55 protein-coding genes (1 of these 55 running past the window's edge) are annotated in these 57671 nt (G+C 41.2%); 25 read left to right on the plus strand and 30 right to left on the minus strand.

The window, feature by feature from the left end; all coding sequences use genetic code 11:
• Window positions 1-402 precede the first annotated feature (402 nt).
• Both PSH48_RS18375 and PSH48_RS18380 read right to left on the minus strand, forming a co-directional pair.
• A complete protein-coding gene (locus PSH48_RS18375) occupies window positions 403-2196 on the minus strand; it encodes a choice-of-anchor I family protein (RefSeq protein ID WP_273612070.1) in 1794 nt (597 codons plus the stop codon).
• A gap of 86 nt (window positions 2197-2282) precedes the next feature.
• Entirely contained in the window at window positions 2283-3494 is a 1212-nt protein-coding gene (locus PSH48_RS18380; protein WP_273612071.1) for an acyltransferase family protein, read from the minus strand.
• Window positions 3495-3635: 141 nt separating this feature from the next.
• Here PSH48_RS18380 and PSH48_RS18385 point away from each other — a divergent pair, with 141 nt between their 5' ends.
• Window positions 3636-4478 (plus strand): LytR/AlgR family response regulator transcription factor, encoded by an 843-nt coding sequence (locus PSH48_RS18385; RefSeq protein ID WP_054983813.1) that lies wholly within the window; start codon window positions 3636-3638, stop codon window positions 4476-4478.
• 28 nt (window positions 4479-4506) lie between these two features.
• On the opposite strand, the gene glmU is transcribed toward PSH48_RS18385, so the two are convergent.
• The 20 genes from glmU to rpmH form a co-directional block, all read right to left on the minus strand.
• Window positions 4507-5865, minus strand: a complete 1359-nt coding sequence (gene glmU, locus PSH48_RS18390) for a bifunctional UDP-N-acetylglucosamine diphosphorylase/glucosamine-1-phosphate N-acetyltransferase GlmU (RefSeq protein WP_273612072.1) — start codon at window positions 5863-5865, stop codon at window positions 4507-4509.
• A 248-nt stretch (window positions 5866-6113) separates the two neighbouring features.
• Complete coding sequence (locus PSH48_RS18395) at window positions 6114-6536, minus strand: F0F1 ATP synthase subunit epsilon (protein ID WP_004588077.1); 423 nt, start codon at window positions 6534-6536, stop codon at window positions 6114-6116.
• A 13-nt stretch (window positions 6537-6549) separates the two neighbouring features.
• Window positions 6550-7935 (minus strand): F0F1 ATP synthase subunit beta, encoded by a 1386-nt coding sequence (gene atpD / locus PSH48_RS18400; protein WP_004588076.1) that lies wholly within the window; start codon window positions 7933-7935, stop codon window positions 6550-6552.
• Between the two features lie 33 nt (window positions 7936-7968).
• Window positions 7969-8829, minus strand: a complete 861-nt coding sequence (atpG, locus tag PSH48_RS18405; RefSeq protein WP_004588075.1) for a F0F1 ATP synthase subunit gamma — start codon at window positions 8827-8829, stop codon at window positions 7969-7971.
• Between the two features lie 60 nt (window positions 8830-8889).
• Complete coding sequence (gene atpA, locus PSH48_RS18410; protein ID WP_004588074.1) at window positions 8890-10431, minus strand: F0F1 ATP synthase subunit alpha; 1542 nt, start codon at window positions 10429-10431, stop codon at window positions 8890-8892.
• Between the two features lie 14 nt (window positions 10432-10445).
• On the minus strand, window positions 10446-10979 hold the full coding sequence (gene atpH, locus PSH48_RS18415) for a F0F1 ATP synthase subunit delta (RefSeq protein WP_004588073.1): 534 nt from the start codon (window positions 10977-10979) through the stop codon (window positions 10446-10448).
• A 16-nt stretch (window positions 10980-10995) separates the two neighbouring features.
• A complete protein-coding gene (gene atpF / locus PSH48_RS18420; RefSeq protein ID WP_004588072.1) occupies window positions 10996-11466 on the minus strand; it encodes a F0F1 ATP synthase subunit B in 471 nt (156 codons plus the stop codon).
• Window positions 11467-11508: 42 nt separating this feature from the next.
• Window positions 11509-11742: a F0F1 ATP synthase subunit C gene (gene atpE, locus PSH48_RS18425; protein WP_004588071.1), complete on the minus strand. Its 234-nt coding sequence runs from the start codon at window positions 11740-11742 to the stop codon at window positions 11509-11511.
• Window positions 11743-11793: 51 nt separating this feature from the next.
• On the minus strand, window positions 11794-12651 hold the full coding sequence (gene atpB, locus PSH48_RS18430) for a F0F1 ATP synthase subunit A (protein ID WP_004588070.1): 858 nt from the start codon (window positions 12649-12651) through the stop codon (window positions 11794-11796).
• Window positions 12652-12666: 15 nt separating this feature from the next.
• Window positions 12667-13047, minus strand: a complete 381-nt coding sequence (locus PSH48_RS18435) for an ATP synthase subunit I (protein ID WP_024032126.1) — start codon at window positions 13045-13047, stop codon at window positions 12667-12669.
• Between the two features lie 142 nt (window positions 13048-13189).
• Window positions 13190-14116: a ParB/RepB/Spo0J family partition protein gene (locus PSH48_RS18440; RefSeq protein WP_004588068.1), complete on the minus strand. Its 927-nt coding sequence runs from the start codon at window positions 14114-14116 to the stop codon at window positions 13190-13192.
• Between the two features lie 20 nt (window positions 14117-14136).
• A complete protein-coding gene (locus PSH48_RS18445) occupies window positions 14137-14922 on the minus strand; it encodes a ParA family protein (protein WP_004588067.1) in 786 nt (261 codons plus the stop codon).
• Window positions 14923-14936: 14 nt separating this feature from the next.
• Complete coding sequence (rsmG, locus tag PSH48_RS18450) at window positions 14937-15557, minus strand: 16S rRNA (guanine(527)-N(7))-methyltransferase RsmG (RefSeq protein ID WP_004588066.1); 621 nt, start codon at window positions 15555-15557, stop codon at window positions 14937-14939.
• A gap of 15 nt (window positions 15558-15572) precedes the next feature.
• On the minus strand, window positions 15573-17462 hold the full coding sequence (gene mnmG, locus PSH48_RS18455) for a tRNA uridine-5-carboxymethylaminomethyl(34) synthesis enzyme MnmG (protein WP_273612073.1): 1890 nt from the start codon (window positions 17460-17462) through the stop codon (window positions 15573-15575).
• Between the two features lie 426 nt (window positions 17463-17888).
• A complete protein-coding gene (mioC, locus tag PSH48_RS18460) occupies window positions 17889-18338 on the minus strand; it encodes an FMN-binding protein MioC (RefSeq protein WP_024032128.1) in 450 nt (149 codons plus the stop codon).
• 903 nt (window positions 18339-19241) lie between these two features.
• On the minus strand, window positions 19242-20606 hold the full coding sequence (gene mnmE / locus PSH48_RS18465; protein ID WP_004588063.1) for a tRNA uridine-5-carboxymethylaminomethyl(34) synthesis GTPase MnmE: 1365 nt from the start codon (window positions 20604-20606) through the stop codon (window positions 19242-19244).
• A gap of 135 nt (window positions 20607-20741) precedes the next feature.
• On the minus strand, window positions 20742-22376 hold the full coding sequence (yidC, locus tag PSH48_RS18470; protein ID WP_024032130.1) for a membrane protein insertase YidC: 1635 nt from the start codon (window positions 22374-22376) through the stop codon (window positions 20742-20744).
• Between the two features lie 8 nt (window positions 22377-22384).
• A complete protein-coding gene (gene yidD / locus PSH48_RS18475) occupies window positions 22385-22660 on the minus strand; it encodes a membrane protein insertion efficiency factor YidD (RefSeq protein WP_004588061.1) in 276 nt (91 codons plus the stop codon).
• Between the two features lie 125 nt (window positions 22661-22785).
• Complete coding sequence (gene rnpA / locus PSH48_RS18480; RefSeq protein ID WP_029772813.1) at window positions 22786-23211, minus strand: ribonuclease P protein component; 426 nt, start codon at window positions 23209-23211, stop codon at window positions 22786-22788.
• Window positions 23212-23218: 7 nt separating this feature from the next.
• On the minus strand, window positions 23219-23353 hold the full coding sequence (gene rpmH, locus PSH48_RS18485) for a 50S ribosomal protein L34 (protein WP_004335215.1): 135 nt from the start codon (window positions 23351-23353) through the stop codon (window positions 23219-23221).
• Window positions 23354-23969: 616 nt separating this feature from the next.
• On the opposite strand from rpmH, the gene dnaA reads away from it, so the two are divergent.
• The 8 genes from dnaA (at window position 23970) to PSH48_RS18525 (ending at window position 34622) form a co-directional block, all read left to right on the plus strand.
• Window positions 23970-25361 (plus strand): chromosomal replication initiator protein DnaA, encoded by a 1392-nt coding sequence (dnaA, locus tag PSH48_RS18490; RefSeq protein ID WP_004588059.1) that lies wholly within the window; start codon window positions 23970-23972, stop codon window positions 25359-25361.
• 13 nt (window positions 25362-25374) lie between these two features.
• On the plus strand, window positions 25375-26478 hold the full coding sequence (gene dnaN, locus PSH48_RS18495; protein WP_029772814.1) for a DNA polymerase III subunit beta: 1104 nt from the start codon (window positions 25375-25377) through the stop codon (window positions 26476-26478).
• Between the two features lie 14 nt (window positions 26479-26492).
• Window positions 26493-27587, plus strand: a complete 1095-nt coding sequence (gene recF / locus PSH48_RS18500; protein WP_024032132.1) for a DNA replication/repair protein RecF — start codon at window positions 26493-26495, stop codon at window positions 27585-27587.
• Window positions 27588-27599: 12 nt separating this feature from the next.
• Entirely contained in the window at window positions 27600-30026 is a 2427-nt protein-coding gene (gyrB, locus tag PSH48_RS18505) for a DNA topoisomerase (ATP-hydrolyzing) subunit B (RefSeq protein WP_138576244.1), read from the plus strand.
• Window positions 30027-30166: 140 nt separating this feature from the next.
• Complete coding sequence (glyQ, locus tag PSH48_RS18510) at window positions 30167-31069, plus strand: glycine--tRNA ligase subunit alpha (RefSeq protein ID WP_004588055.1); 903 nt, start codon at window positions 30167-30169, stop codon at window positions 31067-31069.
• 2 nt (window positions 31070-31071) lie between these two features.
• Window positions 31072-33141, plus strand: coding sequence for a glycine--tRNA ligase subunit beta (gene glyS, locus PSH48_RS18515; RefSeq protein ID WP_273612074.1), 2070 nt, complete (start codon window positions 31072-31074; stop codon window positions 33139-33141).
• A 72-nt stretch (window positions 33142-33213) separates the two neighbouring features.
• Entirely contained in the window at window positions 33214-33663 is a 450-nt protein-coding gene (locus tag PSH48_RS18520; RefSeq protein WP_273612075.1) for a hypothetical protein, read from the plus strand.
• 434 nt (window positions 33664-34097) lie between these two features.
• Window positions 34098-34622, plus strand: coding sequence for an REP-associated tyrosine transposase (locus tag PSH48_RS18525; protein ID WP_273612076.1), 525 nt, complete (start codon window positions 34098-34100; stop codon window positions 34620-34622).
• Window positions 34623-34745: 123 nt separating this feature from the next.
• Here PSH48_RS18525 and tusA read toward each other — a convergent pair whose 3' ends face one another.
• The 3 genes from tusA to fadB all read right to left on the minus strand — a co-directional run bounded on the left by tusA (window position 34746) and on the right by fadB (window position 38561).
• Entirely contained in the window at window positions 34746-34985 is a 240-nt protein-coding gene (tusA, locus tag PSH48_RS18530) for a sulfurtransferase TusA (protein ID WP_029772820.1), read from the minus strand.
• A 242-nt stretch (window positions 34986-35227) separates the two neighbouring features.
• A complete protein-coding gene (gene fadA / locus PSH48_RS18535) occupies window positions 35228-36397 on the minus strand; it encodes an acetyl-CoA C-acyltransferase FadA (protein WP_055016201.1) in 1170 nt (389 codons plus the stop codon).
• 4 nt (window positions 36398-36401) lie between these two features.
• Window positions 36402-38561, minus strand: a complete 2160-nt coding sequence (gene fadB, locus PSH48_RS18540) for a fatty acid oxidation complex subunit alpha FadB (RefSeq protein WP_273612077.1) — start codon at window positions 38559-38561, stop codon at window positions 36402-36404.
• 295 nt (window positions 38562-38856) lie between these two features.
• On the opposite strand from fadB, the gene PSH48_RS18545 reads away from it, so the two are divergent.
• From PSH48_RS18545 to PSH48_RS18580, 8 genes are all read left to right on the plus strand, one after another.
• Window positions 38857-40743 carry a transglycosylase SLT domain-containing protein gene (locus tag PSH48_RS18545; protein WP_273612078.1) on the plus strand — a complete coding sequence of 629 codons (1887 nt, stop codon included), beginning with the start codon at window positions 38857-38859 and terminating at the stop codon, window positions 40741-40743.
• Window positions 40744-40927: 184 nt separating this feature from the next.
• Window positions 40928-42250 (plus strand): Xaa-Pro dipeptidase, encoded by a 1323-nt coding sequence (gene pepQ / locus PSH48_RS18550; protein WP_273612079.1) that lies wholly within the window; start codon window positions 40928-40930, stop codon window positions 42248-42250.
• Window positions 42251-42336: 86 nt separating this feature from the next.
• Window positions 42337-42951, plus strand: coding sequence for a YigZ family protein (locus PSH48_RS18555; protein WP_055016197.1), 615 nt, complete (start codon window positions 42337-42339; stop codon window positions 42949-42951).
• Between the two features lie 213 nt (window positions 42952-43164).
• Complete coding sequence (locus tag PSH48_RS18560) at window positions 43165-44616, plus strand: TrkH family potassium uptake protein (RefSeq protein ID WP_055016196.1); 1452 nt, start codon at window positions 43165-43167, stop codon at window positions 44614-44616.
• Between the two features lie 29 nt (window positions 44617-44645).
• On the plus strand, window positions 44646-45308 hold the full coding sequence (locus tag PSH48_RS18565) for a PilZ domain-containing protein (protein WP_273612080.1): 663 nt from the start codon (window positions 44646-44648) through the stop codon (window positions 45306-45308).
• Between the two features lie 463 nt (window positions 45309-45771).
• Window positions 45772-45984, plus strand: coding sequence for an EF-hand domain-containing protein (locus PSH48_RS18570; protein WP_004588043.1), 213 nt, complete (start codon window positions 45772-45774; stop codon window positions 45982-45984).
• A 129-nt stretch (window positions 45985-46113) separates the two neighbouring features.
• Complete coding sequence (locus PSH48_RS18575) at window positions 46114-46326, plus strand: calmodulin-like protein (protein WP_004588042.1); 213 nt, start codon at window positions 46114-46116, stop codon at window positions 46324-46326.
• 178 nt (window positions 46327-46504) lie between these two features.
• Entirely contained in the window at window positions 46505-46720 is a 216-nt protein-coding gene (locus tag PSH48_RS18580) for an EF-hand domain-containing protein (RefSeq protein ID WP_004588041.1), read from the plus strand.
• An 85-nt stretch (window positions 46721-46805) separates the two neighbouring features.
• Here the strand turns inward: PSH48_RS18580 and trkA are convergent, their stop codons facing one another.
• The 4 genes from trkA to def all read right to left on the minus strand — a co-directional run bounded on the left by trkA (window position 46806) and on the right by def (window position 51027).
• The gene (gene trkA, locus PSH48_RS18585) at window positions 46806-48182 is read right to left on the minus strand and encodes a Trk system potassium transporter TrkA (RefSeq protein WP_004588040.1); all 1377 of its coding nucleotides are present in this window, start codon (window positions 48180-48182) and stop codon (window positions 46806-46808) included.
• Window positions 48183-48257: 75 nt separating this feature from the next.
• Window positions 48258-49553 (minus strand): 16S rRNA (cytosine(967)-C(5))-methyltransferase RsmB, encoded by a 1296-nt coding sequence (rsmB, locus tag PSH48_RS18590; protein ID WP_273612081.1) that lies wholly within the window; start codon window positions 49551-49553, stop codon window positions 48258-48260.
• The gene (gene fmt / locus PSH48_RS18595; protein WP_273612082.1) at window positions 49546-50499 is read right to left on the minus strand and encodes a methionyl-tRNA formyltransferase; all 954 of its coding nucleotides are present in this window, start codon (window positions 50497-50499) and stop codon (window positions 49546-49548) included. The genes rsmB and fmt overlap by 8 nt, the downstream gene beginning before the upstream one ends.
• Window positions 50500-50520: 21 nt before the next feature.
• A complete protein-coding gene (gene def, locus PSH48_RS18600; RefSeq protein WP_004588037.1) occupies window positions 50521-51027 on the minus strand; it encodes a peptide deformylase in 507 nt (168 codons plus the stop codon).
• A gap of 119 nt (window positions 51028-51146) precedes the next feature.
• On the opposite strand from def, the gene PSH48_RS18605 reads away from it, so the two are divergent.
• From PSH48_RS18605 to hemF, 6 genes are all read left to right on the plus strand, one after another.
• Complete coding sequence (locus PSH48_RS18605; RefSeq protein ID WP_004588036.1) at window positions 51147-52268, plus strand: LysM peptidoglycan-binding domain-containing protein; 1122 nt, start codon at window positions 51147-51149, stop codon at window positions 52266-52268.
• 31 nt (window positions 52269-52299) lie between these two features.
• Window positions 52300-53391, plus strand: coding sequence for a DNA-processing protein DprA (gene dprA, locus PSH48_RS18610; RefSeq protein ID WP_273612083.1), 1092 nt, complete (start codon window positions 52300-52302; stop codon window positions 53389-53391).
• A gap of 1 nt (window position 53392) precedes the next feature.
• On the plus strand, window positions 53393-53866 hold the full coding sequence (locus tag PSH48_RS18615; protein WP_029773004.1) for a DUF494 family protein: 474 nt from the start codon (window positions 53393-53395) through the stop codon (window positions 53864-53866).
• 97 nt (window positions 53867-53963) lie between these two features.
• Window positions 53964-54539, plus strand: a complete 576-nt coding sequence (locus PSH48_RS18620; protein WP_004588033.1) for a DNA topoisomerase family protein — start codon at window positions 53964-53966, stop codon at window positions 54537-54539.
• A 21-nt stretch (window positions 54540-54560) separates the two neighbouring features.
• The gene (locus tag PSH48_RS18625) at window positions 54561-55124 is read left to right on the plus strand and encodes an L-threonylcarbamoyladenylate synthase (RefSeq protein WP_264391087.1); all 564 of its coding nucleotides are present in this window, start codon (window positions 54561-54563) and stop codon (window positions 55122-55124) included.
• Window position 55125: 1 nt separating this feature from the next.
• Window positions 55126-56076, plus strand: a complete 951-nt coding sequence (gene hemF / locus PSH48_RS18630; RefSeq protein ID WP_054983830.1) for an oxygen-dependent coproporphyrinogen oxidase — start codon at window positions 55126-55128, stop codon at window positions 56074-56076.
• 93 nt (window positions 56077-56169) lie between these two features.
• Here the strand turns inward: hemF and PSH48_RS18635 are convergent, their stop codons facing one another.
• Window positions 56170-56607, minus strand: coding sequence for a group II truncated hemoglobin (locus tag PSH48_RS18635; protein ID WP_029773006.1), 438 nt, complete (start codon window positions 56605-56607; stop codon window positions 56170-56172).
• Window positions 56608-56660: 53 nt separating this feature from the next.
• On the opposite strand from PSH48_RS18635, the gene aroE reads away from it, so the two are divergent.
• Both aroE and PSH48_RS18645 read left to right on the plus strand, forming a co-directional pair.
• Window positions 56661-57485 (plus strand): shikimate dehydrogenase, encoded by an 825-nt coding sequence (gene aroE / locus PSH48_RS18640; RefSeq protein ID WP_273612084.1) that lies wholly within the window; start codon window positions 56661-56663, stop codon window positions 57483-57485.
• Window positions 57482-57671, plus strand: partial view of a DUF1488 domain-containing protein gene (locus PSH48_RS18645; protein ID WP_273612085.1) — the 5' portion only. It continues 71 nt past the right edge of the window; 190 of the gene's 261 nt are visible here — the first part of the coding sequence; its start codon is at window positions 57482-57484; the stop codon falls past the right edge of the window. Before aroE ends, PSH48_RS18645 begins: the two co-directional genes overlap by 4 nt.

Raw genomic sequence — 57671 nt, forward strand, 5'->3', positions numbered from 1 at the left:
CACACAGATGATTGCTTTATATTGTTAAAGAACGTTGCGACGTTGTCGCTAGGGATGCGTATAATACATCCTTTATTTTTCGAGTCAACACTTAATTTTAAACTTTCTTTTTAGAAGATTTAAAACCGAAGTTTTACTTAACTCTCTGAGCTGTTGTGCCTTGCTATGCTTCAGCGTTTCCCGTCTCAGTGGGGTCGCATTATAGGGAGATTCGAGCGGGGGTCAATGTTTTATTTCAGCTTTTTGACAAATAAATTAATTTAGTATGAAACGCATACAAATAAAGGCCTACGGGCTGATTTTAGATTAAAAAACGCGCATGTTAAGTCGCTATTTTACAGCTAATATTTGCGCGTTAGAAAAAGCAGTACATTTAGTAATCGCTGTACTGCTTTGTTGGTTTTAATTTGCTGCAATTTGCCATACAGCTATAGAACCTGAGATCTCATTACCGATTATAAGCAGTGGCTCGCCTGTCGCACTTTGTTCGGCAGTTACAAACACCATGCCTTCGGGTGCAAGGTCGCCGGTTATACCTGCCCCTTCTATTACACCACGGTTATAAAAGTAATCTTCAAATTGCACATCGTAAGGGTTGGTAATATCGTAAACCATAATCCCGCCCATGCGCTCAAGACCTATAAAGGCAAAAGTGCGTTCGTCTATCGTACCTATTGTTAGCGCTTCGGGTTCTGCGCCTTTATCATCTGAGCGTGTGTCACCTTCGTTTTCATCTTCATTGTTATTAAAGGCTTCACCATGAACCGATGCGGTAATACGACCTATGTCATCGCCTGAGTCAAATACCACCAGCCCATTACTGTCCCAAATAGTAAATGAGCGTGCACCATAGGCATAAAGCGATTCGTATTGACCGTCGTCATTCGTATCACCTTTTACAGTGCTTACCTTCAAGCGGCCTATATCGTCATCGTCGTTATTTAAGTAGTCAAAATTAGCTGCAAGCGTTAAATCTTCAACACGGCTTTCATCTATATAGGCAAGACAGCCATCATTTTCATCGTAATCTAGGCCGCCCTTTGCTGTGCAGTCTGCTTCATCTGTTACATCAAAGAAGTACTCGCGTGCATCACCTTCATTTGCCGATACTATAAAGTTTGCGCCTTTCCAGCTAAAGCTTGAAATTGTATCTGGCTGATACATACCATAAAGCCCTGGGTACGATTTAAAATTAACACCGCCGTCTTTATCTGATGCATCTATTTGTAAATTTGACCAGTCTTTAAAGCCTAGCGCTTTTAGCTCTACGCTATTATCTTCTAGGTTAATAATAGCGAGACCGTTATTTTCTTGAATTGATACGTAGGCATATTTGTTATCTTTAGAAATGCTGACGTACTCAGGCTCTAAATCCATAGCTACTGTCGTATTTATTACATTTCCGTTAATAGTGCGCCCTGTAGGGTTAGCAAACACAAATCCATCAGACTCAAGTTCAGCTTGCTGACTATTGTAAGTAGTAAAGTCAATATTAGTTGCCGTATCAGCTACTACACCTTCTACTATATTAATTATGCTTACAGAGCCTTCTGGGTCGATACTGTAATCGCCATTAGGTTCACCTTCATTGGCTACAACTACTTTTGTACCGTCGTGGTTAAAAGTCACCATGTCTGGTAAAAAGCCCGCTGGTACATTTTTTATGAAGGCGGGTGTATCGCCGCTTATGTCATAAAATGCAATTTGACCCGCTTCGCCCACATTTTTAGCAGCCATAGCCACAGCTAGCATTTGGTTCTTTTCATCTATTGCTATGCTGTTTGCATCGCCTGGGGTGTTGTCGTTTAAGGTAAGGGTAATGGTTGATGTTAGGTTAGTTGCACTCACTATCCCTTCGTTATCTTGAACAAGGGACGCCGTATCAAAGGTGTCGGCGGGTATAATATTAACAACGGCTTCATCACCAGAGCTGTTAATGGCGTATATCCACTTTTTAGATGCTTGATAAGCAACTATTTCGGCTGCACCTTCGGGGCTTTGGGCATTAAGTACAGCGCGGCCTACTAAACTTATATTTAACGCAGAGTTTGCATTAGTGCCGTTAGTACCATTTTGACCCGCTGTGCCTTGCTCCCCTTGGATACCTTGCGTGCCGTCTTGGCCGTCATCTCCATCTAGTGAGCAACCCGTTAATATTGATATGAGTGAAAGTGCTATAAGTGACCTTTTTAACATTGTTATTTTCCTTAGTGTGGTATTGAACAAAATAACAACACACAGGTATGACAAAGCTATGGCACTTTTAATAAAGCTTTTTTAACTTAAAAAACGAGTTTAAATGCTAAGGGGCACACAAGAATAAGGCTTACTGTATAACCTAATAATTTATAAGGCTTGGAATAGCTATTTTGAGTTTTAACACCTATTAAAGGCCTTAAAATATCAATACGTGTCACTATTAATGTAATAACCGCGCAAATACACCATGTACCAATAACAACCAAGAGTGGTTCAATAAAAGAACCTACCTCTAAAGGCTGCAAAACAAAACATAGGATTATGAGTATACTTTGGTGCAATAAATAAAAAGGGAACACCCAGCTATTAAATGTTTTTAAGTAATTAGTTTTAAAGTTTAAAAAATGCTGTGCGAGTGCAAGCATGGTAAGCACTCCCAGTACTCTTTGAATATTGTATATAGTAGTAAAGATATAACTAGGTAAATCAAATACGTTTTGGTAAGCCATTAATATGTATATACACAGCAGGGTAAAGCTTACACATAACACCCAATAATAGTGTTTTAGGCTCGCCCAAAAATAATTATGTTTGGCTAACAGAAACCCTATAAATAGAAATATAAAGCCGTTAGCCTCCCTTACAGCATCTCCTTCTAAGTAGTTATGTGTAAGCAACATGGCTATGACTAATAAGCTTACCAGTAATGGCTGGCTCACTTTACCTAGCTTGAATAAAGGCGTAAAAAAAGGGAGCTTCATGAATAGTGAAAATAAAATAATGATAAGCATGAACTGCCAAAGAGAGCGTAAATACCATAAATGATTTACGTCTACGTGCGGCCATACCCCAGACTGGTAATTAGCAAACATCTCATTATTAATATCTAAAAACGCTAAGTAGAACTGCCAATACGTTATGTCTATTACGCTTTTTTGCGACATTTCTGCATACAACTGAAAGGGAACTATTAACCATAACCCCACCAGCAATGGTAGTAATATAAAAATAGAGCGATTTAAAACAAATAACGCATTTGATTTAACACCTCTCACTTTATCGAGCATAAAGCGAAGTGCTACTCCAGATATAAACCAAATCAGTAGCATTCTCCAAGGAGCAAACATCAATAAAAAATACTCTACGTAGTGAGATATATAAGTACTTTTAAAGTGAAAGCCCCAGTTTTCGCTGTACAACATGCCAATGTGATAAAAAATAAGTACAGCAAACGCAATGACTCTCAGCCAATCAAGAAAGTAATGGCGGTTTGTTACGTGTAATTGTTTATTCATGCTAAAACCAATGTATACCTATTGGTACTAGTAAGACTTAAACGACTCGCAAAAACTATTCATAAGTGCTTATATTACAGGCAATAGTGATAAACGGTGGTATTTAGGGATAAACCCACCACATAAATATAAGCACATACTATGAACCTACAACACTTTCAGCGTTTTCAAACCTTATACGCATCAGTATTACTGTGTGCTTACGTATTAATTAATAATACCGTAAATGCAACAACCCAAATCATGGAGGTAAAAAGATCAGGAGATTTACCATTTTTAATTTGGGAGCCATTTGTATGGGAGTATTCAAGCGCGCTAGGATCTTTGCTTATGTTTCCGGCTTTAATTTGGTTTTTGAATAACACACCTTTTAAATGGCATAAAATACCTGCTTCATTGGGTATGTATTTTGGCGCTTCAATTGTATTTAGCATGTTACATATTGCTATTATGGTAGGCAGTCGCAAGCTTGTATATTTAGCTTGGGGTCGCTCTTATGATTTTGGTTTGAGTTGGTTTGAATTAATATACGAATATCAAAAGGATGCTATAAGCTTTATATTTTTTATTGCGCTCATAAAAGTATATCAATATGTCGTTCAGCAATTAATTGGGGAGGCATCTTCTATAGAAGAAAGCGAGCAACAAGCCACACCCAGTCTAAACCGGTTGCTTGTAAAAAAGCATGGTAAAGAGTTTATTGTAAAAATAGATGATGTTGATTGGCTTGAATCATCGGGCAACTATGTAAACTTGTATATTGGCACATCTATTTACCCTTTAAGAACGACCCTTACAGCACTAAGTGAGCAACTAGAAGATAAAGGCTTTTGCAGAGTCCATCGCAGCCATGGCGTAAACCTTGATAGAATAGAGTCTATTACACCGCTACCTAGTGGCGATAGTGAAATAAAACTAACTACAGGTAAGATGCTTAACTTATCTAGACGCTATAAAGAACAGTTTAAACTTCAACTGAAATAAAAAAGGCTACCTAAGTAGCCTTTTATAATTATTTTTTAACCGGGCGTTTCCAGCCCGTTAAATTACGCTGTTTAGAGCGTGCTATTGCAAGTTGTTCATCTTCAACGGTACTGGTGATCACAGAGCCTGCTCCTATTGTTGCTGTTGTACCAATATTTACAGGAGCAACAAGTGATGAGTTAGAACCAATAAAGGCGTTATCACCAATAATGGTTTTTGCTTTATTAACTCCATCGTAGTTACAGGTAATAGTACCTGCGCCTATATTCACTTTTTCGCCAATTTCAGCATCGCCTAAGTAACTTAAGTGGTTTGCTTTAGAACCTTTGCCTAAGCGGGTTTTTTTCATCTCTACAAAATTACCAATGTGCGAGTCTTCTTCCATTACCGCACCAGGGCGCAGGCGAGCATATGGGCCTAGCGTACATTTAGCCGCTACGCTTGCATCTTCAATTAGGGTATTCGCTTTTATTACAACGTTATCGCCTATGGTACAGTTTTTAAGTACGCAGTTAGGCCCAATTTTTACGTTATTGCCTAGGGTTACATTACCTTCAAAAATAACGTTTATATCAATTAATACGTCTTCGCCTGTTTTAACATTGCCACGTACATCAATACGAGCAGGGTCGGCTAGGGTGGCACCATTTAACATTAACTCTTCTGCTTGCCATGCTTGATAAGCACGCTCTAGGCCTGCAAGTTGTACGCGGTTGTTTGCGCCTTCAACTTCCATTGCATGATCGGGCTGTGCTGAGGTGATTTCTACACCTTCACTGTGCGCCATAGCAACGATATCTGTAAGGTAGTATTCACCCTGCGCATTATTGTTAGATAGATTGCCTAACCATGTTTTTAAAAGCTTGCCGTTAACCGCCATAATGCCGGTGTTTACTTCGCTGATAAGTAGCTGCTCAGCGCTTGCATCTTTTTGCTCAATAATACCTACAAGCTTGCCATCTTCTCGTAGCATACGGCCATAGCCATTTGGGTTAACCAAATTAACTGTTAATACCGCCAAACCATTTTTAGGTGTTGCAGCTAGTAAGCGCTCAAGTGTTGATTGCTTTGTAAGAGGTACATCACCATATAAAACAAGTACAGTGTCGTCATCATTAATATGAGGGTTTGCTTGTGCTACTGCGTGGCCAGTACCAAGTTGTTCTGCTTGCAGTACCCAGTTTACGTCGTTATCGGCAAGTTGTTGTTGTAATAGTTCGCCGCCGTGCCCGTAAACTAAGTTAGTGGTGGTTGCACCAAGTGCCTTTGCGTTATCTATAACATGCTGCACCATAGGTTTACCTGCCACTTTATGCAGTACTTTTGGTAGAGCAGAGCGCATACGAGTACCTTTACCCGCAGCAAGAATTACTGTTGTTAGAGCCATTAAAACAATTTCCTTTTTCCGTTGTTTTAGTGAGGAGTTAATGAAAGTAGCTTAACTAGATTACGCATGTCACTCCATGTATACATACTCAGCCGTATTATAAAAAATAATGACTGAATCTATGATAAACAAACTGTTCATAATAATTACACTTATTGTAACCAGCTTTGCTAACCGATATAAGTGCAAAGCCAAATTACAGGCACAAAAAAGCCCACATAACGTGGGCTTTTAAAAACCGGATAGGCTTACTTTTTACGTAATTGCTGAATTACGCGAAGTTGTGCAATAGCTTCTGCTAGTTGCATAGCTGCTTTTTGATAATCAAATTCAGCTGCTGACGCATTAGCCATTTGGCTTTCTGCGTCACGCTTAGCTTGCTCTGCGGCTTGCTCGTCTAGGTCTTCACCACGAACAGCTGTATCAGCAAGTACGGTTACTATGTTCGGTTGAACTTCTAGTGTACCGCCAGCAATATAGATCAGTTCTTCTTCACCATGTTGCTTAACTAAACGTACCATACCAGGTTTAAGGGCAGTTAGTAGTGGGGCGTGACCGGCATTAACACCAAGCTCACCTTCACTACCAGATACTTGAATCGATTCAACTAGACCAGAGAACAAGCTCTGCTCTGCGCTTACTACGTCAAGATGTACAGTCATAGCTGCCATACTACCCTCCTAATTACATGCTTTTAGCTTTTTCTTGAGCTTCTTCGATAGAGCCAACCATGTAGAACGCTTGCTCTGGAAGGTCATCAAATTCACCGCTTAGAATGCCTTTAAAGCCAGCAATTGTGTCTTTTAGTGAAACGTATTTACCTGGCGCACCTGTAAATACCTCTGCCACGAAGAATGGCTGAGATAGGAAACGCTGGATTTTACGTGCACGAGATACAAGTTGCTTATCTTCGTCAGAAAGCTCGTCCATACCTAGGATAGCAATGATGTCTTTAAGTTCTTTGTAACGCTGAAGAACTGTTTGAACGCCACGTGCTGTATCGTAGTGCTCTTGACCAATTACTAATGGGTCAAGTTGACGTGAAGATGAATCAAGTGGGTCTACCGCTGGGTAGATACCAAGTGATGCGATATCACGTGAAAGTACTACTGTTGCATCTAAGTGAGCAAAGGTAGTTGCTGGAGATGGATCCGTTAAATCATCCGCAGGTACGTATACCGCTTGGATTGATGTAATTGAACCTGTCTTCGTTGAAGCGATACGCTCTTGAAGTACACCCATTTCTTCAGCAAGTGTAGGCTGGTAACCTACCGCTGATGGCATACGACCAAGAAGTGCAGATACTTCTGTACCAGCAAGCGTGTAACGGTAGATGTTATCTACGAAGAAAAGTACATCGCGACCTTCGTCACGGAACTTCTCAGCCATAGTAAGACCAGTTAACGCTACGCGTAAACGGTTACCAGGAGGCTCGTTCATCTGACCGTATACAAGCGATACTTTATCAAGTACGTTTGAATCGTTCATCTCATGGTAGAAATCGTTACCCTCACGAGTACGCTCACCAACACCTGCGAATACTGAGTAGCCGCTGTGCTCGATTGCGATGTTACGGATAAGTTCCATCATGTTTACGGTTTTACCTACACCGGCACCACCGAATAAACCAACTTTACCACCTTTAGCAAATGGACATACAAGGTCGATTACCTTGATACCAGTTTCTAAAAGTTCTACTGAACTTGATTGCTCTTCGTATGAAGGCGCTGCACGGTGAATAGACATACGGTCTTCTTCGCCGATTGGGCCAGCTTCATCGATTGGCTCACCAAGTACGTTCATGATACGACCAAGCGTTGCTTTACCAACTGGAACTTGAATCGCTTCACCTGTATTTTCTACCGCTGCGCCACGACGTAAACCGTCAGTAGTACCTAGTGCGATAGTACGAACAACACCGCCACCTAGCTGTTGTTGAACTTCTAAAGTCAAACCAGCTAAATCGCCATCTGTTACTTTTAGCGCGTCATATACGGCTGGCACGTTGTCTTGAGAAAACTCAATATCCACAACGGCACCGATAATTTGGACGACCTTACCTAAACTCATGTCTATTCCTCTCGTTAATCTTTGCCTGAAGCATTAAACTGCGGCTGAACCAGAAACAATCTCACTAATTTCTTGTGTGATTGCCGCTTGGCGGGCCTTGTTATAAACAAGCTGTAACTCATCCATAAGGTCGCCGGCATTATCTGTTGCAGCTTTCATTGCAACCATACGGGCAGCCTGTTCAGAGGCAGCGTTCTCAACCACACCTTGGTATACCTGAGACTCAACAAAGCGTACAAGCAAAGACTCTAATATAGCGTCTGGGCCTGGCTCGTATAAGTAGTCCCATGTGTGGGCAGATACTTCTTCTTCAGCTTTTGGCAAAGGGAGTAACTGGTCAATTGTTGGTTCTTGCTTCATGGTATTAACGAAGTTGTTATATACCAGGAATAAACGGTCAATTTTACCTTCAGAGAATGCATCTAGCATAATTTTTACAGGACCAATTACGTCTTGTACTGAAGGCTTATCTCCAAGGCCTGCTTTTTTAGCAAGCACTTGACCGCCAAAACGTTGAAAGAAGCTAGCAGCTTTGCTACCTAAAGTTGCAAACTCAGCGTCCACACCTTTTTCTTTCCACGCTTTAATGTCTAATGCAACTTTTTTAAACTCATTTGAGTTTAAGCCACCACATAGACCACGGTCTGTAGAGATAACAATATAACCAACTCGTTTTACTTCACGTTCTTCTAAGAACGGGTGAGTAAAATCAAGATTTGCTTGAGCAACACGACCAATTACTTTGCGTAATTTGTCAGCGTATGGACGGCTTGAAGCCACTCGTTCTTGCGCCTTTTTCATTTTAGACGCAGCAACCATTTCCATTGCGCTAGTGATCTTTTGAGTATTTTTAATACTCCCGATCTTGCTTTTAATCTCTTTTCCGCTGGCCATGACTCTCTCTCCGAATCAAGGTGTGCTTTAGTAAACTAAAGCGCACCATTAATAACTAAATTACCAAGTTTGCGTAGACTTGAACTTCTCAAGAAGTTCTTTAAGCTGCGCTTCGATCTCGGCGTTGTAGTTACCAGTTTCATTGATTTGAGCCACAAGCTCTGCGTATGTGCTACTTGCATAAGAAAGTAAAGCTGCTTCGAAATCCATAATTTTAGAGATTTCGATATCTTTCAGATAACCTTTCTCAGCTGCAAATAACGACAAAGACATTTCAGCAACAGACATTGGTGCGTACTGTTTCTGCTTCATTAGCTCTGTTACACGCTCACCATGCTCAAGTTGAGCACGAGTTGCATCATCAAGGTCAGACGCGAACTGCGAGAACGCAGCTAATTCACGGTACTGAGCTAGGGCTAGACGGATACCGCCACCTAGTTTCTTAACGATTTTAGTTTGTGCAGCACCACCAACACGCGATACCGAGATACCAGCATTTACTGCCGGACGGATACCTGAGTTGAATAAGTCAGTTTCTAAGAAGATCTGACCATCGGTGATAGAGATAACGTTTGTCGGTACGAACGCAGAAACGTCGCCGCCTTGAGTTTCAATGATTGGCAATGCCGTCAATGAACCAGTTTGTCCTTTCACTTCACCGTTAGTGAACTTTTCAACGTAATCAGCGTTTACACGCGATGCACGCTCTAAAAGACGCGAGTGAAGGTAGAATACGTCACCTGGGTATGCTTCACGACCTGGTGGACGCTTAAGTAGTAATGAGATTTGACGGTAAGCAACAGCTTGCTTAGATAAATCATCATATACGATTAATGCGTTTTCACCACGGTCACGGAAGTATTCACCCATAGTACAGCCCGAGAACGGTGCTAAGTACTGAAGTGCCGCAGACTCAGAAGCAGATGCTACAACTACGATAGTATTTGCAAGTGCACCGTGCTCTTCTAATTTACGTACTACGTTAGCAATAGTAGATGCTTTTTGGCCAACCGCTACGTACACACACTTAACGCCTGTGTTCTTTTGGTTGATGATTGCATCGATTGCTAGTGCAGTTTTACCTGTTTGGCGGTCACCGATTACAAGCTCACGCTGACCACGACCAACTGGAATCATCGCATCAATAGATTTGTAACCAGTTTGAACTGGCTCATCTACAGATTGACGTTCGATTACACCTGGTGCAATTTTTTCTACAGGTTCAAAACCGTCGTTATCTAAAGCGCCTTTACCGTCGATAGGAGCACCTAGTGTGTTTACAACACGACCAAGTAAGCCAGCACCAACAGGAACTTCTAAGATACGACCAGTTGTGTATACTTTTACGCCTTCAGTAAGGTCAGCGTAAGGACCCATAACTACTGCACCAATTGAGTCACGCTCAAGGTTTAGTGCGATAGCATAACGGTTGCCTGGAAGCTCAATCATCTCACCTTGCATACAGTCAGCTAGACCGTGGATGCGGATGATACCGTCAGTAACAGATACGATAGTACCTTCGTTACGAGCTTCACTTACAACTTCGAACTGCTCAATACGTTGTTTGATCAGATCTGAAATTTCAGTGGAATTAAGTTGCATGCTCTTTTTCCCAATTACGATTGTAGTGTTGTGGCTAAGCGGTTTAATTTACCGCGTACTGAGCCGTCGATTACAGTGTCACCCGCCTTAATAATAAGGCCGCCAACAACTGCAGCGTCTTCACTACAATTCAGCTTAACTTTGCGTGCGAAACGTTTTTCAAGTGTCGCTACCAATGACTCTTGCTGCGCTGCAGCAAGAGGGGTTGCCGAAATCACATCTACGTCGATTTCTTTGTCATACTCTGCTTTAAACGCAGCGAATAACTGAGCAACCTCAGGCAGTGCAATCAAACGTCCATTTTCAGCCATCACCTTAACTAGGTTCTGACCTTGTTCGTTGAGCTGCTCAGCACATAAGTTAATAAATAACTCAGCTTGTGCAGTAGCAGTAGGCAATCCAGCTAGAATGGCTGATGCTTGTTCATTGCTGGCAACTTCGCCTGCAAAAAACAACATGTCATTCCAGCTTTCAATCGTGCCTTTTTCAACGGCAAGTTCAAAAGCCGCTTTAGCGTATGGGCGAGCGATAGTAGTCAATTCAGACATGCTCATACCCTCCTAATTACAGCTCAGCGACAAGTTTTTCAACGATGTCACTATGTGCGGCTTGATTGATTTCACGCTCTAAAATTCTTTCAGCGCCAACCACTGCCAGAGTTGCTACTTGCTTACGTAGCTCTTCTGTTACACGGTTACGCTCTGATTCAATTTCAGAGTGCCCTTGAGCAATAATTTTTTCACGCTCTTCTTGTCCACGAACAGTTTCTTCGTCAACAATAAGCACGGCACGCTTTTTAGCTTGTTCAATGATATCAGCCGCTTGAGCTTTTGCATCTTTAAGCTGTTCTGCAGCTTTTTGTTGCGCAAGTTCTAAGTCTTTTTCGGCTCTATCAGAGGCAGCTAAACCATCTTCAATTTTCTTCTGGCGAGACTCAATTGCATCATTAAGTGGTGGCCATACATATTTCATACAAAATAGTACAAACACCGTAAACGCAATTAATTCACCGATAAGAGTGGCTGTTATGTTCACGACCGCTCCTCCTTAAAATAGTAAGCTGTTCAAAAAATAAAATTAAAGTACGAACAGGATTACCATTGCGATACCAACACCGATCATTGCTACCGCATCGATTAGACCAGCTAGGATGAACATCTTAACTTGTAATGAAGGTGCAAGTTCAGGCTGACGCGCACATGCTTCTAGGAATTTACCACCCATGTTACCGAAGCCGATAGCAGTACCGATTGCACCGAAGCCGATAAGTAAAGCAACTGCGATGTACTTAAGACCTAATACTAGTTCCATTTTTTTCTCCAAAGTTTCAATTGTTAAAGTTAAATATAAAAAGTGTATAAATTAGTGATTGTCTGAACTTGCCATGCTTAGGTAAACAATGGTTAGCATCATAAATACGAATGCTTGTAACACGATTACTAAGATATGGAATACAGCCCAAACAAAGTGCAACGGAAGTTGCATTAAACCAACTGCGCCGATAAGTATGAATATCAATTCACCAGCGTATAAGTTACCGAATAAACGCAGTGCTAACGAGAAAGGCTTAGACACTAGAGCGATTGTTTCTAGTAATAAATTACAAGGAATTAAGAAAATCATAGCCACTTTGCTATTAGAGCTAAACGGGTGAAGTGTAAGCTCTTTAATGAAGCCACCAACCCCTTTAATTTTAATAGAGTAACCAATCATCAGAATAAACACACCCAATGCTAATGCAGCGGTTAAGTTTATGTCTGTGGTAGGTACAATTTTCATGTAAACGTCGTGTGAGTCCATGCCAAAGGCTTGTTCACCAACAAAACCAGCAAGTGCAGGTAAGAAATCAACTGGGATTAAATCCATTAAGTTCATTAAGAACACCCAAACAAAAATTGTTAAGGCTAATGGAGCAATTAATTTGCTTTTACCGTGGTAAGTGTCACGTACGTTGTCACCAACGAACTCAACAATCATTTCAATAAAACATTGAAATTTACCCGGTACTCCGGTGTGAGCTTTCTTTGCGGCGCTTCGGAAGGTCCATAAAAATAATAGACCAAGTCCGATTGACCATGCGAGGGTATCTATATTCCATGTCCAGAAACCACTGTCTGCACACGCTTTGTTGAAGGCAAGACCTGAGTCGGTCATACACATCTTAGCGTTTGTTAAGTGATGCTGGATATGGCTTGATATAGTAACTTCTTCTGCAGCCATGTTATATCCCAAAAGTTAATGTTTAAAAAAAACGGGTGCAAACAATCCGGTAAAGAGCACAAATACGTAAACACAAAAAAACGGCACTAAAACGACCGTGGTTGACTTGAGTATCAGTGCAAACAATACGATTGTTAGCATAAATTTTAATCCGTTACCGCGTTTTAACGAGGTATACGCTTGATTTGCTTTGCTTGCACCCATATATCTGAATGCATAAAGCGCAAATACTAGGTGGGGAAGTATTGCTACGCTGCTACCGGCAAGTGCTGATACGCTGGCGTTTACTCCCCAACCAACAAAAATAATTACTGCAGCTACAAGTGCTACGATACCCTGAAGACAAATTAATTTAAATGCGGCAAGCCTATAAGGTCTTGCTAACTTATTAGTCACGTTTAGTTAACCTTTATGGCGTTCTAATTGTTAGGGTGTGAAAACTGGCGAAATTATACTTAATCCTACCAGTTTTGCAACTTGAGTAGACGCTTTGTAACACAAAATAGCTACAAATGTCTCTTATCGGACATGTAAAATTTTAATGGTCGGTATTGCTGTGATTTATACGATTTAAAATGCCATCAAGCTCATCTAAATTGGTATAAGAAATAACCAACTTACCTTTGCCTTTCGCGTTATAATTTATTTCTACTTTAGCCCCTAAGTTGTCGGCTAATTTTTGCTCTAAACGCTTAACATCTGGGTCTTTTTCTGGTGCTTCTTTAGCAGCAACCGGCTCTAAAATTGAGCGTACTAACTTTTCGGTTTCGCGTACAGTTAGCGCTTTAGCTACGGCTAATCTTGCAGCGTCAGATTGTGCTTCACCTTCAAGTGCTAATAAACAGCGTGCGTGGCCCATTTCTATGTCGCCATGCTCTAACAGAATTTTAACATCACTATTTAAATTGTTTAATCGTAGTAAATTGGTCACAGTAGTGCGCGATTTACCCACCGCATCGGCAACTTGCTGGTGCGTTAATTCAAATTCATTCAATAATCTGTTTAAAGCGATAGCTTCTTCCATTGCGTTTAAATCTTCACGCTGAATATTTTCTATCAGCGCAATAGCAACGGCGGCTTCATCTGGCACATCTTTTACAATACAAGGTACGCTTTCAAGCTTTGCTATTTGTGCAGCACGCCAACGGCGCTCACCGGCTATTATTTCAAAGCTATTTTCTGCAACTGGGCGCACCACAATTGGCTGAATAATGCCTTGAGAGCGGATAGAGCTTGCTAACTCCTCAAGCGCTTCTTCAGACATATCTTTACGAGGCTGGTATTTTCCTGAGTGTAAAAACTCAATAGGCAGCTTTTGCAATTCATTCGCAACGGGCTGTGCTGCAGTTTGTACAGCTTCAGTCACATTTACTGTGTCTTGTTCCTTGCTTGAGCTCGGCGCTGGTTTTGATGAACTTAAAAGGGCATCGAGTCCTCGGCCTAAACCTCGTTTTTTAGCAGACATGTTATTTTTTTACCTTAAAGTTAGGCGACTACCGGCGCTGTTTTTTCTTTTCTGCGTAGCATTTCGCCCGCAAGTGCTAAGTAGGCTTTTGCGCCACTTGATGCGCGGTCGTAGTACATTGCTGGTGCACCAAAACTAGGTGCCTCGGCAAGACGCACATTACGTGGGATCACGGTGCGGTATACTTTATCGCCAAAATGTTGTTTTAATTGTTCTGATACATCATTTGCTAATCGATTGCGCGGATCGTACATAGTACGAAGAATGCCTTCAATTTGTAAGTTAGGGTTAACTAACTTTGCAAGTTGCGTAATAGTGTCCATTAATGCGGTTAACCCTTCAAGCGCATAATATTCACATTGCATAGGTACTAAAATAGAATCAGCAGCAGCCATGGCGTTTACTGTTAACATATTTAGTGAAGGCGGGCAGTCGATAAAAATAAATTCGTATTTATCTTGTATTTTTTCAAGCGCATTACGAAGGCGTACTTCGCGTGCAAACAATTCCATTAATTTTACTTCGGCTGCGGTTACATCGCCGTTGGCCGCTATCATATGATACTCACCCGAGGTTTCAGTGATTATCACTTCATCCATTGGTTTTTCTTCAATGAGTAAATCGTAAATGGTGGCGACATCGCCATATTTGTCTACACCGCTACCCATCGTAGCGTTGCCTTGGGGGTCGAGATCTATTAACAGCACTTTACGCTTCGTTGCAGCCATAGATGCAGCGAGATTAACAGCCGTTGTTGTTTTACCAACGCCGCCTTTTTGATTTGCTAATGCGATGACTTTTGCCACTATGTCTCTGATCCCTAGTCTTTAGAAAGAATAATTAAATGTCGTTGTGCATCAAGCTCAGGCACTACTAGCGAGATTTTATCTTCAAATTTTACACCCTCAGGTAGCGACTCTAGCTCTTCACTAGGAAACACACCTTTAAGCGCTATAAATTTGCCTGAGTGATCAATTAAGTGTGAACACCAATCAACCATATCTTGCAGTGAAGCAAACGCACGACTTAGTACGCCATCTAATTTAACACTTGGTTGATATTCTTCAACTCTTGACTGCACAGGGGTGACATTATTTAGCCCGAGCTCGTGTTTAACTTGCATTAAAAAGCGAACACGTTTGCCTAAGCTATCAAGCAATACAAATTGCGTATCAGGTAGTGCAATAGCTAATACAATACCTGGTAAGCCAGGACCTGTGCCTACATCAATATAATGATGACCGGGTAAATGAGGTGCAACAACTAAGCTATCCATAATGTGCTTAATCATCATTTCTTCTGGTAAGCGTACAGACGTTAAATTATACGCTTTGTTCCATTTGTTTAGTAACTCAACGTATTTAACTAATTGCTGTTGTTGTTTTTCAGTTAGCGCAATATCAGTTTGCGCTAACAATGTTGTTAATTGTTGCTGTAACACAGTTTACCTTTACCATTACGCAGTTTTGCGTAATAAGCCTTGCTTCTTCAGATACACTAATAATAGCGAAATCGCCGCTGGGGTGATACCAGAAATACGAGAAGCTTGGCCAATAGTGTCTGGACGCGCATCTGTTAACTTAGCAACTACCTCGTTTGATAAACCCGATACCGTTGAGTAATCGAACTCTTTAGGCAAAATGGTTTCTTCATGACGAAGTTGTTTATTGATCTCATCTTGCTGGCGCGCAATGTAGCCTGCGTATTTAGTATGGATCTCAACTTGTTCAAGTGCAGCTTGGTTTGTAAACTCAGATCCTAGTCCATCAATAGCCATTAAATCGTCGTAACGAATTTCTGGACGACGAAGTAGATCCTCTAAACTTGCTTCACGAGTAAGCGGTGTTTTTAATAAGGCGTTTACTTGATCAACCACAGCATGATCTTTATGGATCCAGGTTTCTTTAATACGCTGTTTCTCTTTTTCGATCACTTCCATTTTTTCGTTAAATGCCTGCCAGCGCTCATCGTTAACTAAACCAAGTTCACGGCCTTTTTCTGTTAAGCGAATATCAGCGTTATCTTCACGCAATAATAAACGGTATTCCGCACGGCTAGTAAACATACGGTACGGTTCTTTTGTACCAAGCGTCGCTAAGTCGTCTATTAGTACGCCCACATACGCTTCATCACGACGTGGGGTCCATGCATCTTTGCCTTGTACTTGTAAGGCGGCGTTCATGCCGGCAATTAAACCTTGTGCACCGGCTTCTTCGTAACCAGTAGTACCATTTATTTGGCCTGCAAAAAATAACCCGTCTATAAACTTGGTTTCTAATGACTGTTTTAAATCACGTGGGTCAAAGAAATCATATTCAATAGCATAACCAGGGCGACAAATATGTGCGTTTTCAAAACCATCTATCGATTGCACAATTTGTAACTGCACATCAAAAGGTAAGCTGGTTGAAATACCGTTAGGGTAAAGCTCGTACGATGTTAAACCTTCAGGCTCTACAAATATTTGGTGCTTGTCTTTATCAGCAAAGCGCACAATTTTATCTTCTATTGAAGGGCAGTAACGTGGTCCTATACCTTCAATTACGCCAGAGTACATAGGCGAGCGATGTAAATTGTTACGAATAACCTCATGGGTTTTTTCGTTTGTGTAGGTGATATAACACGGTATTTGCTGTGGGTGATCGCTTTGTTTACCAATAAACGAAAATACCGGTGTAGGCGCATCACCTGGTTGTTCCTGCATCTTGTTAAAATCAACTGTACGGGCATCAATACGTGGTGGAGTACCTGTTTTTAAACGGTCTACTCTAAAAGGTAACTCACGTAAACGATCAGCAAGTGCAATTGAAGGGGGATCGCCTGCACGACCACCTTTAAAATTCTCTAAACCAATATGTATTTGGCCACCTAAGAAAGTACCTACGGTTAATACAACACTAGGTGCGCTAAAACGTAATCCCATTTGGGTTACTACGCCAACAACTTTGTCGTTTTCAACGATAAGATCGTCACACGATTGTTGAAATATTTTTAGGTTTTCTTGGTTTTGTAATGTGTTTTGAATTGCAGCTTTGTACAAAGCGCGATCAGCTTGTGCTCGAGTTGCACGAACAGCAGGTCCCTTTGAAGAATTTAAGGTACGAAATTGAATACCGCCTTTATCAATAGCTTGTGCCATAGCACCGCCTAGCGCATCAATTTCTTTAACCAAATGGCCTTTGCCTATGCCACCAATTGCTGGGTTACAAGACATTTGACCAAGTGTATCCATATTATGAGTTAGCAGCAGGGTATTCATCCCCATACGTGCAGCAGCCAATGAGGCTTCAGTGCCTGCATGTCCACCACCTACTACGATAACGTCAAACTTTTCGTGAAAAATCATTAATGGGATCCTACTTAATCAAACCAGTAAACTTCAAAAGGGAGCGTATTCTACCTAGAAATTAGCAGAAGATAAATGATTAAACAGTGGGCAAGATCTAAGTCACTGATCACTTATAATATAAAGGATCTTTTAAAGAGATCTTTTAATACTATTACTACTAGTGATCGGGTTTTCTGTTGATAAGCTCTATTTATTCATTTAAAACATAAAATTAGATCAGATCTAAAGGTGTTAATATGATCGGATCATCAGGCAAATAAGCTCTGATCAAAAAGGGGGTTTATACACAGCCCAATATCGATTGGATCTTATCCCATGGATAAGCATGCTTAAAAACGCAGTTTGATCAGCGGTTATCCACAAAAGCTATTAAATTATTAGTAAATTGTGGGTAACTTTGTTTATGCATTTTATTCGATCACATTACTTTAATTGTGTTTTCTCTATCCACGAGTCTAGCCACTCTAGGGCGGTATCTTCGGGTAATGCCTCATCAAGAATATTTAATTCAAGCCTTGGCGCTATGCATGTTGCGCCAAGGCTTGCCATTAAACTATTTATATTACGCCCAGCAAGGTTATAGGTGTCGTAGCTGGTATCGCCTAAGCCAATGACTGAATATTTAATTGCAGATAAGTCACTTTGCTGATTTAGCTGCTCAATAAATGGTAAAAGGTTGTCGGGGTAATCGCCCGCGCCATAGGTCGATGTGCATATAAGCCAGATTGTATTGTGTTGATCAATATCAGATAAATTAGGTTGATCATGTAGTTCAGCACTTATACCTTGGTTATTTAACTCATCACATAGTTGCTCTGCTACATATTCTGCAGATCCCATTTGACTACCAACGATTATATTTACAGAACTCATATTTAAACTGATCACACTTTACTTATTTGCCCGCTATGATAACTGAGTTAGCCTTGCAGTAAAGAAAACCTTTGTAATTTTGTATAACTATTTTTGAGTTGTTTTTACTCTTTGTTGCAATAGCTTATATAAGTTATTGAATATAAATGAATTAACAAAAACTATTTAAATGTAATCTTCTGATCAAGTTGTTGATAAGGTTGGGGAAAGCTCTGCTTAACTAGTATGTTTTGTTGATCTAAATAAAGCTAAGTCATTGATTTTTTATTATAAGTGAGGCCACCAGCCCACGTTTTTATATAGCTAAGCTGTTGTTGATCATAATGTGGATAGTAATCTTGTTGATAACTTAAAAGGGCGATCAAAAATAATTTTTAAAAACGATCCGATTAAGCGGATCTGCCCTAAAAAAGTGAAAATAAGTGTAATAAACCACGCTTTTTTATAGATCGTGACTGTTTAAGCTTATAAATGTGCCGCTATTTTAAATTTATTAGCCATAAAGTAGGCGATTGTGGATAACCTTTTTTTAATTAGTCTTATTATTTTTCAAGTTCAGAGAGGAGTTTTGCTGGTGGATCAATTAAAAACGAGGGCGTTGGCCTTAATAGTACCGGTTACTTTTGCTTATAAATTCATAAACTGTAGTTAAAACGATCTACTTAAGGATACTTTTTAGCGGTATATTGGTACTTTTTTAAGCTATGTAGAGCGCCAATTACGCGCTTAACGTGGTGTGTTTTTATACTGTGAGAGATTAAACTGGTGAGTTGTATACGATAAAATCAGGCGCGTTTTTATTTAATTTTAACCCCATTTTAGCTTTTTAAATTTTTATACCGGGCATAAAAAAGGGCACTAATGTGCCCTAAAGTGAGTGTTATTTTATGCTGCTTTAGCGAGTTATTTACCAATACAGAACGAGCTAAATATTTTGCCTAGCAGGTCGTCTGAGGTAAATTCACCGGTTATTTCGTTTAAGTACTGCTGCGTTAAGCGTAGCTCTTCGGCTAATATTTCGCCGGCGACGTGCATTTCTAACTGCGTTTTACCAGTATCTAAGTGATAGGCGGCATGTTCAAGTGCATCTAAATGGCGGCGACGCGCCATAAATCCACCTTCTGTTGCGCCCTGAAAGCCAATACAGGCTTTTAAGTGGTCGCGTACAAGCTCAATACCTTGCGCATTTTTAGCGCTTAAACTAATTACTGGGTATTGTTGGTTTTCATCCATACCTACTGCATCGCCCGATAAATCGGCTTTATTTCTTATAACGGTAACACCCATACCTTGCGGTAACTTTGCCATAAACTCAGGCCAAATTGCGTGTGGGTCGGTGTCGGTGGTGTCAGTGCCATCAAGCATAAACAACACGCGATCAGCTTGATTTATTTCATCCCACGCGCGCTCTATACCTATTTGTTCAACGCGGTCAGGGCTTTCACGTAGGCCTGCGGTATCGATAATATGCAGTGGCATGCCATCAATATGAATGTGCTCACGTAGTACGTCGCGAGTAGTACCGGCTATTTCGGTTACTATAGCGGCTTCGCGTCCTGCTAAGGCATTAAGTAGGCTTGATTTACCCGCATTAGGGCGCCCTGCGATAACAACGCGCATACCTTCGCGCATAATACTGCCTTGCTTAGCTTGGCTCGTTACTGTGTGTAATTGACTGATAATGGCATCTAAATCGCCCGACACTTTGCCATCGGATAAAAAGTCAATTTCCTCATCAGGGAAGTCAATGGCTGCCTCTACATACATACGTAAATGAATAACTTTTTCTACTAGGGTTTCAATGTGTTTAGAAAACTCACCTTGTAGCGACTGTAGGGCGCTTTTAGCTGCTTGCTCTGAGGTTGCATTAATTAAATCGCTAATAGCCTCTGCTTGGGTTAAATCAAGCTTGTCGTTCATAAAGGCGCGCTCAGAAAACTCACCAGGCTTAGCTAAGCGAACGCCTTCTATTTGGCTAATTTCTTTTAATAGCATGTCGAGTACAACTGGGCCGCCGTGACCTTGCAGTTCAAGTACGTCTTCGCCGGTAAATGAGTTTGGGCCTGCAAAATAAATAGCGATACCTTGGTCGAGTTGCTCGCCGCTTAAACTTTTAAAAGGAACGTAGTCGGCATAGCGAAGCTTAGGTACTTTACCTATTATTTTTTCGGCCACGCTTTTAGCAAGGCTGCCAGAAACCCGAATTATACCTACGCCACCACGCCCAGGGGCGGTCGCTTGTGCTGCGATTGTGTCTTGATTGATCATGCTATTTATTTGCCAACGAGAGTAACTTTAATGGCGCTATTGTAACCTATGCATTTATTGGTAGCGAATAGCTGTGGTAAAAAATAGGCAATAAAAAAGGCGACCTAAGTCGCCTTTATATGAGTAGCCGTTAAGCTAGCCTCTTACTTTTATACCTTGCTTTTCCATGCCACGGTAGATGATAAGCATCTGGACAATAGAAATAAGGTTAGACACTAACCAGTAAAGTACTAAACCAGATGGGAACCATAAGAAGAATACAGAGAAGATAACCGGCATAAAGGTCATCATTTTTTGCTGCATAGGATCGGTAACCGTCATTGGTTGTAGTTTTTGCGTCACAAACATACTTGCACCAAATAATATTGGTAATACGTAGTATGGGTCTTTTGTAGAAAGGTCAGTAAGCCAAAGAATGAACTCTGCATGGCGCAGCTCTGTTGATTCTAAGAATACGTAAAATAGCGCTAAGAAAATTGGCATTTGTAGCAAAATAGGGAAACAGCCACCCATAGGGTTAACTTTTTCTTTTTTGTACATTTCCATAGTAGCTTGGCCGAACTTTTGACGGTCATCACCATATTTTTCTTTTAGGGCAGCCATTTTAGGCTGAAGGGCACGCATTTTAGCCATTGACGTGTATTGCGCTTTAGTCAGTGGGTACATTAATGATTTAACGATAATAGTGATGGCAATAATAGCGACACCCCAGTTACCTAAAATGCTGTGTAACCATTTAAGAAGTACAAATAAAGGCTGCGAAATAAACCATAACCAACCGTAATCTACAGTTAAGTCTAAATCTGGGTGAATCGCTTCAAGAATATCTGACTCTTTAGGACCCATGTAGTAAGTCGCATTAAGAGTTTGCTCGCTGCCGGCTTGTACATTTATAGGCGCTGCTTTTGTACCAATAATAGCGGCATTACTTTTAGTAATTAAGCTGTAAAGCGTGTGTGTTTCGTCTTGCTTAGGTACCCATGCACTTACAAAGTAATGCTGAATAAATGCAACGTAACCGCCTTGGGTGTTTTTATTTAGGTTTTTGTCAGCCATATCTGAAAAGCTGTATTTTTCGTACGACTCTTCATCAGTACCGTAAGCTGCACCTAAATAGTTTTGATCTACTAAGCTGCCTTTTTCTTGTACGGTACGCTTAATTTGCGTGTATAGCTGTACTTGCACTGGCGCACTTGTAGCATTATTTACTGTGTACTCTAGGCCTACATCGTATTGACCTTTTTTAAATACGTATGTTTTAGTGAAGCTAACGCCATTACTATCAACATAGGTAAGTGGTACACGTAGCTCATCACCGCTTAGCGTGTAGGCTTTTTGCGTTGCTTGGTAAGTAGGGCGACCATTCGCTGATGCGTCTGGGCCATTTAAACCAATTAAACCACTTTGTGAGAAGTATTGATTGCCATCAAACTCGCCTAGAAGCATAAATGGTGTTTCTTCACCTTTTACTTCTTCGTATTGGAGTAAGTCTGCTTCAACAATGTCACCGCCTTTGGTGTCTATTTTTACTTTGAAAACGTCAGTCGTAATGTCAATAACTGAACGCTTAGCAGCGGTAGCCGAAGCAGGTAAACCTGAATCTGACGATGACGGTATATAATCATCTGACTCTGGTGACGTTGTGTTTAGTGTTTGTGTAGTGGCACTAGGATCGGCTTTAGGTGTGTTGTAGTCATTATTCCATTCTTGAAATAATAAAAACGACACTAACATTAAACCGATTAATAAAAACGTGCGTTGCGATTCCATAACAGCTCTTATTTCTCGTGTTGGTGGTTAATACGGGTTAATTTTTCAGGAACGGGGTCTTCTCCGCCTGAATGTAAAGGATGGCATTTTAATATGCGTTTAAGTGCTAACCAACTCCCTTTTACAAATCCATGCAAATTAATTGCTTGAATAGCGTAATGAGAGCAGCTTGGATTAAAACGACAATGCGGGCCTAGTAGTGGGCTTATCCACATTTGATAACCGCGGATAAATAACACTAAACAACGCTTTGGAATAGCAACAAGTGGTTTAAGTAACCTCATGGTGTTTATACCCCTGCGTATATTTAGTGAATAGATACCATGTATTTAAAGGCTCAATTAGAGATTTTAAACGCATGATTAAAAGGTGAGCTAAAGATACCCTAATTAACCCTGCAATTCTATTGCTATCGGGTTTGTTTATTAGATTTAGCTGATTTGTTTGGGCGTTTTTTAAAAGGTGGTGGTTTAGGTGCACCAGGTTTGCAGCGTTCATTTATTTTACGCCACAGCTTTGTAAGTTGTTTGGTTATTTCTTCGTTAGACTGCTCATCAATACCACTTTTTACCATAAGCACAATATCGATATTATCGATGGTGTGTTGATTTAAACGAAAACTTTCGCGAGCGAGTCGTTTAATACGGTTACGTTGGCATGCCTTTTTTACACGTTTTTTAGCAACAGTGAGTCCTAACCTAGGTTTATCTTGGTCATTAGGTTTAGCTAAAAGAGTAAATAAAGGAGTTGCAGCCCGAGCGGGTTCGTTAAATATGCGAGAGTAATGCGAGGGAGTTAACAGACGTAACTCCCTGCCAAAGCTAAAGTCTTCCACTTATATATTAAGCAGAAAGAACTTTGCGGCCTTTAGCGCGGCGACGTGCTAATACTTTACGGCCATTTACAGTTGCCATGCGAGCACGGAAGCCGTGTGCACGTTTGCGTTTTAAAACGCTAGGTTGAAAAGTTCTTTTCATAACAATCTCATCCGATCGGTTAAAGTTAAAACATCCTATGCAGGTCGCGATCCTGGCACAGGTGCCATTGCGAGCGCGAGATATTATAGATTAAGCACTTTAAAGTCAATCATAATTGCGCTGTAAACACCGTGTTTATTACATTTTTTGTACGCTAGCTTGATATTTATGGATTAATTTTAAAGCAAAATGGTCTGCTTTTGCGCAAAAAGGCGAATTAATGGCTGAGACTGACTAAAAGAATGTGGCTCGTAATAAAGTAGGGTGATCAACTAGGATCATCATAATTAAGAAGTTTTCCACAGCTGGTGTTTAAAAAGTGAATAAAAGCATGGGAAAACTCATTTAGATCGTAAAATTGGTTCGCGATCTCAGTGTGTTTTTGTTATGATCTGTTATCAGGCTTTAAAATAAAAGTCGCTATAAATCAGTCTGTTAAGATATTTATACACTGATATCAACAATTTTATAAAAATCAATCTTTTACTTGTGGATAAAGTGCCTTCATAATACCCGGTCTTGGGTCGGGTAGCTGGCCAATTGAACGCAATAAATGCATGATTTTTAATCATTATTGATGTGCGGGAATAAAAATTATACCTCTGGGAGTTTAACTGTGTATCTGTCGGTTTGGCAAAGTTGTTTATATGTATTGCAAGATGAGTTGCCTTCGCAACAATTCAGTATGTGGGTAAGACCACTACAAGCAGAAAGTACCGAAGATACCTTAACGATTTACGCACCTAATCGCTTTGTTCTTGATTGGGTAAGAGAAAAGTATTTAAACCGTATTAATGAGTTACTGGTAGAAATTTGTGGTGATGAAGCGCCCGAATTACGTTTTGATGTAGGTAGTAAACCACTACTAAATACTCAAGCGGCGGCGCCAAGTGTTGAAGCCCCTGCATCACCTAGTTCACAGGCACCTGCTAAACAGCAACCTGTAGAACAAAAAGCAGCAGTAGAGCCTGCGCCTAAATCAGGCTATAAATCTAATATAAAAGATAACTATACCTTTGACAGCTTTGTTGAGGGTAAATCTAACCAGCTAGCAAAAGCGGCTGCAACACAAGTTGCAGATAACCCTGGCTCTGCCTTTAACCCAGTATTTATTTACGGTGGCACAGGCTTAGGTAAAACTCACTTATTACATGCAGTAGGTAATGGCATTATGGCTAACAAGCCCGATGCTAAAATTGTTTACATGCATTCTGAGCGTTTTGTGCAAGACATGGTAAAAGCACTACAAAATAACGCCATTGAAGAATTTAAACGTTATTACCGTAGTGTTGATGCGCTAATGATTGATGATATTCAATTTTTTGCTAATAAAGAGCGCTCACAAGAAGAATTTTTTCATACCTTTAATGCATTATTAGAAGGTAATCAGCAAATTATTTTAACCTCTGACCGCTACCCAAAAGAAATTGAGGGCGTAGAAGACAGGCTTAAATCACGATTTGGTTGGGGTTTAACGATTGCTATAGAGCCGCCAGAGCTTGAAACGCGCGTTGCCATTTTGATGAAAAAAGCGCAGCAGAGTAAAATTAATTTACCGCACGAAGTCGCTTTTTTTATCGCTAAAAAATTACGCTCAAACGTACGTGAATTAGAAGGCGCGCTTAACCGTGTAATAGCTAATGCTAATTTTACCGGACGCCCAATTTCTATCGACTTTGTAAAAGAAGCGCTGCGCGATTTATTGGCACTACAAGATAAGCTTGTCACTATAGACAACATACAGCGCACTGTGGCTGAGTATTACAGAATACGTGTGTCAGATCTGTTATCTAAGCGCCGCAGCCGCTCTATCGCGAGGCCGCGTCAGGTAGCTATGGCATTATCAAAAGAATTAACTAATCACAGCTTACCTGAGATTGGTGACGCATTTGGTGGACGTGACCACACCACGGTATTACATGCGTGTAGAAAGGTTAAATCACTTCGTGATGAAAGCCACGAAATAAAAGAAGATTATCAAAATTTAATAAGAACGTTGTCATCTTAGGGCTGACTTTATTATGCAAATAACCATTTCAAGAGAACAATTTTTAAAGCCATTAGTGCAAGTATCGGGTGCGATTGAACGTAAACATACGTTACCTATATTATCTAATGTATTGTTAGTGGTAGAAAACGGGCAACTTTCAATGACAGGCACAGACCTTGAAATTGAACTAGTTGCAGGTGTTTTTGTTGGTGATGATATTGCCGATACAAAGTTAACGCTACCTGCTAAAAAATTACTCGATATTTGTAAAAGCCTGCCTGATGGTTCTGAGCTTACATTGAGCTTACAAGAGCACCAACTGCTTTTAACCAGTGGTAAAAGCCGCTTTTCACTTACTACACTTGCCGCGGAAGACTTTCCTAATTTAGAGCAGTGGGATGGCGAGGTTGAGTTTCAGCTAACGCGTTTAGAGTTACGTAAGTTACTTGAAAGCACGCATTTTTCAATGGCTAACCAAGACGTTCGCTATTACTTAAATGGCATGTCGTTTGAAGTAGATAATAGCGACATAAAAACAGTGGCCACCGATGGCCACCGTTTAGCAATAGCGCAAAAAGAATTAGGCCAATCGTTAAATACGCAGCGCCAATTAATAATACCGCGCAAAGGTGTGCAAGAAATTATGCGCCTAATGGTTGCCGATGAAGAATTAGTTACTATTCAATTTGGCGCTAACCATATTCGTATTATCGATGTGGAATTTACTTTTACCAGTAAGTTAGTGGATGGCCGCTTCCCTGATTATCGCCGCGTATTACCACGTGGTGGAGATAAAGTAATTACTGCTAACCGTGAATGGTTACGTAATGCATTTCAACGTGTGTCTATTTTATCTAACGAAAAATTTAGAGGTGTGCGTTTAAACCTTGCCAATGGCTTACTTAAAATTACGGCTAATAACCCTGAGCAAGAAGAGGCTGAGGAAATAGTAGAAGTAATGTATGAGGGTGATGAGCTAGAAATTGGTTTTAATGTATCGTATGTATTAGATGTACTAAATACATTAAAAACAGAAGATGTACTATTTACATTAGCAGATTCAAACAGCAGTGCACTTATTGAAGGTGCGGGCGATGAAGAAGCAATGTACGTGGTTATGCCTATGCGATTATAAGATACCCATTATAAATGAGTTTAAGTCACTTGAGCCTCAAGTATTTTCGTAATATTGAGGCACTGACGCTAGAACCAGTCAACGGCGTTAATATAATTTATGGTGAAAACGGCAGCGGAAAAACCAGCCTTTTAGAGGCTATTTATTACCTTTCTCACGGCAAATCTTTTCGAACACCTAAACATAAAAGTATTATTCAACATCAGCAAGATCAGTTTGTAATACACGGCCGCAAAGCGCTACACGACTTGTCTATTCCTATTGGGATTAGTAAAACCCAAAGTGGTGAAACTAATTTAAAAATACAAGGCAAAGCCAGTAGAAAAATCTCTGAACTTGCACAGTTAATGCCTGTGCAAATTATTACACCCGAAAGCTATTCATTGTTTTTTGGTGGCCCAAAAGAGCGACGCAAGTTTTTAGATTTGGGTTTGTTCCACGTGGAACATGAGTTTTTTTATTTATGGCAATCGTTTAATAAAGTGCTTAAACAACGCAATGCATTATTAAAAAGTAAGCCAAAGAATTATTTTGACCAAATTAGGTTTTGGGACAAAGAATTTGTTAGACTGGCAGAACAAATAAATAAATTAAGAATGGCGTATATAAGTAGGTTTAAGCAGCAGTTTTTTGATAAAATGTGTGCAGAATTAACGCTTATACGCGATTTAGAAATCAACTTTAATGCAGGTTGGAAAGACAGTGAGTCTTTAAGTGATGCATTAGAGCAAAACTTTGAGCGAGACGCTCGCCAAGGTTTTACAAGTAAAGGCCCTCATAAGGCCGATTTTAGTTTTAGTGTCGCTGGCAACAGCGTAGAGAATACGTTTTCACGCGGTCAATTGAAGTTATTGCTTTATGCGTTAAAAGTAACGCAAAATAGTTTAATTGAGTCAGAGACAGATAAGCAATCTATATTGCTAATAGATGATCTACCTTCAGAGTTAGGCGAAGATACAAAAGAGAAAGTGGGGCAATTATTGGCTCATTGCAGTTCTCAAATTTTTATTTCTTCAATTTTGTCTGAAAGTATTTCTGCTGTGGTGGAACCCATGCAACGAGAACTACAAATGTTCCACGTGAAACATGGCAACCTAATAACAAGATAAGTGGGATTAACCATGTCTGAGAATTATGATTCGTCGAGTATTAAAGTACTTAAAGGATTAGACGCAGTAAGAAAGCGTCCTGGAATGTATATAGGGGACACCGATGATGGCACAGGCTTACACCACATGGTGTTTGAGGTCGTTGATAACTCTATCGATGAAGCCTTAGCAGGTCATTGTGATGATATTTATGTAACGATTCACTTAGACGGTTCAGTCTCTGTAAGAGATAACGGTCGTGGTATCCCAACTTCTATCCATGAAGAAGAAGGTGTGTCTGCTGCCGAGGTTATCATGACGGTACTTCATGCTGGTGGTAAGTTTGATGATAACTCTTATAAAGTATCAGGTGGCTTACACGGTGTTGGTGTATCGGTAGTAAATGCATTATCAGAAAAACTAACCCTTACTATTCGTCGTGAAGGCAAATTGCACGAGCAAACTTACAGTATGGGCGTACCTAACGCTCCATTAGCTATTATTGGCGATGCTGACACTACGGGTACTGAACTGCGTTTTTGGCCAAGTGGCGAAACATTTACAAACCTTGATTTTCATTACGATATTTTAGCTAAGCGTTTGCGTGAGCTATCGTTTTTGAACTCTGGTGTAAGCATCATCTTATCTGATGAACGCGAAGAAAATAAAACCGACCACTTTAAATATGATGGCGGTATTCAAGCGTTTGTTGAATACTTAAACCGCAATAAAACACCTGTACATAAAGGTGTATTCCACTTTACTCACGAGCGTGAAGAAGATGGTATTAGCGTTGAAGTTTCAATGCAGTGGAACGATGGCTTCCAAGAAAACATTTACTGTTTTACTAATAACATTCCACAACGTGATGGTGGTACTCACTTAGCCGGCTTTAGATCTGCGCTAACACGTACACTTAATAACTACATGGAAAAAGAAGGCTTTAACAAAAAAGCTAAAACAACCAGTAACGCAACGGGCGATGATGCGCGTGAAGGCTTAACTGCGGTTGTAAGTGTTAAAGTACCTGATCCTAAGTTCTCATCACAAACTAAAGACAAGCTAGTATCAAGCGAAGTTAAATCTGCGGTTGAGCAAGCAATGGCTGAAAAGTTTTCTGATTTCTTATTAGAAAACCCAATGGATGCCAAAATTGTTGTTGGTAAAATTATTGATGCAGCACGAGCACGTGAAGCGGCCCGTAAAGCCCGTGAAATGACGCGTCGTAAAGGCGCTATGGATTTAGCAGGTTTACCTGGTAAATTAGCAGACTGCCAAGAAAAAGACCCATCATTATCTGAACTATACATAGTGGAGGGTGACTCAGCTGGCGGTTCAGCCAAGCAGGGTCGTAATCGTAAAAACCAAGCAATTTTGCCACTTAAAGGTAAAATCTTGAACGTAGAGAAAGCACGCTTTGATAAGATGCTTTCTTCACAAGAAGTAGCAACGCTAATTACAGCTCTAGGTTGTGGTATTGGCCGTGATGAATATGACCCAGAAAAACTACGTTACCACAGCATCATTATCATGACCGATGCGGACGTGGATGGTTCTCACATTCGTACATTGCTACTAACGTTCTTCTATCGCCAAATGCCAGAAATTGTTGAGCGTGGTTATATTTACATTGCACAACCGCCACTTTATAAAGTGAAAAAAGGTAAGCAAGAGCGTTATATTAAAGACGATCCTGCACTTGTAGAGTACCTAACATCACTTGCACTAAATAATGCTGCGCTTTACACAAGCGAAGATGCAAGTGCAATTGAAGGTGAAGCGCTTGAGCAAATAGTACAAGATTACCAAAACACAGTAAAAGTCATTGAGCGCTTAAAACGTAAATACCCTAACACGGTAATGGAACGTTTGATTTACCAAAGCGAGTTAAAAGTAGAAGACTTATCTAACGAAGCTAAGGTAATTGAGTGGACGAAAGAGCTAGTTGACGACTTAGTTGAACGTGATGAAGATGCGACAATTTTCCACGCTGGAACTGAGCATGATGCAGAGCGCAACTTGTACTTCCCGGTTGTGAATATTCGTCAGCATGGTGTGGATAAAGCACACGTATTACATTACGACTTTATTGCCTCACGTGACTACCAACGCATTGCTGTTACTGGCACGAAGATCGCAAACATCTTAAAAGAAGGCGCATATGTTCAACGTGGTGAGAAAACAAAACCTGTTGATAACTTTGTGGATGCTTTGGAATGGTTGATCGCAGAATCTAAGCGCGGGATCTACATTCAGCGCTATAAAGGATTAGGCGAAATGAACCCTAGCCAACTGTGGGAAACCACAATGGATCCTTCAGCTCGTCGTATGTTACAAGTAACAATTGAAGATGCTGTAGCGGCAGATCAATTGTTTGCAACATTAATGGGCGATCAAGTTGAGCCACGTCGTGAGTTTATAGAAACCAACGCACTTCGCGTAGTTAACTTAGACGTATAAAAAATTATACTTACATCTTAAAAGGAGCCTAATGGCTCCTTTTTTATTTTAACAACCGCACAAACTGCTTAAAACCTGCGTGTGCACAAGGTATACTGAGGGTAATTTTCACGCTACTTTCAGATAGTAAAAAGCCAAATATGCAAAAATATGACGTTAAAACCTTTCAAGGTTTGATCCTGGCTTTACAGGATTATTGGGCGCAGCAAGGCTGTGTCATTATTCAACCACTTGATATGGAAGTGGGCGCAGGGACATTTCACCCGCAAACATTCTTAAAATCTATTGGCCCTGAGCCAATGTCGAGCGCATACGTACAACCGTGTCGCCGTCCTACCGATGGCCGCTACGGCGAAAACCCAAACCGCTTACAGCATTACTACCAATTTCAGGTAGTTTTAAAGCCATCACCAGATAATATTCAAGAGCTTTACCTAGGCTCACTAGAAGCGATGGGAATTGATACCCTAACGCACGAAGTACGCTTTGTAGAAGATAACTGGGAATCGCCAACACTAGGCGCATGGGGCCTAGGTTGGGAGATTTGGCTAAACGGTATGGAAGTAACGCAGTTTACTTACTTTCAGCAAGTAGGGGGCTTAGAGTGCTCTCCTGTAACCGGTGAAATTACTTATGGCCTAGAGCGTTTAGCAATGTACATTCAAGGTGTAGACAGCATTTACGACCTAGTATGGGCAGACGGTCCTTTAGGGCGTGTAACTTACGGCGATGTATTCCATCAAAATGAAGTAGAACAATCTACTTACAACTTTGAACACGCAAACGTAGATGACTTATTTGCACAGTTTGATAAGTGTGAAGCTGAGAGCCAAAAGCTAATTGAAGCAAATTTACCACTACCTGCTTACGAGCAAGTAATGAAAGCATCGCACGCATTTAACTTACTCGATGCGCGCCATGCAATCTCAGTAACCGAACGTCAGCGTTATATTTTACGCGTTCGAGCGTTATCAAAAGCGTGTGCACAAAGTTATTACGATGCACGTGAAGCGCTTGGTTTCCCGCTGTGTAAGGATAAGTAAGCATGTCAGCACAAAATTTATTAGTAGAAATTGGCACCGAAGAGCTGCCACCAAAAGCACTGCGTAAATTGGCAGAAGCCTTTGCCGCAAACTTAACTGCAGAGCTTGAAACACTAGAGCTTGGGCATGAAGGCGTAAGCTGGTATGCATCGCCTCGTCGTTTAGGTTTACAAGTAAAAGCGCTTGAAGCAAAGCAGCAAGATAAAGAAGTAGAAAAGCGTGGCCCTGCAACTAAAGCAGCGTTCGATAGCGAAGGTAACCCAACTAAAGCAGCAATGGGTTGGGCACGTGGTTGTGGTATTGACGTAAGTGAAGCACAAACTCTTGAGACCGATAAAGGCGCTTGGCTTTTACATATTGCTAAAGTAGCAGGACAAGAAACCAAAACGCTGATGAGCGATGCCATTGCTAAGTCGTTAGCAAAATTACCAATACCTAAGCCAATGCGTTGGGGCGCGAATAAAACACAATTTATTCGCCCAGTTCATACCGTTACTATTTTATTTGGTGATGAACTTATTGAAGGCGAAATTTTAGGTAAGCAAGTAACTAATCAGTTACAAGGCCACCGTTTTCATCATCCAGAAAAAATCACCATTGACCATGCAGATGACGTGTTCGACGTATTAAAATCAGCCTACGTTATTGCTGATTACGAACAACGTAAAGCGCAAATCCGTGCACAAATAGAAGAAGCTGCAAGCGCAGTGAATGCAGTTGTTGCAATGGATGAAGACTTATTAGAAGAGGTTACTTCATTAGTAGAGTGGCCAGTAACGTTAACGGCAACATTTGAAGAAGCATTTTTAGATGTACCTGCCGAAGCGCTAATTTACACCATGAAGGACGATCAAAAATACTTCCCGCTATTAGATCAAAACGGCAAACTTTTAAATAAGTTTTTGTTTGTATCTAACATCGAAAGTAAAGATCCAAGTGTGGTTATATCTGGTAACGAAAAAGTAGTGCGCCCACGTTTAGCCGATGCGCAGTTCTTCTTTGAAACAGATAAAAAGAAAACCCTAGAAAGCCGCCTAGAATCACTTGATACTGTTTTATTCCAAAAGCAGTTAGGTACGCTTAAAGATAAATCTGTACGTATTAGCGAGCTTGCCGGCTACATTGCAGAGCAACTAGGTGCCGACAAAGACCTTGCAAAACGTGCTGGCCTATTAAGTAAAACAGACTTAATGACCGAAATGGTAATGGAATTTACCGACGTGCAAGGTGTAATGGGTATGCACTATGCACGCTTTGATGGCGAAGCAGAAGATGTAGCTATTGCACAAAACGAGCAATACATGCCGCGTTTTGCGGGCGACAATTTACCTACAAACCTAATCAGCTGTGCAGTAGCCATTGCAGATAAGTTTGATACGCTGGTGGGTATTTTTGGTATAGGCCAAGCACCAAAAGGTGACAAAGACCCATTTGCACTTCGTCGTGCTGCCATTGGTGCACTGCGTATCATGGTAGAAAAAGAGCTACCGCTTGATATTTTAGACCTAGTAGCAAAAGCACAAACACTGTTTGGCGAAAAGCTTACTAACCTAAATGTATCAACCGACGTATTTGACTTTATGCTAGGGCGCTTCCGCGCATGGTATCAAGACGAAGGCATTGAAGTAGATGTTATTCAGGCAGTACTGGCACGTCGTCCTACTAAACCTACTGACTTTGACCGTCGTGTTAAAGCAGTAAGCCACTTCCGTACGTTAGACGCCGCAGAAGCGCTTGCAGCAGCGAATAAGCGTGTAGGTAACATACTAGCTAAAAATAACATTACCACTGAAGGTGATGTTGATGAGAGCCTATTAAGCGACGACGCTGAAAAAGTATTAGCATCACAAGTAGCAAAATTTGCAACTGAGCTTGCACCACTTTACGCCGATGGAAACTACCAAGAGGCATTAAGCCAATTGGCAGGTATTCGCCAAAGTGTTGATAACTTTTTTGACAACGTCATGGTTATGGCCGACGATGAAGCTGTAAAGCAAAATCGCCTCGCACTATTAAGCCAGTTAAGCCGCTTATTTTTAGATATTGCAGATATATCTGTACTACAAAAATAACACCGCTTAAGCCAATAAAAAGCCAGCGTATTGCTGGCTTTTTAGTTTTAACAGAACGAAGGATACCCATTAATGATGCCAATGAAACGAATTTTAACACTTGCCATAGCCGGCTTACTCACAGCGTGTACTAGCCAAGTGTCTATTAACGACGTACTGCCTCAGCAAGAGCTGGATAAAACAGTTTACCTAAGAGGCGATTTTACGCTTTGGGATGCAGAGCCTCAGTACCAGTTTATGCCAGTAGGCGGCGCGCTTTACCAAGCTGAAGTTAAATTTAGTACCCCAGGTAAAGTGTACGAATTTAAAATAGCCGATGCCGATTTTAGTGAAGGCTACAACTGTGGCTATAGCGATGCCCAACCAGCAGGACAAAAACTAACGCTCGGCCAACCCGTGCTTGCAGACTGTAATACTATTTATAATTACTTTAGTTTCTCGCCTGCAATAAAAGGCACATACATAGTCAGTATTGATTACAGTGACTACGATAAGCCGAAGGTGACGATTACTAAGAAATAGCTGTTAGTTGGGAGCTGTCAGCTTTTAGTTGCCCGAGTGGGCTTATAGATTTGCGACAAGGACGTTGTAAGTTGGGTGGAGTGAAACGAAACCCAACATGTGCGGCGAATAAAACTGTTCTGCTGGTTATCAAATACGTTGGATTTCGTAAAAATCAACCCAACCTACATCAATAATAATTTTTATTGATTGCTATAAATATACAATCAAATTAATGAGCTTAGTTAGTCTAATTACAGTCGTAAACCAAAAGCGCGGTAATAGATAAGTAGATTTTAAGTAGGTTGGGTAGAGTGAAACGAAACCCAACATGTGCGGCGAATAAAACTGTGCTGGTGGTTATCAAATACGTTGAGTTACGTAAACTTGTCTTGATTATAATTAACAAAACTAATCTATACTCTTATTTATCTGTTTATTTTATGGATAAAAATATGCGTTATAAACGTATGTTAGAGGCGGGCGCATGTTATTTTTTTACGGTAAATTTAGAAGATAGATCTCAGCCTTTGCTTGTGGAAAATATAGAGTTATTACGCCGTGTATATTCAAAGGTGGCAAAAAAGCATCCAATAAAGACGATTGCAATTGTTATCATGCCCGATCACCTTCATGCTATTTGGCAATTACCTAAAGGTGATAGTAATTACGCAATGCGTTGGCGACTTATTAAATCAGGCTTTTCTCGAGAGCTGCCAGCAACAGAGTTTTGTTATAAAAGTCGAATAGCGAAAGGAGAGCGCGGGATTTGGCAGCGTCGCTATTGGGAACATAAAATTAGAGATGAAGAAGACTTAAATAATCATATTAATTATATTCACTACAACCCGGTGAAACATAACCATGTTATTAAAGTGAGTGATTGGCCATTTTCAAGCTTTCATCAATACGTTAAAAATTCAAAACTAAGCCAAGATTGGGAGTGCAATAATGATTCAACAACTTTGTATGATGAATAAAATTTCGGTGTTATAAAACAAGTTGGGTTTCGTAAAACTCAACCCAACCTACATCTGGTTTAAGTTCTTAACGATGCGTTAAATATTCAAAAATAACCCAACTTACTAAACCAGCTTTCAAACCTATAACCCTTTCTTCACCACATACCTATACGGTGCTTCATCGGCGTCTGTAGCCACCAGCGTGTGATCCATAAACGTACAAAAACTTGGAATATCACGGGTGGTTGATGGGTCATCAGCGGTAATTAATAACGTTTCACCGTCGTTCATCTTACGAATTGCCGCGCGTATCATCATTACAGGTTCTGGGCAGCGTAGGCCCATGGCGTCTAATTGGTGATCGGGATTATCAAAGCTCATAAAAAGTTACCTGTAAAAATAGTCGCGGCTTGGTTAGGTCAGGTAGTTTAGCGCAATTAATCTGTTTGGTTAACTGTTTTGCATATAACGGGTAAGGGTAAAACAGTAAAAAATAATCTGGTTTAATACACCCGATCACATTATTCATATCAGCAATAAGCTGGTGGCATAAAAAAGGCGAACTAACTTGCGCTAGCTCGCCTTTTTAATCACCAAGATGGTTTACATGTTTAAGCTAATAGTTAGTCTTGAACACGTTCAAATACAGTCGCGATGCCTTGGCCTAAACCAATACACATAGTGGCTAAACCGTATTTTGCATTTTTGTCTTCCATTAAGTGAATAAGCGAGGTGCTAATACGCGAACCCGAACAACCTAGTGGATGACCAAGTGCGATTGCGCCGCCGTTTAAATTCACTTTTTCGTCTACCACGTCTGCTAAACCTAAGTCTTTAAGTACAGGTAGTGACTGTGCTGCAAATGCTTCGTTAAGCTCTGCTACGTCAATGTCATCAATAGTAAGACCTGCTTGTGCAAGTGCTTTTTTACTTGCTGGTACTGGGCCGTAACCCATGATTGATGGATCGCAACCGGCAACAGCCATTGCTTTAACACGTGCACGAATTGGTAAACCAAGCTCTTTAGCTTTTTCTTCGCTCATAACTAACATGGCTGATGCGCCATCAGAAAGTGCAGAAGATGTACCCGCAGTAACCGAGCCAGAAGCAGGGTTAAATACTGGGCGAAGCTGAGATAAACCTTCTACCGTTGTTTCAGGGCGAATTACTTCATCATCTTCAACTAAAATTAAAGAACCATCAGCTGCGTGACCTTCCATTGCTAAAATTTCGCGGCGGAAACGGCCTTCAACTGTTGCAGCATGTGCACGTTGATGTGAGCGGTATGCAAATTCGTCTTGCTGCTGGCGGCTAATGCCGTGGATAGTCGCAAGGTATTCTGCAGTTAAACCCATAGAGCCAGATGCTTGTGCAATTGAAGTTGCTAAGCCAGGGTGAAAGTCGTTACCGTGAGTCATAGGAACGTGACCCATGTGCTCAACACCACCAATTAGGTAAGTGTCGCCAGCGCCCGTCATAATGGCGCGTGCTGCGTCATGCAATGCTTGCATTGACGAGCCACATAAACGGTTAACGGTTGTAGCAGGTACAGAGTGTGGAATACCCGCAAGTAACGAAGCGTTACGTGCAACGTTAAAGCCTTGCTCTAGTGTTTGCTGTACACAGCCCCAATAAATATCGTCAATTGATGCAGGGTCAACTGCTGGGTTGCGCTCTAATAACCCTTTCATAAGGTGAGCACTTAAATCTTCCGCACGTTTGTTTTTAAATACGCCGCCTTTTGAGCGACCCATTGGTGTGCGGATACAATCTACAATTACTGGATTATTCATGATATTAACCTTCCACCTTATAGAAAACACGACCTTCTTCGGCCCATTTGCGAGTTTGCTCTGATACTTGGTAAATCGCACCTAGGTGAGCATATTTGTCTGCTGCTGCAACAAAGTTAGCTAAACCTGTTTGATCTAAGTAACGGAACGCGCCGCCTCTAAATGGAGGGAAACCAACGCCGTATACAAGAGCCATATCAGCTTCTTGAGGAGAAGCAACAATGCCTTCTTGTAAACAAAGAAGCACTTCGTTGATCATTGGAATCATACAACGGTCAATGATTTCTTGTTTATCAAATTCTTTCGGTGCATCAGTAATTGGTGCTAGTAGCTCAACTGCTGTTGCATCGCTTGATTTTTTAAGACGACCACGACGGTCCGTTTCGTACTTGTAAAAACCTGCTTTGTTCTTTTGACCAAAACGTTTTTCGTTAGCAAAAACAGTCACCGGATCTTTTTCTGCACGTGCCATACGCTCAGGGAAACCGTCTGCCATTACACCAGTACAGTGGTAAGCTGTATCAATACCCACAACATCAAGTAGGTAAGCTGGGCCCATTGGCCAGCCAAATACGTTTTCCATTACTTTATCTACTTTTGCAAAGTTAGCGCCTTCAACAACGAGTTTGCTAAAGCCTGCAAAGTACGGGAATAAAACACGGTTTACAAAAAAGCCTGGGCAATCGTTTACAACAATTGGTGACTTGCCAAGTTTAAGGGCGTAATCAACAACAGCGTTAATTGTTTTATCAGAGGTTTTTGCACCACGGATAATTTCTACTAATGGCATTTTTGGCACTGGGTTGAAAAAGTGCATACCACAGAAGTTTTCTGGCTTATCGAGTGCTTCTGCGAGTAAATCAATACAGATAGTCGATGTATTTGATGTAAGTACCGTACCTTCTGGCAGGTTCTTCTCAAGGTCGGCTAGTACTGCTTGCTTAACTTTAGGGTTTTCTACAACGGCTTCAACAATAATGTTGGCGTTTTGAAGGTCTGCATCGTTAAGCGTTGGCTTAATTTTGCTAAGCGTTGCCAGCATTTTTTCCATTGGCATGTGGCCGCGTTTAACTTTTGCACCCAGTAGTTTAGATGCTTCACCCATGCCTAAATCAAGCGCATCCTGTTGGATGTCTTTCATTACAATTGGTGTACCTTTATAAGCAGACTGGTATGCAATACCGCCGCCCATAATACCCGCGCCTAATACAGCCGCTTGTTTAATTTCTACATCGCTGTGCTTGGCAAGCTTACGTGCTTTACCTTTAATAAACTGGTCATTTAAGAAAATACCGGTTTGCGCTGCAGCTTCGTTAGTACGTGCAAGTTTTGCAAAGTTAGCATTTTCGATTGCCATTGCTTCGGTGCGCTCACAGTTGGCCGCTGCTTTAATAGTGCGAACTGCCATAACCGGTGCAGGATAGTGGCCTTTGGTTTTACCCATTACCATACCTTCTGCCATCGCAAAGCTCATGCCTTGCTCAACACGGTTTAATTTAAGTGGCTGAAGTTTTACGTTACGTTTTGCTTGCCAATCTAACTTGCCTGCAATTGCTAATTCAAGTGTTGCTAGGCTTGACTCTAAAAGTTTGTCAGCACTAACTACCGCGTCAAAGGCGCCTACTTTTAGGGCATCAGCGGCGCGATTTTCTTTACCTGAGGTAATCCAAAGCATGGCGTTATCTGCGCCAATAATGCGTGGTAAGCGCACTGTGCCACCAAAACCAGGCATTATGCCAAGTTTAACTTCTGGTAAGCCCATTTTTGCAGTTTCACTTGCAACACGATAATCGGTAGCAAGTGCCCACTCACACCCGCCGCCAAGTGCTAAGCCGTTTATAGCGCTAAGAGTTGGGTATGGTAAGTCTTCGATTGCGTCAAAAACGTCGGTTGCGTTTTTAATCCACGTTACTAATTCTTCTTCTGGTTTAGTAAATGTAGGTAAAAATTCGAAGATATCTGCGCCAATAATAAAGTGGTCTTTATCACTGGTAAAAATCATGCCTTTGATATCAGAATTAGACGCTAATTCTTTTAATGCTGCTGCACAATCTGAAAGAGTTTGCTGAGATAGTGTGTTTACAGAGCCTGCAACACAAAACTTAAACTCGGCGATGTTTTCCTTTAGGAAGCTAACTTCAAAGGAATCGCTTTTATATAACATTATTATTCTCCCTAGTTGACGAACTAAGACTGGTACGATGAGTTTGCATTTCGACCAGTGTGCTTGCTTTAAAATTAAAATGCAACGAAAAATTTAACTCGGTTACAAACGGCTGGTTAAAATATAGCTGGTTTGGTGCTAAGGTGTACTGGAATGTGCGAAAGGTACTCATTAATTATCATGAGTGCGTAAATTAAATGATGTTCATATTTTATTAAAGGCACTCTCATTATTGTTTTAGTGTCCCAATCTGGAAATTATTAACCCTGACAGGTCATTAAACCTAAAGGATATTATGAAAAAAATTTTATTAAGCGCTGTGGCAGCTGCCTTTATTCTTCCTTTTAGTTCTGCCCAAGCGAGTATCGATAATGACGCGTTTTTAGATGCAGAAAAGAAAGTACGCTATGGAAGCTACCAAGACTTTAAAGAAGCAATAAACGGGTTAGATCATCCGCTAAAGCCGTATGTCGAAAAAACATATTGGCAACGCCATCCCAATTTTAAATACCAAAGCGAAATAGAAAATTACCTAACCATTTATGAACATACCCCGCTTGAGTGGCCGGTACGCAAAGCATGGTTGGAGTATCTTGAAAAAAATAATAAAAAAGCCGCTTATATTAAAAACTACCGAGAAACGTCTAACGCAGCGCTAACATGCACGTTTTTAGATTTTCAGCTTGATTTAGGGGCGCCAGAAAAAGCCATTTTTAATCAAGTTACCGATTTATGGACGGTGGGTAAGTCGCAACCAAATGAATGCGACTCGTTATTTTCACAATGGCGCAAAAAAGGCTATTTAAATAATGAGCGTGTATGGAAGCGCATAACGCGTGCAGCGCAGGGCGGTACCCAAAGCTTACTGCCTTATTTAAAAACGTTGTTACCTAAAAACGAGCGTTACTTAGCCGATTTATATTTAAAAGTACGCCGTGACCCAAGTGCAGCAGCGGGGCTATATCGGTATAAAAATAAGTCGGCAAAAGAAGGTGAAATAGCCATTTACGGAGTTAAGCGTCTAATTTGGCGCGATAAAGCGCTGGCTTTAAGGGCCTGGCAAAAGCTAGAAAAAATGTTTAATTACAGCGACGAAGAAAAAGCAGATTTATATTACACGTTTGCTTTATCGCTTGCTTCAAGTGGGCACAAGCAAGCCAGCTTTTGGCTTAATAAAGTGCCAAAAGCGCGGCAAGACAAAAAGTTAATTCAGTGGCAACTTGGTAATATGCTCAAAACCCAAGACTGGGAAGGCATAGCAGCTTTTTTTACGGGTAAAGATAATTTAAGTTTAGGCCAGCAGTATTGGCTGGCTTATAGCTATGCTAAGCGAGGGGAGCAACAAAAAGCAGACGAAATTTGGGCTAAAGTAGCCACAAATCGCGATTACTATGGTTTTTTAGCGGCGGCACGTTTAGGGCTGCCGGTCGATTTAAACAATCACCCTTTAGAGGTTGACCAAAAACTGGTAGATAAAGTGATGAATGCGCCGGGCTTTAAACGCGCAAAAGCACTTTACGAACTAGAGCGTTTCACCTCAGCACGCCGAGAGTGGAATTACTTAACCAATACCTCTACCGACGAAGAAAAACTGGCTGCCTCAAAAGTTGCAGCGCAAAATAATTGGCACGATAACGTTATATTTACGTTAGCTAAAATAAAAGCGTGGGATTATGTCGAACTGCGTTTTCCGTTTGCATTTCAAGATATTTTTGAACGTTATAGCAAGCGTAACAAAATAGATCCCGCGTGGAGTATTGCCATTGCGCGGCGTGAAAGCTCTTTTGCACCCGATGCGCGATCCCATGCTAATGCACGCGGTTTAATGCAGCTACTACCTAGCACGGCAGAATACGTTAACAAAGCGACGGTATCGAGTACGCGTTTGTATCAACCTAAAACCAATATACGCTTAGGTACTAGTTACTTGCAGTACTTGAAAAAGAAAAACAAAGGCAATGAAATACTCGCTACGGCATCTTATAACGCAGGGTATCATCGTATTAAACGTTGGTTACCTGACGAAGCTATACCCGCAGAGCTATGGGTTGAGCTGATCCCCTATAGAGAAACACGAGATTACGTAAAAAACGTGTTTGCTTATCGCCAAGTTTACCACACCCGAATGGGCCGAGAAGGAAACGTGCTCGCGCCGTTACTCAATATGAAAATGGGTGGGTAAATTATGTAATACTAATAGCCTTAAATATTTAGCCATTCGAGCGTGCTAAATAAAGGGCTAATAACTTAACACGATGGGTATAAGTATTAGGGGGATATTTGCATGTTAAATATCCCCCTTTTTTGAGCGCTTTACGTTTAAGTGGTAGACTCAAAGCAAGTTAAATTTAACAGATGGATTAACAATGGATAAATTAGCCGTTTTATATGCAGAGCATATTGCCACATTACAACAACGTACGCGTACAATTTGTGACCGTGAAGGGCTAGAGGGTTTAGTTATTCACTCAGGCCAAGCTAAGCGCCAGTTTTTAGACGACATGTATTACCCATTTAAAGTTAATCCACATTTTAAAGCATGGCTTCCTGTTATTGATAATCCACATTGTTGGATTGTGGTAAATGGAAGCGATAAACCTAAGCTTATTTTTTACCGCCCAGTTGATTTTTGGCACAAAGTGCCCGATGAGCCACGCGATTTTTGGGCTGAGTACTTTGATATTGAATTATTGCTACAGCCTGATCAAGTTGAAAAATTATTACCTTACGATAAGGCTAAGTATGCTTACATGGGCGAATACCTAGAGGTAGCACAAGCGCTAGGTTTTAGTATTATGAATCCAGAGCCAGTACTTAATTATTTTCACTATAACCGCGCCTATAAAACACAGTACGAGCTTGAATGTTTACGCCAAGCTAACCGTATTGCGGTAGATGGGCACAAAGCTGCACGCGATGCCTTTTACAATGGTGGTAGCGAATTTGATATTCAACAAGCGTACCTTATAGCTACACGCCAAAGCGAAAACGAAATGCCGTATGGCAATATAGTTGCGCTTAACGAAAATTGCGCTATTTTGCATTACACGCATTTTGAGCCAACAGCACCACTTACTCATAATTCGTTTTTAATCGATGCTGGCGCAAACTTTAATGGTTATGCCGCAGACATTACCCGTACATACGATTTTAAAAAGCAGGGTGAGTTTGCTGAGCTAGTACAAACAATGACGCAAATACAAATTGAGCTAGGCAACGCCTTAAAGCCAGGCATGTTATATGGCGATTTACATGTTGATTGTCATAACCGTATTGCCCAAGTACTGAGTGACTTCAATATTGTAAACTTACCTGCCACAGAAATTGTTGAGCGTAAAATTACTTCAACGTTTTTTCCTCATGGTTTGGGCCATCACCTGGGTTTACAGGTGCATGATATGGGCGGTTTTATGCGTGATGATAAAGGCACGCACCAGCCATCGCCTGAAGGGCACCCATTTTTACGCTGCACGCGCTTAATAGAGAAAAACCAAGTGTTTACTATTGAGCCAGGGCTTTACTTTATAGACTCGTTATTAGGTGATTTAGCGCAAACCGACAGTAAACAGTTTATTAACTGGGATAAAATCGAGACGTTAAAACCATATGGCGGTATTCGTATTGAAGACAATATTATTGTTCACGAAGACAGCCTAGAAAATATGACTCGAGATTTAGCGCTCGACTAAGCTAATAAAGACGAGTTCGCTAATACGCGCTAAAATACGCGAATACAAAGGGGCCTTTTGGCCCCATTTTTAATTGAGCTTTAATTATGTCTGAATATAAATACCCGGCTGCTGATGTGTTTCATCAAGAAGAAATTAAAAAGAGCACCTTTATTGTGCATATTGCCCACACACCAGACCTTAATGCAGCTAAAGCCTTTATTAAAAGTATTGAAGAAAAGTACCCCGATGCACGTCATAATTGTTGGGCCCACGTAGCGGGTAACCCAGGTGGCAGCCATGTTTATGGTTTTTCTGATGATGGCGAGCCAAATGGCACTGCAGGAAAACCCATGCTTAATGTGCTGGTGGGCTCTGGGCTTGGCGAAATTACTGCAGTAGTTACCCGTTATTTTGGTGGTATAAAGCTTGGTACTGGAGGGTTAGTGCGTGCCTATGGCGGATCGCTAAATAACGCACTTTCGCAGCTAAAAACGGTAACAAAAGTACCAAGTATCGAGATTGTCGGACAAAGTGAATACAGCATGCAGGGCGCTATAGAGCAGTTGTTAAAAACCAACTATCAAGTACTTAATATAGAAAAACAATTTACTGCTAATATTGAATGGGTTATTACTATTGATAGTCGCCAAGCTAATCAGGCCATTAAAGATATTTTTGATTTAAGCCATGGCGCAGTTGAGTTAACTATCAAAGAGTAAGACAATAACTTATACCAATCTGCATAATTAAGTGATCTATTTTGAGGATGGATAAACGTGTTGATAGCAAGGCAAAAAATTCGCTATTTAGTTATTCTAAATGAGAATTTTTTAACACAGATAGCGACACGTTTAGCCCCTGAAAATGATTAAATATTATTGCGGATTGGTATTACACACTTATATTTACTAATAATAAAAGCGATAAGCTACATGCAATTTCGTACCATCATAAAAATTCTTGGCCAACTAGTTGCGCTGTTTAGTATTACCATGGTGCCACCTGCGGTGGTGTCTTTATTTTATAAAGATGGTGGTGGTGTTCCTTTTGTATTAGCGTTTATATTTAGTGTGGTAATTGGTTTAACAGCCTATTACCCAAACCGGCATGAAAACGGCGACTTAAAAGCGCGCGAAGGCTTTTTAATCGTTGTCCTGTTTTGGCTGGTACTAGGGGCATTTGCATCGTTACCGCTGATTTTTTTACAAGAGCCTAACTTATCTATGGCCGATGCGGTGTTTGAGGCCTTTTCGGGCCTTACAACCACAGGCGCCACTGTACTTACCGGTATTGAATACCTGCCTAAGTCTGTTTTGTTTTATCGTCAGCAATTACAGTGGTTTGGCGGTATGGGTATCATTGTACTTGCTGTTGCTATACTGCCTATGCTTGGGGTCGGTGGTATGCAGTTATACCGAGCTGAGATCCCAGGTCCTGTAAAAGATTCAAAAATGACCCCCCGCATTGCCGATACCGCAAAGCACCTTTGGTACATTTATGTGTCACTAACTATTTCGTGCATGTTGGCATATTGGGCGGCAGGAATGGAGTGGTTTGATGCCATATGCCATGCGTTTTCTACCGTGGCGATTGGCGGGTTTTCTACTTACGATGCTTCAATAGGGCACTTCGACAGCCCTGTCATTAATTTTATTTGTGTATTCTTTTTAATTATTGCTGCGGTTAACTTTTCGTTGCACTACGCGGCGGTAGCAAGTCGTAATATTCAGGTGTACATTCGCGACCCCGAATTTAAAGTGTTTTTGCTTATACAGTTAGCGCTGGTGGTGATTTGTTTTACCGTGCTTTCATCTAACGAAATATTTGCCGATGGCGATGAAACCCTCGACCAAGCCTTGTTTCAGGCTGTTTCTATGAGTACCACAGCCGGTTTTGCTACTGACAACTTTTCCACATGGCCGTTGTTTTTGCCTATATTACTTATTTTTTCGAGCTTTATAGGTGGCTGTGCAGGTTCAACCGGTGGCGGTATGAAAGTAGTACGCGTGTTTTTACTATACCTACAAGGCATACGTGAGCTTAACCGCTTAGTGCACCCACGCGCTATATACTCTATTAAGCTGGGTCGTAAAGCCTTACCCGATAAAGTAGTCGAAGCCGTATGGGGGTTTTTCTCAGCGTATGCATTGGTGTTTATTATTATAATGCTGGCGCTAATGGGAACCGGTATGGACAACATTACCGCGTTCTCGGCTACAGCGGCGTGTTTAAATAATTTAGGCCCGGGCTTAGGTGATGTTGCATCGCACTATGGGGCAGTGAGCGATGGTGCTAAATGGCTATTAACGATTGCCATGGTATTTGGTCGCTTAGAAATATTTACCTTACTCGTGCTATTTACGCCGACCTTTTGGCGTGGGTAATAATATATAAATGATGCTTAGGAACAGGCATGCCACATTCTAATTTAGATAAATTACACCAGTTAACAACAGGGCGAGTAGTCGACTTGGAAATCGTTACGCCTACTAGTAGTAAACGTGTAAAAACAGAGTTTATTGGTTTGCTAGAAAACAAGTTTATTATTTTAAATTACCCAAGTTCAAAACGATTACCTGCTGCTAATGATTATTTGCGTGACGGTGTAATGGTCGTAGTAAGAGCGGTTATAGAAGGCAGTGGTGGGCAAGTAATAGCATTTAGGCAGCAGGTGATGTCGATAGCCTCACATCCTACTAGGCTCATTTTTATTAATTACCCTACACAAGTTCAGTTATTTGCTTTGCGCGCGCAAACACGCATACCGACCTTATTACCTGCAAAATTAACGCTCAGTGACGATAGAGTACTTGAAGGGGTGATTAAAGATATCTCGCTTACCGGGGTGATGTTTGATGTACGCGGCGATCAAAGCGATGAAAATATAAAAGATATGCAATGTACGGTGACGGTTGATACCAACAATAAAGCATTTACTGGCGAAATATGCAGTGTAAAGCCGCACGCCGCGGGGGTTAATTGCGGTATTAAGCTTTTAGCCAGTGAAGAGGAAATGAAGGCGTTTATGAAAGAGCATTTTATCGATCCCGCGATGCTTGAGCTGCCATTAGAATAAGCACTTTCGCTTAATAGCAACAAATGGCCATTTTTTATTTGAGTGGCAGTCATATTTTTTAAAACTTCACAAAATAATTTTTATTTTCTATAAAAATCAGTAGTATAGACTAGTTTTACGAGTCAGTTATTTTAATACGTTAGCTCCCCTCATGGCTAAAATTTAGTCTCTTTTTTCGATAAATCTTCATCCTTACAATTTACGCCGAAAATTGTAGCTTTTTTCTCTTATGTAACTAGCTGTTTTTATTGTATTTAAAAACTTAGCTTTACCCTTTGTTGCTAGTTTGCAACATAAAACCCCCGAAAATTTATCAAAAATAGCCAAACACTCTTTTAACTGATTGAAATTAATGAGCTTTTAAAACTTGGCATTCAAGTTGTAATAGTCTGGCTGTACTGAACAATAACGTGATTTAAAGTAAAACACTTAATCGCACACATATACTTGAAGGAATTATATTATGAAAAGCATTAATAAAACTTTAGCACTTATCGCCCTTGCTTCATCATCAGCGGCATTTGCAGCAACCGATTTTGATACGTTAGATGTAGATGGCAGCGGCACGATTAGCAAATCAGAGGCATCAATTGATGCAAAACTGATGAGCATGTTCTCAGAATTAGATACTGACCAAGATGGTGAGCTATCAAAAGAAGAATTTTCAGAAGCTTAAAGTGTGGTAACAATCCTGAGTTGCCAATGACAACCTAAGTAGGCAAGGGAGCTTACGAAAAAGGATTACAAGGATTGCGTACATCACGTAGTGAACTTAACTAATTTGTTTATATTGAAGGATTAAATTATGAAGCATTTAAATAAAGCACTCGCATTTATGGCTATTGCCTCTTCTTCTGCTGCCTTTGCAGGGACTGATTTTGACACGCTAGATGTAGATGGCAATGGCGCCATTAGCCAAGCTGAAGCATCGGTTGATGCGGATTTAATGGCTGAGTTTGTTGAGCTTGATACCGATGGAAATGGTGAGCTTTCAAAGCAAGAGTTCTCTAAATACTAGGGTGTGATGATCTTTGCCAATTGAGCGCAGGACAGCGCATGTTCACTTAGCAAAGAGTCGTTTGCTCTAATCCAATGTGCATTAAAACTTAATAATGCACATTGGCAAAAGCACTTTTTAGTTAATTTTTAAACCCATGGATCTTAGAAAAGGATTTCCTCTTAATTAGGACACAACTATGAAAACATTAAATACAGCACTTGCCGTTATCGTATTAGCTTCTTCATCAGCGGCGTATGCTGCAGTCGACTTTGCCTCGTTTGATGCCGATGGTGATGGTGCAATTTCAAAGCAAGAAGCGCAGGTAAATTCACAGCTAGTGAAAATTTTTGACCAGCTAGATACTGATGGTAATGGTGAAATTTCTGAGCAAGAGTTTTCAAAAGTACAGTAATTAGTAAGCTGCTAAGCAGGGTTGCCTAGCATTAAAAAACATACTCCACTAAAGCCGCCTTAGTCAGCGGCTTTTTTGTGTTTAACTATAAGAATATAGCGCTAACTTGGAATAGCTTTTCTACTACGTTGATATGCTTTTTATCGATTAAAAACATAATAACGTGATCACCAGACATAATAACGGTGTCGTCGTGGGCAATCAGTACGTCGTCATTACGTACAATAGCGCCAATCGTTGTACCTGCAGGTAGCTTGATATCGGCAATCGCACGGCCAACTACTTTTGATGTGTTTTCATCGCCATGGGCAACGGCTTCAATGGCCTCTGCCGCGCCTTTACGTAACGAGTACACATTAACAATATCGCCACGGCGTACGTGTGTAAGTAGCGCCGAAATAGTTGCTTGTTGTGGTGATATAGCAATATCTATTTCACCCCCTTGCACTAAATCTACATACGCACCACGCTGAATAAGCACCATGGTTTTTTGTGCGCCCATGCGTTTTGCAAGCATGGCCGACATTATATTTGCTTCATCGTCGTTGGTTACGGCAATAAACACATCAACTTGCTCTATGTGCTCTTCAGATAGTAATTCTTGGTCAGAAGCGTCTCCACAAAACACGACGGTGTTATCTAGCATTTCAGAGAGTTGCTCAGCACGCTCTTTACTGCGCTCTAGTAACTTAACGCTGTGGTTTTTTTCCAGTGAGCGAGCAAGGCCTGCACCAATGTTACCGCCACCGGCTATCATAATTTTTTTGTAAGAACGCTCAAGTTTTTGTAGCTCGTTCATAACCGCACGAATATGCTTAGTGGCAGCAATGAAAAATACTTCATCGTCCGCTTCTATTACCGTGGTGCCCAGTGGTTTTATAGCTTTACCTTGGCGATAAATTGCTGCTACACGGGTTTCTACATTCGGAATATGCTCTTTTAAAGCAGAAAGCGCATAACCCACTAATAAGCCACCGTAGTAAGCTTTTACAGCCACAAGAGAGAGCATGCCATCGGCAAATTGCAGCACTTGCAACGCGCCTGGGTAATCTATTAAACGGCGAATATATTTGGTAACAAGTGCTTCGGGGGCAATATAGTGATCAACCGGGAGGTCATCGTTATGAAATAGCTTTTCGCGGTATTTTAAATATTGCTCTGATCGGATACGGGCTATTTTAGTTGGCGTATTAAAAATACTATACGCGACTTGGCACGCCACCATATTGACTTCATCTGAGCTGGTTACCGCAATAATCATGTCGGCGTCTTCAGCACCTGCACGTCTAAGCACATCTGGGTGAGCACTGTGCCCCGTGACCCCTTGTAAGTCGTACTTATCTTGTAGCTCTCGTAAGCGGTTGCCGTCTATATCAACAACGGTTATTTCGTTTTGTTCGCCAACTAAGTTTTCAGCAAGCGTACCACCGACTTGTCCGGCACCGAGTATGATTATTTTCATTATTTACCCGAATTACTGTTTAATTAAAAAAATAGCCATTTACTGTTTAATAAATGGCTATTGAGTGTACGGCTATTAGGCTTTTTTAACTAGCTTAGCGTAATAAAATCCGTCGCTTTCACCTGGTAGTAATTGTAAACCAGGGTTGGTAACTGTGTCGTTGTCGTGCAGTGGTATATGCTCAACGTCACTATTATTAGCTAAAAATTTAGCGACTTGCTGTTGGTTCTCTTGCGGCAGTACCGAACAGGTTGCGTATATCATTGTGCCGCCTGGTTTTAGTAGCGGCCAAATGCTATTGAGTATATCGCTCTGTAGTGTAGCTAAATCTTCAATGTCTGATGCGCGGCGAAGCCATTTTATATCTGGGTGGCGGCGTATAACACCGGTTGCCGAACAAGGGACATCTAATAAAATGCGGTCAAACTGTTGCTCATCCCACCAGGTGTGTGGCTGCGAAGCGTCTGCACATTGTAGGTCTGCGCCTAAGCCGATACGGGTTAAATTTTGTTTAACACGTTCTAGGCGAGTGGCGTCACTATCAAGTGCTAATACTTCTGCATCGGCAAGCTCTAATATATGACATGTTTTACCACCAGGTGCTGCACAGGCATCTAAAATGTATTCATCAGCTTGAGGTGCTAAAAAGCGTGCGGCTAATTGCGCTGCGGCGTCTTGTACAGAGCAGGCACCCACATCAAATTCTGGCAACGAAAATACATCACGCGGCTTAGCTAGTTTAATACCATCAACAAACTCAGGGTTTAACGTGTGCTCTATATCGTTAGCCGTTAACATCTCGCTGTATTGTTGCGTGCTGTATTGGGCTTGATTGACACGTAACCACATAGGGGCTTGTTGTTGGTTTTCTTCAAGAAGCGCTTCCCAGTTGTCTGGGTAGGCAGCTTGCACTTGTTTAATAAACCAATTTGGATGGTTATATAAACACACTGGTATTTGCCTGGCTTTTTCTTCAAGCTCGCTTTGTTGGCGCTGAAAACTACGCAAAATAGCGTTGATTAAGCCTTTTAAGCCTAATGCACGCATTTGGCCAAGGGCATTAACGGTTTCAGAAATGGCGGCATGCGGTGGCACGCGCATATGCTGCAGCTGATAGATACCGACATACAACAAAAACTGAAAAATACGACGCTTACCTTTAAGTGGCTGCTCTACTAAATGTTGGCAGTAGTTTTCAAGGCTAGGTAGGTAGCGCAACACGCCGTAACAAATTTGCTGTAATAGCGCTTTGTCTTTAGGGGGCAGGCCTTGGCTGGCAAATGGTAGCTCTTGATTTAGTGAAGCGCCTTTATCAACCACGTTATATAAAGTTTCAGCGGCAAGCGCACGTACGTTTTGAACATTACTCATTGTTTTCGCCTAATACGGTGCCAGGAGTTACCCAGTCACTGCGACCGTTTAAAAAGTCGCTAATTGCCATTGGTTTTTTACCTTGGGGTTGCAGCTGTGTAATACTTAATGCCTGCTTGCCACACGCCACTACAATGCCGTTTTTATCGCTTGATAAAACAACGCCCGCAGGGCCTGTTTGCTCAACGACTGAGGCTTGGTAAATTTTTACGTTGTGCTCACCCATTTGAGTAAAACACACTGGCCATGGATTAAACGCACGAATATTACGCTCAATTTGTACGGCATCCATCGTCCAATCAATATTTGCTTCCTCTTTTGAAAGCTTTTTAGCGTAATTTGCCAGCTCGTCGTTTTGCGGCTCTGCTATAAGCTCGCCATTGGCTAACTTATTAATGGTTTGAACAAGTGCTCCGGGACCAAGTTTAGCCAGTTTAGTGTATAAACTGGCACTGGTTTCATCCGCAGCAATAGGGCAGCGGCTAATGTGCAGCATGTCGCCGGTATCAAGCCCTTCATCCATTTGCATTATGGTTACGCCGGTATCTTCATCGCCAGCCCAAATTGCGCGCTGTATAGGCGCAGCACCGCGCCAGCGCGGTAAAATAGAGCCATGCACATTTAAGCACCCTAAGCGTGGTGCCTCTAAAATGGCTTTTGGTAAAATTAAGCCATAAGCCACCACAATCATGATATCGGCATTTAAGCTTTTAAGCTCAGTGAGTGCGTCTTCATTTTTTAATGATTGTGGCTGAAAAACAGGTAGCTCATGTTCAAGCGCAAGCGCTTTTACTTCACTGGCTTTTAACTTTTTACCACGCCCAGCAGGGCGATCTGGTTGGCTGTAAACTCCAACAATTTGGTGTTCGCTTTGAATTAACGCTTGTAGGTGACGAGCGGCAAAGTCCGGCGTACCGGCAAATATAATGCGTAGTGGTTTTGTCACTGAGTTTTCCTAAGGTGCTTATTACTTCGCGGCAAATTTAGCTTCTTTTTCAAGCTTTTTGCGAATACGTTGACGCTTTAATGGTGATAGGTAATCAATAAATAGTTTACCTTGTAAGTGATCTAGTTCGTGTTGAATACAAATAGCTAATAGCTCATCTGCATCTAGTACAAATTCTTCACCATTTTCGTTAAGAGCAGCAACGGTTACGGTTTCAGCACGGTCTACTTTTGCGTAAGAGTTAGGCACTGATAAACAGCCTTCTTCGCTAATTGTTGCACCATCTTTTTTAATAATTTGTGGGTTAATTAAAACCAGTGGTTCGTCGCGTTCTTCTGATACGTCGATCACCACAATACGTTGATGAATATCAACCTGTGTAGCAGCTAGCCCAATGCCGTTTTCATCGTACATTGTCTCTAGCATGTCTTTTACAATTTGGCGAACGTTGTCATCAACCTGTGCAACTTCTTTTGCTACCGTACGTAAACGCTCATCTGGAAATCTTAAAACTTCTAACCTAGCCATAGTTACCTTTTTACACTTGTGCTTAATTTAGGGTATTGTATGCTCTTATTTTAGCCATTCGCGTTCCCCTTTAACAGGTTTTGGTCAATAATAATGAAAAAACAATACAAGGAAGCCCAATGAAATCTCAATTGGCTGCAATTATGTTTGCACTAAGTACTGCTTTTCCTGCAGTCGCTGATGTTTTACAAATAAAAAAAGATGCTCCAAAACAATATGTTGTAAAAAAAGGCGATACCCTTTGGGATATTTCCGGCATTTATTTAGAAGAACCATGGCTGTGGCCAGAGTTGTGGCAAATGAACCCGCAAATAGATAACCCGCATCTAATTTACCCAGGCGATGCACTCGCGTTAGTGTACGACGCCGACGGTAACCCGCGTTTGGTGATTAATAAAGCGTACAGAAAGTTATCGCCGCAAGGGCGTATTACACCAAAAGGTAATAACGCCATCACCACTTTGCCACTTGAAATAATTAAACCTTATTTAAGCTATGAGCAAGCGATTAACAGCGATGACATAGATGATAAGCCTTATATTTTAGGGGCAAACGAAAATACTAAAACGCAAACTCTCGGGCATATTTTATACGTTAAGGGCGATTTAAAAGTACATAAAGCGTATGCTATTTATCACAAAGGCGAACCTTACATAGATACACAAACCGGTGAAGAGCTAGCCACTCGCGCTACTTATGTCGGTATGGCTCGTGCATTTAGAACGGGCGATGAAAGCAATGGCGTACCATCGTCTTTACGGGTTGAGTCAGTTAAACAAGAAATACAACAAGGCGATTTTTTACTCCCTGCTATGCAAGGGCAAATGTTACCAGCGTACTTTAATATGCATCGTCCTAAGCAAAGTGTATCAGGCAGTGTTATTGACTCTCCGCGCCAAGTAAGAGAATTCAGCACAATGGATGTAGTGGTGCTAAACTTAGGTGCTGAGCAACAAATTGAAGTTGGTCATATCCTCGATTTAGAACGCCAATCACCCACTGTTATTGATGGCCCTCGAGGACCGCGTTATCCAGAGGATTCGAGCAAATTTGAAAAGCTTTTATCTGATGCAGGTGAATTATTTGGCAGCGAGCCAGATGAAGACACCACAACATGGACAATGCCACACGAAAAAGTGGGTGAGTTAATTGTATTTAAAGTGTATGACAAAGTGAGTTATGCATTAATAACAAAAAATCAGCACCCAATTCGCGTTGGAGATAGTGTAGTAATTCATTAAGTTGTAGCGAGTCGGTGCTCTAGGAGAGAGCATGGATCAGTCATCTGGCAAGCTAGCCCACTGGCTTGCCTTTTATATGTGTAAAGGCTTAGGTATTAAAACACTGTTAGCCTTATCACATACTCACCCCCTCGAATCATTATTTGATTTAAACCAAAGTGAATTACAACAGCTTGGCCTTACCCAAAACCAAGCCTGCAACTTACTCAATACCAATTGGCAGCAAGTAAACCATTACGAGCAACAAATACAGCAGCTTAATATTACAGTGGTGTGTATTTTTGATGCGCTATACCCAAACGAGCTAAAACACATAGCCAGTGCCCCTTTACTGTTATTTTGTAAAGGCGATATATCGCTGTTATCTAGTCCGCAAGTGGCCATTGTTGGTAGTAGAAACGCGACCCCTACGGGGCTCGCAATAGCCTCGGAGCTTGCTTATCAGCTTACTTTAGCCGGTATTACTGTTACCTCGGGCATGGCGCGGGGAATTGATGGTGCCGCGCACAAAGGCGCATTGGCCAATAATGGCAAAACAATTGGTGTATTAGGGACTGGGGTTGATATTTACTACCCCAAACGCCATAAATTATTAACAGACCAAGTATTAGAGCATGGCTTATTAATAAGCGAGTTTTTACCGGGTACCGCCGCTAATGCGCATAACTTTCCACGCAGAAACCGTATTATATCTGGGCTGTCTTTAGGCGTGGTTATTGTAGAGGCTGAAATTAAAAGCGGTTCGTTGATCACGGTACGTTACGCTATTGAACAAAATAAAGAAGTGTTTGCAGTACCGGGCTCTATTAAAAACCCTTTATCGCAAGCGAGTCACTTTTTAATAAAGCAGGGCGCTAAGTTAGTCGAAAATGTAACAGATATTTTAGATGAGGTGAGCTTTTCTTATCAAAGCGGTCTATATAATAAAGAGGAGCCTGTAAACAAACAGTCACAGTGTGAGGTGTTAAATAGTATAGGGTATGAGGTAACCAGTGTTGATGAAATTGTACGTCGCGCCAAGTGGCCAATTGATAAAGTGCTGGCAAGGTTGCTCGATTTAGAGTTAGACGACGAAATAGAGCGAGTGTTAGACGGGTATATAAAGCTAAGCACAGGAAGGTAATATGTTTGATATTCTCATGTATCTTTTTGAAAACTACATTCACAGTGAAGCCGATATTTATATTGAAGAAAACGAGCTTACCGATGAATTACTTCGCGCGGGCTTTAATAAGACCGAAATTTATAAAGCGTTAAACTGGCTTGAACAATTGGCCGATTTACAACGCAGCGACGAGTCGCCCTACTTAATTACAAAGCCTCACCAAGCAATGCGCATTTTTACCGATAGCGAATGCAAAATGTTAAACGTTGAATGCCGTGGCTTTTTGATGTTTTTAGAGCAAATAAGGGTGGTTAACAGTGTAACCCGTGAAATGGTTATGGACCGCCTTGCCGCATTAGATAAACCCTATATTTCGCTCGACGACTTAAAGTGGGTGGTGCTTATGGTGTTATTTAACGTACCTGGCTCAGAAGAGGCTTACGAGCAGATGGAAGACCTTATATTTGACGAACCCACCGAACTTCTACATTAAAATTGTATGCCAAACCACTTAAACATATATGCACAGCTTGTATCTTTAAGTGGTTTGGGTATATTAGGCGAAAATTCAGCAACCCGTTAGGAACCTCATGAGTAAAATCGACCATTCGCTTTTCTCGGCGGATAAACACGCCTTAGAAAAAGAATACGAAGTCTGCCCACAATGTGGTTCTGAATTAGTGATCCGTAACTCTAAAACAGGTCCGTTTTTGGGTTGTGCTAGTTACCCTAAATGCGACTTTATTCGTCCATTAGCGCATCACGACAGCAACGAGATAAAGGTTCTTGAAGATTCAGCCTGCCCACAGTGCACAAAACCGCTGGTGGTTAAAAACGGCCGTTATGGCATGTTTATTGGCTGTACAGGGTACCCTGAGTGTCATTATATCGCCCACGATGACGAACCTAATAATAACGATGATGAATTACCTGGGTGTCCTAAATGTAAAAAAGGGCAGCTAGTTGCACGCAGCAATAAATTTGGTAAAACGTTTTACTCATGCGATTGTTACCCAAGCTGTAAATATACTCTAAATAACAAACCCATAGCCAAACCATGCCCTAAGTGCGATTGGCCGCTTGTTATAGAGAAAAAAATGGCCAATGGTACTGTGCTACAGTGCCCACAAAAAAGTTGCCTGCATAAACTTACCACTACTGATTAATATAAATTTCTGGAGCATATTTTGTCAGACCTTTCTACATTGCCTACGGCTATATCTTGCTTAGAGCAAGGTGAAGTTATTTTATATCCTACTGAAGCTGTCTATGGCTTAGGGTGTGATCCAGATAATCAGCAAGCTGTTGAGAAGTTGCTAGAAATAAAACAGCGCCCCGTTGAAAAGGGCCTTATTTTAATCGCCGATAACTACGGCCAGTTATTAAAGTATGTTGACGATGTAAAGCTGCCAATGGACAAACGCGCTGATATTTTTTCTAGTTGGCCCGGTGCTATTACTTGGGTAATGCCTGCAGCTAAAAATACGCCTAAATGGTTAACTGGGCAGTTTGATACGATTGCAGTACGGGTTACTGATCATCCAAGTGTTAAGCGCTTATGCCAGCAATTAGGCAAGCCTCTTGTCTCCACTAGTGCTAATTTAACCGGACAGCCAACCGTAACAAGTATTGAACAAGCCAAGCAGCAATTTGCAGATAAGGTAGGCTGTTACATTGATGAGCCTTTAGGGGGCAACATGCAGCCAAGCACAATTAAAGATGCCATGACCGGCAAAGTATTTAGAGGTTAATATGCAAAGCGAATTATTGGAACAAGTAAAAGCGTATTTTATGGCTTTGCAAGACACCATTTGCCAAGGTTTAGAGCAGGCCGATGGCAGTGCAAAATTTGTAGAAGATAGCTGGCAACGTGCCGAAGGCGGTGGCGGGCGTACGCGTGTTACCACTAACGGCAATGTAATAGAGCAAGGCGGCGTTAACTACTCGCATGTGTTTGGTGCATCTATGCCGGGCTCTGCGACCGCTCATAGGCCTGAGCTTGCAGGGCGAAGCTTCCATGCATGTGGCGTTTCATTAGTTATTCATCCAAAAAACCCACATGTTCCTACAAGTCATGCCAATGTGCGCTTTTTTATAGCTGAAAAAGAAGGCGAAGAGCCTATTTGGTGGTTTGGCGGAGGGTTTGACTTAACGCCTTTTTACCCCGTTTTTGAAGATGTACAGCATTGGCACCAAGTCGCACACGACATTTGTGCACCATTTGGTGAACAAGTGTATCCAAAATACAAAACGTGGTGTGATGAATATTTTTACCTAAAACATCGCGACGAAACACGCGGTGTAGGCGGCTTATTTTTTGATGACTTAAACGAGCTAGGGTTTGAGCAGAGCTTTGCATTTATGCAATCGGTTGGTAATGGCTTTTTGGATGCGTACTTACCTATTATTGAGCGTCGTAAAAATGATGAATACACGCAACAGCAGCGCGACTTTCAATTGTATCGCCGCGGTCGTTACGTAGAATTTAACCTTGTGTGGGATAGAGGTACTCTATTTGGCTTACAAAGCGGTGGGCGCACAGAGTCTATATTAATGTCGATGCCGCCACTGGCGCGTTGGGAATACAATTATAAGCCCGCGCCCGACAGCGCAGAGGCTAATTTGTATCAATACTATTTACGTCCACAAGAGTGGCTAAGCACTAAACCTACTGATTTGATAGCCAGAGAGTGGCAGTTATAAATATTAAATTAAGGTAGGGGCTGTTTAATCCGCAAAGCTCAACAAACCCTAATAAAAGGCGCTTAACAGCGCCTTTTTGCTAATTAGTTACAATTAGTGCTCATTGATCATATGGGTGGCAAGTTGTCCAAAAGATTGCTTTAACCCTTCGCGCAGTAGGGGGTTGTCTACTTCTATATCGAGCGTTTTATTCATGCAATACATCCACTGATCGCGCAGGTCTTTATTTATAGTAAAAGGCATATGGCGTTTGCGCAGCATAGGTTGTCCATGTTTTTCAGTAAATAGGTTAGGGCCGCCTAACCAACCCGATAAAAACTCAAAAAACACTTGGCGAATTCTATCTAATGGCAGAGGATGCATATCATATAATGGTTTGGCGTATTCATCGCTGGCCATTATGTCGTAGAATCTATTAGCAATAGCACGGGTACCTGCTTCTCCACCAATAATTTCATACGGTGTTTTCTCAGGAGTGGGCGCTGGTTGCTCAGGAGCTGGTTTAGATTTTGAAAAAAGTCGTTTAATCATATTACTTATCATCGTTAATAGGCAGTGTACAACTGCAAAGAGGTTGCTTTAAAATGGACAAATATGCGGTTTTTGGAAATCCAATCAAACATTCAAAATCCCCCGCGATACATAAACAATTTGCTGTATCTTTGGGTGAGCAAATCGACTACCGCGCAATATTAGCACCTATCGATCACTTTGAAAAAACAGTAACCACCTTTTTTGAGCAAGGCGGAATAGGTGCCAACGTTACTATGCCATTTAAAGAGCAAGCGTATGCCATGGCTGATGAACTCACCCCACTTGCTAAAATTGTTGGTGCAGTTAATACACTTAAAAAACGCGATGATGGCACTTTATTAGGCGATAACACCGATGGCGTGGGCTTTGTTAATGATTTACTTGCCAATGAAGTGACAATTACCAATAAGCGTATTTTAATTATTGGTGCTGGCGGTGCAGCAAGAGGGGTGATACTACCGCTACTTGAGCATAATCCAGCTGAAATAACGATTGTTAATCGCACGGCAAAAAAAGCGCAAGACTTAGCGCAACTATTTGCTGAATATGGCAAGGTAACAGGCTATGGGTTTGATACATTACCAGTAAGCAATTACTCACTTATCGTAAATTCTACCTCTAGCAGTATGAACAACGAGTTACCAGCACTTGACAAAAAACACCTAAGTCAGTGCGCAGTGGCATACGATATGTTTTACTCACAGCAAAATACCGTATTTATGAACTGGGTTGCAGAGCATAATAACCACGCTAAGCTGTTAGATGGCAGTGGTATGTTAGTAGGCCAAGCCGCACAGTCATATTATGTATGGCGTAATAAAATGCCCGCCATACTTCCTGTTGTTAAAGCACTAAAACAAGGCATGCTTAAATGAATCAAGCCATACAGTTTATAGATAGACTCGAGTTTAGAGAACCTTCCCACCAACTAGTCTTTTTCGCACAAGTAACAGGGATGCTGGTGGAGTGTATTATAGATTTACGAAAGCTAGGGCTTCAAGATGAAAGCCACGCAACGCAGCATTTTGATAAATACCGGTTTGATTACGAAGAATGTGCCG

The organism is Pseudoalteromonas sp. Angola-4 (assembly GCF_028599265.1).
GTDB lineage: Bacteria > Pseudomonadota > Gammaproteobacteria > Enterobacterales > Alteromonadaceae > Pseudoalteromonas > Pseudoalteromonas atlantica.

What these genes read in the sequence shown, in the direction of transcription:
- PSH48_RS18520 (WP_273612075.1), top strand. Translation starts at nt 33,214, where the DNA reads ATGATGCCAATGAAACGAATTTTAACACTTGCCATAGCCGGCTTACTC.
- PSH48_RS18380 (WP_273612071.1), bottom strand. Translation starts at nt 3,494, where the DNA reads ATGAATAAACAATTACACGTAACAAACCGCCATTACTTTCTTGATTGG.
- PSH48_RS18635 (WP_029773006.1), bottom strand. Translation starts at nt 56,607, where the DNA reads ATGATTAAACGACTTTTTTCAAAATCTAAACCAGCTCCTGAGCAACCA.
- gyrB (WP_138576244.1), top strand. Translation starts at nt 27,600, where the DNA reads ATGTCTGAGAATTATGATTCGTCGAGTATTAAAGTACTTAAAGGATTA.
- PSH48_RS18375 (WP_273612070.1), bottom strand. Translation starts at nt 2,196, where the DNA reads ATGTTAAAAAGGTCACTTATAGCACTTTCACTCATATCAATATTAACG.
- glyQ (WP_004588055.1), top strand. Translation starts at nt 30,167, where the DNA reads ATGCAAAAATATGACGTTAAAACCTTTCAAGGTTTGATCCTGGCTTTA.
- PSH48_RS18440 (WP_004588068.1), bottom strand. Translation starts at nt 14,116, where the DNA reads ATGTCTGCTAAAAAACGAGGTTTAGGCCGAGGACTCGATGCCCTTTTA.
- pepQ (WP_273612079.1), top strand. Translation starts at nt 40,928, where the DNA reads ATGGATAAATTAGCCGTTTTATATGCAGAGCATATTGCCACATTACAA.
- mnmE (WP_004588063.1), bottom strand. Translation starts at nt 20,606, where the DNA reads ATGATCAATCAAGACACAATCGCAGCACAAGCGACCGCCCCTGGGCGT.
- PSH48_RS18565 (WP_273612080.1), top strand. Translation starts at nt 44,646, where the DNA reads ATGCCACATTCTAATTTAGATAAATTACACCAGTTAACAACAGGGCGA.
- PSH48_RS18570 (WP_004588043.1), top strand. Translation starts at nt 45,772, where the DNA reads ATGAAAAGCATTAATAAAACTTTAGCACTTATCGCCCTTGCTTCATCA.
- mnmG (WP_273612073.1), bottom strand. Translation starts at nt 17,462, where the DNA reads ATGATTTTTCACGAAAAGTTTGACGTTATCGTAGTAGGTGGTGGACAT.
- PSH48_RS18555 (WP_055016197.1), top strand. Translation starts at nt 42,337, where the DNA reads ATGTCTGAATATAAATACCCGGCTGCTGATGTGTTTCATCAAGAAGAA.
- fadB (WP_273612077.1), bottom strand. Translation starts at nt 38,561, where the DNA reads ATGTTATATAAAAGCGATTCCTTTGAAGTTAGCTTCCTAAAGGAAAAC.
- rpmH (WP_004335215.1), bottom strand. Translation starts at nt 23,353, where the DNA reads ATGAAAAGAACTTTTCAACCTAGCGTTTTAAAACGCAAACGTGCACAC.
- PSH48_RS18575 (WP_004588042.1), top strand. Translation starts at nt 46,114, where the DNA reads ATGAAGCATTTAAATAAAGCACTCGCATTTATGGCTATTGCCTCTTCT.
- PSH48_RS18580 (WP_004588041.1), top strand. Translation starts at nt 46,505, where the DNA reads ATGAAAACATTAAATACAGCACTTGCCGTTATCGTATTAGCTTCTTCA.
- tusA (WP_029772820.1), bottom strand. Translation starts at nt 34,985, where the DNA reads ATGAGCTTTGATAATCCCGATCACCAATTAGACGCCATGGGCCTACGC.
- PSH48_RS18395 (WP_004588077.1), bottom strand. Translation starts at nt 6,536, where the DNA reads ATGGCAGCTATGACTGTACATCTTGACGTAGTAAGCGCAGAGCAGAGC.
- mioC (WP_024032128.1), bottom strand. Translation starts at nt 18,338, where the DNA reads ATGAGTTCTGTAAATATAATCGTTGGTAGTCAAATGGGATCTGCAGAA.
- fadA (WP_055016201.1), bottom strand. Translation starts at nt 36,397, where the DNA reads ATGAATAATCCAGTAATTGTAGATTGTATCCGCACACCAATGGGTCGC.
- glmU (WP_273612072.1), bottom strand. Translation starts at nt 5,865, where the DNA reads ATGGCTCTAACAACAGTAATTCTTGCTGCGGGTAAAGGTACTCGTATG.
- trkA (WP_004588040.1), bottom strand. Translation starts at nt 48,182, where the DNA reads ATGAAAATAATCATACTCGGTGCCGGACAAGTCGGTGGTACGCTTGCT.
- glyS (WP_273612074.1), top strand. Translation starts at nt 31,072, where the DNA reads ATGTCAGCACAAAATTTATTAGTAGAAATTGGCACCGAAGAGCTGCCA.
- PSH48_RS18545 (WP_273612078.1), top strand. Translation starts at nt 38,857, where the DNA reads ATGAAAAAAATTTTATTAAGCGCTGTGGCAGCTGCCTTTATTCTTCCT.
- atpG (WP_004588075.1), bottom strand. Translation starts at nt 8,829, where the DNA reads ATGGCCAGCGGAAAAGAGATTAAAAGCAAGATCGGGAGTATTAAAAAT.
- atpH (WP_004588073.1), bottom strand. Translation starts at nt 10,979, where the DNA reads ATGTCTGAATTGACTACTATCGCTCGCCCATACGCTAAAGCGGCTTTT.
- atpE (WP_004588071.1), bottom strand. Translation starts at nt 11,742, where the DNA reads ATGGAACTAGTATTAGGTCTTAAGTACATCGCAGTTGCTTTACTTATC.
- recF (WP_024032132.1), top strand. Translation starts at nt 26,493, where the DNA reads ATGAGTTTAAGTCACTTGAGCCTCAAGTATTTTCGTAATATTGAGGCA.
- PSH48_RS18385 (WP_054983813.1), top strand. Translation starts at nt 3,636, where the DNA reads ATGAACCTACAACACTTTCAGCGTTTTCAAACCTTATACGCATCAGTA.
- hemF (WP_054983830.1), top strand. Translation starts at nt 55,126, where the DNA reads ATGCAAAGCGAATTATTGGAACAAGTAAAAGCGTATTTTATGGCTTTG.
- PSH48_RS18615 (WP_029773004.1), top strand. Translation starts at nt 53,393, where the DNA reads ATGTTTGATATTCTCATGTATCTTTTTGAAAACTACATTCACAGTGAA.
- PSH48_RS18525 (WP_273612076.1), top strand. Translation starts at nt 34,098, where the DNA reads ATGCGTTATAAACGTATGTTAGAGGCGGGCGCATGTTATTTTTTTACG.
- atpA (WP_004588074.1), bottom strand. Translation starts at nt 10,431, where the DNA reads ATGCAACTTAATTCCACTGAAATTTCAGATCTGATCAAACAACGTATT.
- def (WP_004588037.1), bottom strand. Translation starts at nt 51,027, where the DNA reads ATGGCTAGGTTAGAAGTTTTAAGATTTCCAGATGAGCGTTTACGTACG.
- yidD (WP_004588061.1), bottom strand. Translation starts at nt 22,660, where the DNA reads ATGAGGTTACTTAAACCACTTGTTGCTATTCCAAAGCGTTGTTTAGTG.
- PSH48_RS18620 (WP_004588033.1), top strand. Translation starts at nt 53,964, where the DNA reads ATGAGTAAAATCGACCATTCGCTTTTCTCGGCGGATAAACACGCCTTA.
- dprA (WP_273612083.1), top strand. Translation starts at nt 52,300, where the DNA reads ATGGATCAGTCATCTGGCAAGCTAGCCCACTGGCTTGCCTTTTATATG.
- rsmB (WP_273612081.1), bottom strand. Translation starts at nt 49,553, where the DNA reads ATGAGTAATGTTCAAAACGTACGTGCGCTTGCCGCTGAAACTTTATAT.
- atpD (WP_004588076.1), bottom strand. Translation starts at nt 7,935, where the DNA reads ATGAGTTTAGGTAAGGTCGTCCAAATTATCGGTGCCGTTGTGGATATT.
- dnaN (WP_029772814.1), top strand. Translation starts at nt 25,375, where the DNA reads ATGCAAATAACCATTTCAAGAGAACAATTTTTAAAGCCATTAGTGCAA.
- atpB (WP_004588070.1), bottom strand. Translation starts at nt 12,651, where the DNA reads ATGGCTGCAGAAGAAGTTACTATATCAAGCCATATCCAGCATCACTTA.
- PSH48_RS18560 (WP_055016196.1), top strand. Translation starts at nt 43,165, where the DNA reads ATGCAATTTCGTACCATCATAAAAATTCTTGGCCAACTAGTTGCGCTG.
- PSH48_RS18605 (WP_004588036.1), top strand. Translation starts at nt 51,147, where the DNA reads ATGAAATCTCAATTGGCTGCAATTATGTTTGCACTAAGTACTGCTTTT.
- aroE (WP_273612084.1), top strand. Translation starts at nt 56,661, where the DNA reads ATGGACAAATATGCGGTTTTTGGAAATCCAATCAAACATTCAAAATCC.
- yidC (WP_024032130.1), bottom strand. Translation starts at nt 22,376, where the DNA reads ATGGAATCGCAACGCACGTTTTTATTAATCGGTTTAATGTTAGTGTCG.